The organism is Flavobacterium sp. TS_SC_5, from assembly GCF_056156265.1.
In genome coordinates this window covers 1,038,087-1,095,757 of the sequence record NZ_CM149588.1, presented here as the reverse complement: position 1 = coordinate 1,095,757, position 57,671 = coordinate 1,038,087, and the positions used below count along the sequence as shown (strand labels likewise).

The following is a 57,671-nucleotide window of genomic DNA, read 5'->3' as shown; positions in this document are numbered from 1 at the left end:
TCCAGCAATTCCTAAGTACATTTTAAAACTGGTCCGCTCCTCTATCGAAAAAAGATACGTGGATATTAAAACTATTGATGAAAAAAAGAACCGTTCGGCTTTCAGCCAAATTAAAGACGACAAATTTAAACCGCTCGGAATATTAAACCTGCCTTATGTTGAAGATGACGGCTATTATGAAAATGAACTCAAAAGTTTCTTGATTCGTCTTGGGCAAGTGTACACATTCATGCTTCTTATGGCTTTTGCCCTTGCCTACTTCCTGTCGTCCTACATTACTAAATCATTAAAAACCATTTCGGATAAGCTGAGTGAGACGAGTTTGAGCCAAAAAAACGAGAAAATTGTTTTAGAAGCCAATAGCAAGGAAATAAATCTTTTGATAAAAGCGTATAACGGAATGGTGGATGAACTCGAAAAAAGTGCCATTAAATTAGCGCAAAGCGAACGTGAAGAAGCTTGGCGCGAAATGGCGAAACAAGTGGCGCACGAAATCAAAAATCCGCTTACGCCAATGCGATTAACGGTGCAGAGTTTTCAGCGGAAATTTGACCCGACTGATCCCAATGTAAAGCAGAAAATGAACGATTACTCCGAAACCTTGATTCAACAAATTGATACGATGAGCGCGGTGGCTTCGGCTTTTTCAAATTTTGCGTCGATGCCGGCACAGCAAAATGAAACCTTGAATGTGGTGGCTGTTGTAGAGCTGGCCATGGATATATTTAACGAAGATTACATTGTTTTCCAAAGTGATTCTCCCGAAATTATTTCGAAAATTGACCGAACGCAACTCATTCGAATCATTACAAATTTAGCAAAGAATGCCATTCAGTCTATTCCAGAACAACAGGAAATTAAATCGGTGGTGGTACGTATCAAAAAAGAGGAAAACAATGTATTAATAACAGTTTCTGACAACGGAATAGGAATTCAGCCTAAAGATATTGACCGCATATTCGAACCAAAATTCACCACCAAAAGCAGTGGAATGGGTCTTGGTCTTGGAATTATAAAAAACATTATCGAAAATTATAAAGGAACGATTACCTTTGAATCTGAATTTGGAAAAGGAACTACTTTTATTGTTTCGCTTCCAATAATTAACACCTAAAATACAAACATGAACTACGAAAATCTTTTAATTACCACCGAAAATAATATTGCAACGATAACCATAAACCGTCCTACAAAACTAAATGCGTTGAATGTTGCTACCATTTCAGATTTGAATAAAGCATTCAAAACATTAGGGAAAAATGATGAAATTCGTGTTATTATTTTAACGGGAAGCGGGGGAAAAGCGTTTGTAGCCGGAGCTGACATCTCTGAATTTGCCAATTTCTCGATAGAAGAGGGAACGCAATTGGCAGCAGAAGGACAAGAAAAATTATTTGATTTCATAGAAAATTTAAAAACTCCGGTAATTGCAGCGGTCAATGGTTTTGCATTGGGCGGCGGATTAGAATTAGCGATGTCGTGTCATTTCAGAGTCGCTTCAGAAAATGCAAAAATGGGATTGCCAGAAGTTTCGCTGGGCGTAATTCCAGGTTACGGAGGAACACAACGTTTGCCACAACTGATTGGAAAAGGACGTGCGATGGAAATGATTATGACCGCAGGAATGGTAACGGCTCAAGACGCTTACAGAACTGGATTGGTAAATCACGTAGTACCAGAAGCAGAACTTTTAGATTATTGTGTGAGTGTTGCCAATAAAATAATCAAGAACTCTCCGTACGCTATTGGTAAAGCCATAAAAGCTGTCAATGCTAATTTCAAAGAAGGAAAAAATGGGTATGAAGCCGAAATAAAAGCCTTTGGAAAATGCTTTGGAACCGAAGATTTTAAAGAAGGAACAACAGCATTTTTAGATAAAAGAAAAGCAGTTTTTACGGGGAGATAAGAACAAAAGAGAACCACATTGGTTCTCTTTTTAATTTATAAGTCATTATCCTTTAAAATAATCTTTCTTCAAAAACGGATTGTTTGATTTACAACACTTAATTTTGCAGACCCGTTTCGGAATATAACACATCATCTAAAAATCAAAATATGTCCTTCCAACCTGTATTTGAACTTTTCTGGGAAAAGGTAAAAGAAAGTATCGAAAACCATACCTACGCTAAACTTACGCTTGCCAAAACCATTGGTGATACGGAACTGAAAAATATTTATGTGCGTCCCGTTTTAGTGGAAAATGACGTGTTTAGTCTTTCGGTTACGGCGCGCTACAAAACCGAAGAAGTAGAAAGTTTCCATACACTTGACGAAGCTTTTATTGTATTGGCTCCGTATATGAACAACCCCTTTTTGACCGCTTTGCTGTTCACAACGGAGAATGACATTACTTTTAAACTAAATAAAAAAAGAGTAGGAACTATTATTGAACAAGCGCCGACTTTTAAAAATGCTTCAGATGTGATTCTGGAAATGAAAGCGAAAGGGATTTCGATTTAAGATTTTTGATTAATCCCGATAGCTATCGGGACTGATTTTTGATTTAAAAAATCAGCAAACGAAAAAACATCTGAAATTTAAAATCGTTAATCCGCAATCAAAAATCCTATTTCTCCCCTTCCCATTCCGCATAAAACTGCGCCAGAAATCCTTCCATGTAACGGTGTCTTTCTTGTGCTATTTGTTTTCCGGTTTGGGTATTCATCTTATCTTTTAAGAGCAATAACTTTTCGTAAAAATGATTGAGCGTTGGAGAATCATTCTTCTTGTATTCTTCCTTTGTCATACTGGAATTTGGGGCGATATTAGGATTGTATAGCGCTCTATTTTTAAATCCGCCATAATTAAATGTTCTGGCGATTCCAATGGCGCCAATCGCGTCTAAACGATCCGCATCCTGAACCACATCTAATTCTATTGATGAGAATTTCTTTTCAAAATTACCGCCTTTGTACGAGATGTTATCAATGATATTGACCACATGAGCGATAATCTCCTCATCAACATTTTCTGATTCTAAAAATTCACGGGCGATTCTTGGTCCAACGGTTTCATCACCATCATGAAACTTACTGTCGGCAATATCATGAAGCAAAGCCCCAAGTTTGACAACAGTGGTATCACAAACTTCATTCTTTGAAATCAGTACGGAATTTTTAAAGACTCTTTCTATATGAAACCAGTCGTGTCCGCCTTCGGCATTATCTAACTTTTCTTTTACAAAAAGAATCGTTTTGTCTATTAAATCAGAGTTTATCATTGTTTATTATATTTTAAAAAAAATGTTGAATTTCAAAGTTTTCCAACTTCAAAATCCAACATTTCAATTCTTTATTTAGAACTCAAAAATCTATCGTACTAAAGCTGGCTCAACCCATTTGAAGATATGTGATTCTTGTGGAATGACTAATCTTTCCGATATTTTCGCCATTCTACCCGGTAATTTCATCAAATAATCACGTGCTTTTTCTGCTTCATCAGTCAAACCGGAAATTTTGTCAATTTCCCATTTTTCAATTAATTTTTGCATGATATCCACATAATCCGCTGCAGTGTAAACTCCAATTCGTTGTGCAGAATCAGAAAACTGTTCGAAAGCAGTGCTTATTTTTTCACCGGATTCTCTAAGGAAATGCGCAGGCATAACGATTTTTGCTTTCATCATGTATTGGAAAGCAAGCATCATTTCACTTGGATCAACTTGAAAAATACGGTTAACAAATTCGCTGTACGCATGATGATGACGCATCTCGTCACCAGCAATCATTTTGCACATTTTAGATAATTTGTTGTCACCATATTTTTTAGCCATTTGTGCCACTCTGTTGTGAGAAACATAGGTTGCTAATTCCTGAAAACTAGTGTATACAAAGTTTTTATATGGATCTCTTCCGGTTCCAATATCAAAACCGTCGTTGATCAGGTGTTGGGTTGTAATTTCTACTTCGCGCATGTTTACACGACCTGATAAATACAGATATTTATTCAGTAAATCGCCATGACGATTTTCCTCACCAGTCCATTGTCTGATCCATTTAGACCAACCATTACGCTCCACATTATCAATTCCTTCTACGTCCATTAACCAGGATTCGTAAGTTGGCAAGGCTTCCTCAGTAATGGTATCCCCTACTAAAGTTACCCAGAAATCGTATGGTAAATCTTTTGCAATTTCACGTAATTCTTTGACCTCATCAAAAAAGGTATCGCTTTGGGAATTAGGCAAAAAATCTGTTGGCTGCCATATTTTCTCCACTGGAATTAGATACTGATCGACAAAGCTGTCTACGTTTTTTTCCAAAAACTGCATTACTTCTAATCGAATGTTTTTTATTGACATTATATATAAATTAAATTTTTATTCCTTGAACTACTGCTGCTTCTGTTTTATTCATTAAATCAGCAAAATCATAATCCTTAACGGCTAAGGGTTCGTGCACTACAAAGGTAAGGCGATTTCCTAAACCTAAAGGGAAAAACCCGTATTTAACTATTTTCCAAGAGTTGTTTATACTTACCGGAACCACATATGCCGAAGGCGCATTCTTGCATAAAATTTTAAGTCCCGTTTGAGAAAATTCTTTTGGTTTTCCCGTCTTGCTTCGTGTTCCTTCTGGAAAAATAACCGCCGAGCGCTTGTGTTTCTCAATATATTCTCCTAAACCTTTGATGGCCGGAATGGCTTGTTTGGGATCCTTACGATCAATAAGAACAGAACCTCCATGACGTAAATTAAATGACACACTTGGAATACCGCCTCCTAATTCCTTCTTACTTACAAATTTACAATGAAAACGGCGGAAAAACCAAATCATTGCAATAATATCGTACATACTTTGATGATTTGACACAAAAATTAAAGGTACATTTTTAGGAATTATTCCTATGTTTTCAAATTTGTATGTTGTTCCCAAAAGATTCGTACATCTCAACAAGAAAAAATTCAAATAATCAACACTTACTTTATGAGCTTGATAACCAAAAACACGGAAACAAACCCACTGTATCGGGTGAAAAATAACCAAAGTAAGACCAAAAAACAAATAATAGATTACGGAAATGGGATACGAAATTAGTTTTTGCATGCTTTAAAAATTTGGCACAAAAGTAAGAAATATATTTTTAGCGGTATTTAAATCCGAAACTATATCCAGGATCAACGTTTAATCGTAACTTTGCAAGTCAAAATCTATGTTTTTTTTCTATTATAATGAACTTCACTTACCCAAAAAACGAAAAGCTAAAAAGTAAAATCACTATTGGATTATTGTTTACCGAAGGGAAATCAGTATCTAAATATCCGCTGCGATTGGTGTATAAAGCCGGTACTTTTGGGAATCCCGAAGTGTCGGGAGAAAAAATAAAAATGGGCGTTTCTGTTTCCAAAAAGAATTTCAAGAAAGCCGTAGATCGCAATTATTTCAAGCGTGTTTTACGCGAAACCTATCGCCTGAACAAACACCTATTGATTGACAATCTGGACCAACCGTATTCCTTTATGTTTTTTTACCAAAGTAAAGACCGATTGACGTACGAGGAAATTAACACAAAAACCATTCAATTGTTTGAGAAGTTTGTTGCTCAAAATATTAAAAAACCAGTATCAGAAAGCAAATCTATTTCTAAAATTTAACCATTTGACCGATTCTAAATTGAACAGAGTTATCTTTAGATTCCTTTGTACACAATTATTTGGTGATTTATTGTTATTTTAGTGGTCTCAAATTTAGTTATTTAATCGCATGAACTTCCTCAAAAAAAAATTCATAATTCCTGTTGTCACTTCGGCATTTCTGTTCATTGGAACCAGTTTCAAAGATGATTTTTTCGAAATCGCCAAGCAAATCGAGATATTCACTACCCTTTTCAAGGAATTGAACCGCAATTATGTTGATCAAACCAATCCTGGAGAACTAATGGACAAGGCCATTAAAGGAATGCTGGTCAATTTAGACCCCTACACTGTTTATTTCAACGAGCAGGATGTGGTCCGATTTAAGATAAACAACACTGGAGAATATACCGGAATAGGCGCTTTACTGACTCGAAAAGAAGACAAATTAATCGTCAAGGAACCTTATAAAGATTTCCCAGCCGACAAAGCAGGTTTAAAAGCCGGAGACGAAATTATTCAGGTGGGCGATGTACTTTTGTCTGATTTTAAAGACGAGGCTTCTCAGTTATTCAAAGGTACTAAAAATACGAAGATTGACGTCAAATACATCCGTCAGGGAAAAGTGAATACAACACAGATTATTCTGGACGAAGTCGAGATCAAATCGGTTCCCTTTTTCGCAAAAATTGACGACAAAACGGGTTATATTGTATTGTCGCATTTTAACAAAAAAGCATCCTTGGAAACTAAAGAAGCTTTGGAACAACTCAAAAAAGACGGTGCGGAACGCATTATATTGGATGTACGAGATAATCCGGGTGGGCTTTTGAATGAAGCCGTGAATATCTGTAATTTATTTGTTGCAAAAAATGAGATTATCGTTACTACAAAATCAAAAATAGAGAAACACAATACCACCTATCAAACAACCAAAGATCCTGTAGATACTGAAATTCTTTTGATTATCCTTGTTAACGGCAGAAGTGCTTCGGCATCTGAAATTGTGGCTGGCGCACTTCAGGATTTAGATCGCGCTGTGGTGGTAGGAAGCCGCAGTTTTGGAAAAGGATTGGTACAAAGACCGGTAGATTTAACGTACGGAACACAACTAAAAGTTACTATTTCTCGTTATTATACGCCATCCGGAAGATGTATTCAAGCTTTAGATTATTCTCGAAAAGACAAAAATGGAATGGCCATAAAAACGGAAGAAAAGAACTTCAACGCTTTTAAGACCCGAAAAGGCAGAATCGTTTATGACGGCGGAGGAATCCAGCCTGATGTAGAACTGGAAGAAACAAAATCAAGTCCAATAACGAGTGCTTTGCTTCGCAACGACGGGATATTCAGCTATGCCACGACGTATTATTACAAAAATCCGAATTTAGGAAATCAGATTCCTGTCATTTCGGATGCGGATTATTCCGATTTCAAACAGTTCTTGAAAATACAGAAATTCTCTTTTGATACAGAAACCGAATTGGCTTTGAAAAATACTTTGGCTGTAGCCAAAAAAGAAAAACTGGACGAATCTATTCTGGCTGAATACCAACAATTGCTGGCCGCACTTCAGAAAAGTGAAAATGCTTTATTGGATAAAAATCAGAAGGAAATCAAAAATCTAATGGTTGATGAAATCATTAAACGCTACCAATATCAGGAAGGATTGTATCACTATTACACCAAAAACAACTCTGAAATTAAGAGATCTGTAAGTATTTTAAACAACGCAGACTATAAAACAATTTTGAAAATGTAAATTAATTGCGTTGCATCTCAATATGTGGAATATCGTCTTCCAGATACATTTCACTCGTTTGCACGAAACCATGACTTTCATAGAATTTTTTCAAGTACAATTGGGCTCCAATAGTGATTTTGCTTTCGCCAAAATGATGCGCAATTCCTGCAATTGATTCCCGCATTAAGTCATGCCCCCATTTTCTGTCGCGGTACTTTGCATCAACCGTTACTCGTCCAATGGATGCATTATCAAAACTGATTCCCGGTTTGAATAGTCTGGAATGTGCGACAATTTTACCTTCAAATTCTCCAATAAGATGCAAAGCCACTTTGTCCTTTCCATCAAGATCGAGGTAAACACAGTTTTGTTCCACCACGAAAATCTCGCTTCTTAATCGCAGTAAATCGTATAATTCGTGAACAGAAAGTGCGTCAAACGCCTTTATTTTCCATTGTATTGCCATGCCTTTTGTATGTTTTTATAGAATGCAAATAAAAGAAATTTAAGATTACCTTTTTGCAACAACAACTGATTTCATGATAGCTTCCAGTTCATGCATCAAATCCCGTTTATCTTTTGAAGGCGCGTAACAAAACCCTTCTAATACCAAAACTCGGTTATAATCTTTATCAATGATAGCGTAATTGATAAAAGGTCCGGACATAAAATCATTGTTCAACTGCCAGGTTCCCTTAGTTTCAAAGGTTTCTTTCCCATCCAAATTAATCTTAAAAAGGTACGGTGCATACGCCTCTTCAGTAATCATATTCGTCTCCGGTTCCTTTCCGCTAATGTATAATTTCCCAATGGAATCGCGCATTTTGATGATACCGGAAATTAAATCAACCTCTTTTTTTATTGTGTTTAAGGGAACCTGATAAATTAAAAGGCTGGTATTTCCGCCAATGAGTTCCTTCTTTAGCCACATAAAATTGCTTTTTTGAAGCACATAAGCGTAACCGGACGGAATTTGTAATGAAACATGGAATTTATTTTCAATTACTTTAGGATCTATTAATGACTGCCTGTTTATTCTTTGACTTTCGGCTATTTCAGATTCTTTGATTATTTGAATCATTTGGGGAGCATTTTTTTCGATGCAATCGATAATATCTGTGGCTGTTTTGCCAGAAATATGAAATACATTCTGAGGAGATGCATATTGGTTTTTTCGGATTTCAAACTTGTTTTCTTCCGCTTTTTTGACCACAATAATCGCTCGGGTATCCGTCATAAATCCTTCTAAAAGCTTGACTGGATACTGATTAATATTGAATAAAGGTTCTTCTTGAGGTAAACCTATTACAGGTGATGCAAACTTGTTTCGGATGCTGTCGCCAATATCTCCGTTCCACAACTGATCATCAATAATTACCGAAATAGTGTTGATTTTACCGGTCGTTTTACGAGGCAGATGATCATTTTCTTTTTTACAGGAAAACAACAGCAGAGCAACGAAAAGAAATAAAAAATGGGCTTTATTCATTATAATTCTATTATAAAATAAAACCCAAATTTATAGAAGTTTCTTCTATTATCCGTTAATTTTTAACTTCATTCCGGGTTTAATATCTTCACTGCGAATACCATTCCATTTTTTCAAGTCGGAGATGGTTACACCTGGGTGTTTTTTGGCAATACTAAATAAAGAATCTCCTTTTTTAACGTAATAATCAGCGCTTAATTTTTTAGCTACTGAACTTGCATTTGATTTACTCTTGAAGGAATTAACAGTTGCTTTATCCGTGATAATCGCAATTTCATTTTTGGCAACAATTAATGTTTTTCCAATAGCAATAGTGTTGTCCGGCAGATTATTCCATTGTTTTAAATCAACTACGGAAGCCCCGAATTTACTGGCAATATTCCCTAAATTATCTCCTTTCAAAACTACATATTCAATATCTTTTCGTTCTGGATTTAAAGTCAGCTCTTTCTTAGAATCCAATCCAGTTTTGGCAATTTGTAATGACGTTCCATAGTGTACGGTATCAGTAGAAAGTCCATTCCATTCTTGAATTTCGGCAACCGTCACTTCGTATTTTTCAGCAATACTTCCCAAATTGTCTCCTTTTTGAACCATATAAAGTGTAGCGGAATCCGATGTTAATGGTGCTGAATTAGTATTTATTTTTTCTTCTTTACCGCTTTTTGATTCAGAAGCCAATAAAGACTTGTTTTTTGAGACTATGGCATCAACCTTCGGTTCTTCCTTGATTGATCGAGCAACACTCTGGCTTGTTATAATTTTCAGGCTTTTTCCGTACGCAAGTGTATTACTTTTGAGGTTATTCCATTTTTTTATTTCGGAAATAGAAACATCATATTTATTGGCTACAGCCGTAAGATTGTCTCCTCGTTTTACTTTATAATAGGACGCTTTAGGCTGTATCGTGCGCTGAATCGTATAACTGGAAGTATCCTTTTCTACTATTGCTTTTGTTACTTGAAAGGGTTTTTCGCGTTGGTCTAATTCATATTGTGTATACGCATAAATTTGATCCTCATTAGACGCAAAAACAGCAATTTTCTCTTGAGGTAATCTTAAATAATGATGTTGGTCGTGATAAAACGGAATCACATTCAGTTTGTACGATGGATTCAAAACTTGCAATTGAACTACGGGAACATCCAACAAATCAGATATTTGCTTGAAAGTCATTTGCTTCTTAATCATTATGGTGTCCGTGGCAAAATGTTTGATTGCTGCTCTATTAGGAACAATTCCGTGTTCTTTATGGTATTCATAAATGTACATCGTTGCGAGGAAAGCTGGAACATATCCTTGTGTTTCTTTGGGAAGATTTTTTCTGATGTTCCAATAATTTTGCTGACCGCCGGAACGTCTAATTGCTTTTGAAACATTTCCTGGACCTGAATTATAGGAAGCCAAAACCAAATCCCAGTCACCAAATATTCGATACATATTAGTCATGTATTGGGCTGCCGCTTCACTGGCTTTCAATGGATCGCTGCGTTCATCCACATAAGAATCAATCTTTAACCCATATTGTTTTCCCGTTTGATACATAAATTGCCATAATCCGGTTGCTCCCATTTTAGAAACTGCTCTAGGATTTAAAGCGGATTCCACAACGGCTAAATATTTTATTTCTAAAGGGACATTTTGTTTGGCTAAAGCCTCTTCAAACATGGGAAAATAATATTCTGAAACAGCCATCAATCTTTCAAAAGATTTTTTTCTATTCTTCAAAAATGACTTGATAATGTTTTCTAATCCTTGATTGTATTCAATATTGAAAGGCGATTTGGCATCCATTGCAGCCAATCTTTCCTTAAGAAGTTCCGTTGACAATTCGTACTCAATTTTCTCATCAATATTGACATTCTTAATATCATCTGAAAGAGAGTTGTATAAATCTAAATTGGTCAGTTCCTTCATCCACAAGCTATCTACGCAAGCGGCCAAATCGTCTTTTACGAAGGTTTTCTTGATGGAATCTAAGTAGGATAATTTTGTTTCGAATCTTGAAATCTCTTTATTTTCAAAACTTTCTTGAGAAAACAATTGCGACGATAATAGTAGCAAAAGTGATAATGTGGTATTTTTTATATTCATATTTTTACGATCAAAGACCTATATTACAAATGATTACAAAGCTTGTTTTCACAAACTTAATAGGTTTAAACTAAAAATTTCTTTAAATATTGTTAAAAATGCATTCTTTGATTCATTTGCGAATAATTTTCGTTGTTTTGAAAGGCAAAACCACTTTAAAAAATCAAATTCTGAAATTTCACAAAAAAACCTCAGCAATAAATACTATCGCTAAGGTTTTCTTTTTAATCCTGATTCCGTTTTTTTGATTTTTAATTAGTACCAATAAAACGGTTTATAATGATTTTCCAATACATGTATTAGTCTAAAATAGCTGCAATTCCTGGCAATACTTTTCCTTCCAGCATTTCCAGCATTGCTCCTCCACCTGTAGAAACGTAGCTTACTTTGTCTTCCAATCCAAATTGTTTTACTGCCGCCACTGAATCACCTCCACCTACAAGAGAGAATGCTCCATTTGCAGTAGATTCTGCGATAAAGTTACCCAAAGCAATAGTTCCGTTAGCGAAATTTTCCATTTCAAAAACTCCTAATGGTCCATTCCAAAGGATAGTTTTAGAATCCATAATTACTTTCTTGAAGTTTTCCAATGATTTTGGACCTGCATCCAAACCTTGCCAACCGTCAGGAATTTCTTTTACATCGATAATTTTTGTTTGGGCATCATTTGCGAAAGCGTTTGCCGCCACAACATCAACCGGAATATGAATTTGAACCCCTTTTTCTTTAGCCAAACGCAAAATTTCTAACGCTAGTTCTTGTTTGTCATCTTCGCAAATAGAATCGCCAATTTTACCGCCCAATGCTTTTACAAAAGTAAAAGTCATTCCGCCGCCAATAATCATGTGGTCAACTTTATCCAGAATATTCTCGATAACCGTGATTTTAGAAGATACTTTCGACCCTCCAAGAACTGCAGTTACTGGTTTTTCACTGTTTTTCAAAACTTTGTTCAAGCTTTCAATTTCTTTTGCCAATAGTAATCCAAAACATTTCTCTGTTGGGAAAAACTGTGCAATAATTGTAGTTGACGCATGCGCTCTGTGTGCAGTTCCAAAAGCGTCATTTACGTAAATATCACCAAGTGAGGCCAGTTCTTTTGCAAAAGCAACATCTCCAGATTCTTCTTCGCTATGAAAACGTAAATTTTCCAATAACAAAACTTGCCCAGCCTCCAATTTTTCAGCAGCTGCTTTAGCATCTGGACCAACGCAATCAGAAACAAATTGAACAGGTACACCAAGGACTTCTGAAGTTGTTTTCAATATGTGTTTCAAAGAATATTTTTCTTCCACACCTTTTGGTCTGCCTAAATGCGACATCAAAATCACACTTCCGCCTTGAGCAAGAATCGCGTCAATGGTAGGTTTTGCGGCTTCGATACGAGTTGCATCCGTTACATTGAAATTTTCGTCCAAAGGCACGTTAAAATCAACACGGATTATGGCTTTTTTATTTGCAAAATTGAAATCACTTATCGTTTTCATCAGTCTGTTTTTTAGTTTGTTTTTTTTGAAAGAGTAACAAATATAGAACTTTTAAATTATTAATAAATTAGGGAAAACCATATAAAATCAATTTTAAGCAACGAAATCGTTGTAAATTATAAAAAGCTACATTCGATTTTATAAATATCTTTAATGCACCCAGAGTGTCAAAAAACGCTTCAAAAACTCATTTAAAGGCTTTTTAAGGAATTTAAAATGCAAAACGAAGAGAATAAGTTGCTTTGTACTTCATGTCTTTCATGAGTTGCAAAGTATTCCATTATCTGTTCCCGCAGTCAATTATCATTATGACCTCTCGACTGTGCCCAAGGTCAAAAAAAAAATCATTACAAATTAATGGTATACGGTGTAAAACGGTTTTAAACAAAAAATCCGACACGCTGAAAAAACGTATCGGATATATTGTTTAAAAAAGAAGGTTCCTAGTCGTGAACCGGACTTTGGGTACAAGGACAGTTACTGATTCCCTGAAGAAAATCCAATCCTATCGTAACCACATGTGTTCCTGAATTGTAGGCCGAAAGCTCGTTAAGAGTCACCTGATACGAGTACCCAAAATAGAAATTAGACTTCTTAAAACCAACCATTGGGCCTACATTTAGTGGCTTTCCTATTTGATCATTCAAAAATCGATACGATATTCCACCCCAGTAGTAATCATCATAACGATTATATTTTCGGTACTTAATATTGAAATCGGTACTGGAACGTCTGTCACTTGCAAACAATTGATAGTAAACTGATGGTTCAATCTCTGCTCTATTATTACCGCTGTTTCTAAAAACATATCCGGAATACACCTGATAGTTTCTCAAGAGACTGGGTTCAATACCGCTAAAATTGTCAATGTCTTTATCTAAAATATTACTGGCATTGAAACTCACATAAAAACTTTTGTTTCTGTAGAGTAATCCAACATCAAAGTTATTATTCGAAATAAACCTGTTATTAGTAATTGCAGGATCAAAATCTATAGGATCGAGTGCATTTACATCAATCTTAAAATTATTGATATTGTATGAAATACCAAAAGATAAATATTGTTTAGAATAATAGTCCAGAATGATGTGATGGGCAAATGAAGCCTTGGCACCGGTTTGTCTGGTATTCCCATTTTTATCATTGTAGAGCGATATACCTACTCCAGATTGATCTGCAATCCTGAAATCTGCGTAGACAGACTGGTTGTTCGGAGCGTCTTTGATACCTACCCATTGGGTCAATCCGTTAGCTCTGATTCTAAGGTTATCTCCTATCCCGGCAAATGTGGGTGAAATAACAAAAGGATTGTCCGCTAAGTATTGTGTAAAAACGGGCAAATTTAGCTCTTGACTGTAGCTCGAAGCTACAGTCAAGAGAAAAAATGATACTATAATTTTTTTCATTTTAATAATTTTATTTGAGATAACACAAGCCCTTTCGTTTACCATTATCTGTATAATGTGAAATGTCCAACAAATTCACGTGCATCTTTCACGTCTCTGATTTTAATGACATACCAGTAATCCCCTGAAGGTAATTCAGTACCATTGTATTTACCGTCCCAAAATTGACCTTCTCTGTAAGAACCTAATTTTCTGCCGTATCTGTCAAATATATCGAATACTAAATCCTTATAGTTAATGGTATTGGTAGGTGCCCAAGTATCATTACTACCATCTCCGTTTGGTGTAAACACATTTGGTATTTTGATGTCAATAAACTCAAAATATCGGGTAGCGGTTGCCGTACATCCATTCGCATCAGTAACGGTAACGGTATAATCGCCAGAACTGTAGATAATAAAGTTACTTTGATTTCCTTGAGGCTCTCCGTTTAAGCTGTATTGGTAGTTACCAAAACCGCCCGTTACCGTAGTCACAATCTCATTCAATCCACCATCAGACAGTGCGATGGTAATCGGGTTTATTTGATCTACTTCAAAAATAACTTGTTTGATACATCCATTTGTATGTCTTACATCAACGGTATGTTCTCCTGCGCTCAAGTTATTGAATACATTACTTGTCTGGAACACTACTGAACCATCAAGTGAGTAATCTAAATCTGAAGGCGCATTTCCAGCAGCTACTGTAATGGTTACCGAATTAACTTGAGTGTTGTTTTCACAATCATAATTAACGTTAGCTTGAGGGTTTAATGTTACTGGTTCCCCTAGTAAAATAGAAATATCACTTTCACATCCATTAGCATCACGGATGTAAACAATTTGTTCGTTTCCTGATAAACCGCTGAAATCAAATTGTGTTTGTGTAAGCGTACCCGTTGTGTAGGTTCCGTTTATATCATTCAAGCTTACGCTGTATGGTGCCACTCCTCCAGTAATATTCAAGCTAAAAGCACCATCAGCATCACCTGCACACACTTCTGGAATTTCACTGTTAGGAACAACAGTAGCAAATACAGATCCTGGCTCTTCAATTTCTATACCTGTTACGTATTCAAAACATCCGTTTTCATCTTGAACAATATAATCATAAAAACCTGGTCTTAAGTTTTCAAAAACATTTGATTCAAAGAACTGATTCAAATCTGGTGAAATAGCATACTTGATGATTCCAGTACCTCCAGAAGCAGTAATTGTAATGGTACCATCTCCTTCACCGGCACAGGTAATTGGAGTTACTACATTAGATTGCGTTAGTGGTAACAACGGTTCGGTAATAGCTACAATACTAGAAATTACCGCAGCACAATCTTCACTTATTACACGCACTACATAATTTCCTGCAGGAATATTGGTGAAGTTACCCGGTGTAGTTTGTGTTACCGTAAATGTAACTGGATTACCCACACTGTCTAAAAGTGTATAATTATAGTTACCTAAACCTCCTAGTGCTACCGCGACAATCACTCCTGATGCATCACCAGTACAATTGATTGTTGCATTTTGAATATCAAGATCAAGGGTTAATGTAGGCACCTCATCAATTTTAACATCGTTTGAAATGAAGCTTGTACAACCGTTATTATCCCGAATGTAGTAGCTATATGTTCCTACTGGTACAGAGAAAGTAGCTGTGTTTCCTACCATTGGTATTGCTGTAGCAAAATTAGCAGTAGTACTGTAGTCGTAAGGAGCTGTTCCGCCAGCAGCAGTAAGTGTTATTGTGGCATCAATAGCACATGTTTTGGCTGTAGCCAATGTCAAGGCCGCCGTTACTCGTGTTGGTTCGTTAATTACGATAGCTGCTGAAGTCGTGCTGCAAGTCCAAGAATCAGATACGCGAACTTGGTACGTACCAGCACCTAAATTAGTAAACGTATTGGCAATTTGTGGACCATTAGTAGTTACCACACCGCTTGCATCTGTTCTAATCAAGGTGTATAAATAATCACCAGATCCACCTGTTGGCGCTGTTGTTACCGTGATGCTGGCGTTTGTATCGTTAATACAATCAATAAGTGTAGTACTTGGCACTGCTGTAAATGCAATTGGAATTGGATTGTTTAGCACTACAATTTCAGAATTTACACATCCTCTACTGTCTCTTACGTTAACCGTATAGTTCCCTGCAGTTAAATTAGTGAATTCTGTTTGAGCACCGTAAGCAATAATTTCAGCACCATTTAAAAGTAATTGATACTCGTAATCTCCTGGCCAACCACCGGTTGCTGCAACAGATATAGAACCATCATTATTCCCGGCTAAACACGTAATTTCAGTATGTGTTTCGGTAATATCAAGTGCTGCTGTTGGTGCTACAATAGTAAAGTTTGTCGTTACCGTACAAGATGGCGTATTGATTAAAGTAGCATTGATGCTATATGTTCCTGCTGCTAGGTTCGTAAGTGTAAAAGGTCCTGCAGTAGAAGAAGTACCACCTGGTAATGAATTACCCAATGCATCTTCAAGCGTATACGTAAAGGCGCCTGCGTCATTACCATTAACTGGAGTAGTCGTGATCAATCGATCTACCAGCGTTATAGTAGCAGTTCCATTGTTATCCGTCAAACACGTTACATCGGTTGTAGCATTTACCACTAATTCAAACGTATTTGGATTGTTTACAAAATGCACCATGCGTACTTCACAATCTGTGTCTAAGTTGCGTACGGTAATGTTGTAATCTCCTATTGGTAAATTGGTAAATATACCGTTTGTATTAGTTTGACTTGGATACAAGATTCCTAGTGTTCCAGTAAGTGGATCTCTATCTACTAATATAAATTCTAAATTAGAAGCAGTGCCACCCGTAGTAGCAACACTTACGGTAATATTCTCTAAATTAGTACATGTTATCGCTTGATCTACATTTACAGTCACTGTTTCTAGTTCAATGTAAGGATCAACAACAATAGGTGTGGCACTTGTTCCAAGACAACCGTTGCTGTCAAAAACGTTTACTAGATACGTACCACCCGCTACATCGCCTTCGGTGAAGGTGTTGCTAGGTCCAAATTGCACGCGTGTACCATTGCGTAAAAACTCGTAGTTCAAGTACGTTCCTGAACCTCCTGTTACTCCTGTTACCGTTATCATAGCAAGGTTGCCTATGTTACCCGACGTACAACCAAACTGCGCCACTGCTGGTGCTGGTACTACCATCGGATCTGGCTGAAGAACAACTATTGTAGCTGTGTCTTCACAACCTCTTCCTGATCTTACGGTTATGGTATATCCAGCAGTATCAGAAGCCTCTAATCCAGCAAATAATGGAGAGTCTTGAGCTGGTCGTGCAACCGCTACTCCACCTATAGTTGTTCCTGTTAAGGTATACGTGTATACCGGGTTATCATTTACGCCCGGCGCTGGAGTTGTTAAAGTTGCTCTAATCGTTCCATCACTATCGCCGTTACAGGTTACAGGAGTACTTGCCAAAGCAAAACCAGTAATTAAAGTAGCCGCTTGTAAGTTGACATCTACAAATACTTCACATAAAGTTACCGTGTCACGAACAGTAATCCTATGCGGACCTACTGCCAAATTAGGGAACGAAGGTACTAATGCAAAACCACCAATACCATCAATATTGTACAAAAAGTTTCCTGAACCTCCTGTAGCGCTTACAGCTATTTCTCCGTCATTACCTGCGCATGATACTGGAACGCTAACGACTGGTGTTAAAATTAAAGGATCTACTATAGTAACTACAGTTATTGCTGAAATACAACCGTTAGCATCGCGAACTGTAATATTGTAATTGCCTGGTGCGTTTACGGTAATTATATTTCCTGGTTGGTAGTTGCTACCATCCGCACTGTATTGAAGCGGTCCTGCACTAAAGCCCGAAGCCGTTACGTCTATCTCATACGTTCCTGTTGGACTCGGACACTGTGTTGCCACTGCAGTTGCAATAGTAGGATTCACATCTGTTTGAATCGTTACGGTTTCAAAATCAATACAACCGTTTGCATCCCTAACATATACATCCCATTGCATCGCAGTACCAGAACTGGTATCTACAGTCAATTGATTACTTAATCCATACGCTGTTATTGCTGGAGTACCTCCCACTGGAACCACTGCATATTGATAATCAAGAGTTCCACCAGTAGCCGATACCGTAATAGCAGCGGTATCTACATCACAATTGATGTTAGTTGCTACGTAAGTATAATCAAGAACTTGAGCAACATCAGCAATGACAAAGCTTACATCAACTATACATCCTGTAGTAGTGTCTACCACTTCTAGGGTGTAACTTCCTGGTGCCAATGCGGTAAGGTCTACCTCGTTGCCATTAATTACCGGAACGGCACTACTTGGCGTTAAGATTACGGTGTAACCCGCTGAATTACTGACCGTAATGGTTGCTGTACCATCATTAGCGTTAAAACAAGTTTCGTTTGTGATCGTTGCTACTGTTGCAGCAATGTTTACACGTGGTGCCACAGTGTACAATTCTTGGTACGTACAACCGTTAGCATCTGTTACTTGGAACAAATAATCTTCTGCATCTAAGCCCGTAAATATTCCAGAAGTTACTCCACTTGTATTTCCTATAGCACTAGCAGGAGAAAGTATTTCGTATGTAAACGTACCCACACCGTCTGTAACACTGTTTATGGTTACCGTACTTGTTTGATTTGCAACTGGTGCACAATAAATCAATGAACCAGAAATATCCATATTCGTTGGAGGATCTAAGGCATCCACAGTTGTACTTGCTGTAGCCGAAACGGTACATAAATTAGTATCTCTCACTAATACATTTACTGGTCCTGCGGTATTGGTTACATAAAAGTTATCTGGTGTCCAACCTTGGCCATTAAAGTTGTATTGGTATGAACCATTTCCGCCTGCGCCTTGTGCCGTTACCGTTGCTGCTTGAGTCACATTACCTGTACCACAACTTAATGGTGTGGTTACACTAATAGTAGCTGACACCACAATTGGTTCATCAATAACAATTGCCGCTGCTGCTGCTGATGGACATCCTTTAGCATCTGTAATCACAACCGTGTACGATCCTGCTGGCAATCCACTGTAGTTTCCAGTAGTAGCACCGCTAGTGTTAGCTCCTGTTCCGGTTAACACGAAAGTAAACGGTGCATCGCCTGCTGTTGGGGTTACCGTAATAGTACCGTTACTGTCTCCGTTACACGTAGCATCCGTTTCTACAGTTGTGAACATTGGCGTTACTGGTGTAGTTACTTCAACGCTATTAGTTGTAATAGAACAAATAGGAATAGCACTATCTGTAATTACAAATGAATAGAATCCTGCTGTTGGTGGGTTTGCAGTAAATGTTGTTCCAATAACTGGTGTAATTCCACCCACTGCCGTAACTCCATTAAACATTTGGTAGCTAAATGGTCCAACTCCTCCCGTGATTGTTACATTAATGGTAGCGGGTGTTGGAGTGGCACAGGTCAAATCTTTAATTAATACAGCTCCAACTATTAACTGGTTTACAACCGTATATGTTGTTGTAACCTCGCAACCATTATCATCTCTAATGCCTAAAATATACGTTCCCGGTCCATTAAAGGTAGCTGTAGAAGTTGCTAAAACCGATCCGTCAAGGGTGTATGTTTTATTAATACCATTGTAGGTAGTTGTTATTGTATTTGGACTCAAATCAACTGTTAATGGCGTACCTGTGTAACACTGTGCTGCTGGCGCTACAATAGTTGGAGCGGCATCACTTACAATTGTAACTGTTTCTATACTTACACATCCATTTGCATCACGTACATATACATCCCAATTTAATACCGTTCCGTTTGTGGTATCAACAGTAAGCACTGGGATATTGTTGTACGCTGTTGGCGCAGCGCTACTTGATGGTACCGCCGCATACTCGTACACGCCTGTGCCACCGGTAACTGGTCCTACTGTAATTTGCGAATTGTATTGTGTACAGAACACTTTGCTAGCGGTTGGTGCGAAAGAAATTGGATCCGGCAACGTTATAGTAATATCATCAAAAGCCTCACACAAAGTAGTATTGTCTCTTACCGTAACTGTATACGTTGCTGCGCCAAGACCTGTTAAGGTTATAACATCACCCATATTTGTAATCTGAGCTGCTGGAACACCTGGCGAAGTAGTTACAGTATATCCTAATGAAGTACTAAATCCGGTTACAGTAAAACTAGCCGAACCATTATTAGTCCCTGCATTTGCTGGATTACACGTAATATCGTTTACCAACGCACCCACAATAGCAATTGGAGTTACTGGAACTACGGTGAACAATTCTTGATACGCACAACCATTGTCGTCAGTCACTCGGAAAATGTAATCTCCAGGTGCTAAAAGTGTAAATTCACCAGAAGTTGCTCCAGAAGTATTTACTGTTGCAGTAGCTGGAGAAATTATTTCAAAAGCCGGTGTGCCTAAACCGCCTGTAGCCGTTACTTGTACCGTTGACTCAGTATTTGGGCAAGTTGGTGCAGTAGTTACAGCAAAAGTTAAATCTGTAGGCGGTGTAAATGCTGGGCTAACCACATTTGCTAAAGTAAAAGTACAATTGTTAGCGTCACGCACAACGATTGTTGTGGTGGCAGCTAGTGGACCATTATTTACCGTGAAGGTATTGGCACTCGTGAAAGATAAACCATTAAAACTATACGTATAACCGGTTCCTACTGCTGATGGAGTTCCTCCTGTTGGAGTATCTACAGTAATTACAGTAGTCGTGCTACACGTGGTGTTTGCTGCTGCAGTAGCAGTAGCGTTAAGAGGATCCGGCTCTGTAATTGTTATAGGAGACGTAGCTTGTAAACAATCTCTATCATTACGCACAGTGACCACATAATTGGTTCCTGCCACTAAACCTGTAAAAGTATTATTGGTTGTAAAAGCAGATGTAGTTACTCCGTCAGACAAACTGTATTCATAAGGACCTACGCCCGAAGTTACATCAATAGTAATTGTTCCGTCATTGCCTGCATTACAACTTACGTTTGTCACGATAGGTGTAGCAATAACAGTAGCTGGAATTGGGTCAATTCTAAATGTTGTGGTAGCAGTACATGCGCCATCATTTACTTCGAAGGTATAATTTCCAGCATCTAAACCTGTAAAAATACCACTAGTTGCTCCTGTAATATTTACAACTGGACCAGAAATAATAGTATAGGCATACGTAGCTGTTCCGCCAGTTGCTGTTACGGTTACTGTTGCATTTGGTGTAGGTATGTTACAATCTAAATCTTTAGTCAACTCAGGTGCTAACTGAAGTTGTGGCAATACAACATAATCTACAAAATCCACGCAACCATTGCCGTCTCTAATGTACAATCTATAAGTTCCAGCAGCATTGAACGTAAAAGCAGAACCGTTTTGGTACGCAGCTGTACCTAAACTAGCAATTGGTTCTACTTTATAAGTTGCTGGTAAAATAGTAGCCGAAGCCGAAGCATCTGCAACTAAATCTATTGTAAATGGAGTTCCATCATAACAAATTGGCGCAGGAACTGCAATTGTAGGTGGTGCATCTTGGAATAAATCAACATCATCTACTTGAATACAACCATACGCATCTTTAGCATACACATAATACGTGATTCCTGTTAATGAACCAGGTCTAGTAAACGTATTTCCAGAAACCCAACCTGCATCTGTAATTGATGGCGGTATAATAGAAGTCGTTACTTGATAGCTGTAACCTGCTGTTCCTCCTTGAGCTTGTGCAGTGATGATACCATCATCTGTACAATTGCTATTTTTAATGATGGTACCTAAAACAGTTAAATCAACAGCAGATTCTGAAATTGTGAATGTTGCAGAAGCATTTGTACAACCATTATTAGCTCCAGAGCTTACTTCTCTAAATAAAATATAATATGTGCCAGTACCTAATAAACCAAGGCCATTAACTGGGGTGGTTACCGTCCCAACTAATCCATTTACAGTACCTATCGCAATTGATGTTACCGGCAGATTCGTCTGTGAGTTAAAAACCTGATAAGTTACATCAGTAGCTACAGGATAAGTATTAGTAAATGTAAAATCTACCGTGCCATCTGCAGCACCTCTACAAGTTATATTGTTTGGTGAAACAGTACTTGTTAAAGTAGATGCCGTTAAAGTTGCTGACTCAGCTTGCTTAAAATAGTAACAATTGGTGGCAGTATCATAAACAATAAATGAATAAACAACACCTGGATTTAAACCTGGAAATGTTGATTGCAAAGGAAATCCTGCATCTGCACTTTGATATGAACCCATATTTGATAGATAATCATATGGTGGTGTTGAACCTGATATAATAGGGAACTGTGCAAAATAATAAGGACCACCTGCTATAAGAGGATTAACACTTACCACAATAGTTGAACTGGTACAAGAAGCTGGACTAGTATTAACATCAATTACTAAATCAGTTGGAGGTGAGGCCATTGAAATAGTTTGAGTTGTACTACAACCATTTGCATCTACAAAACTTAATTGATAGATACCAAAGTTAACAATGTCAAAAGTATAAACACCTCCCACAATTGTAGGCGGGTTAACTGTTGCGCCAACATTATTAGTTATTACGTAATTGTAAGGAGAAGGTCCTGCAATTGGAGTACCGCCAGTAGGAGTAGCAATTATTGAACCTAGCGTTGTACCAGCTCCACTACAAATAATCTCATTTTTCGTAAAAGTATACGCTAGAATAACTGGCTCCATAATAGTATATGATTCAGTATCCGTACAGCCTTTCGCGTCTCTAATTGTAATAGTATAAGGTCCTGCCGAAAGTCCTGTAAACGTATTTGAACTTTGGAAATTAGTGCCATCAATACTAAACTCAAATGGTCCTAAACCAAGTGAAGAGTTAAAATCAGCTCTTATTGCACCTGTATCATCACCATTACAATTGATAAATGCGGTTTGTGTGATACTTGTAATATCAGGTAAAATTGCTGTTGTTACAGGAATAGCCGCTGTAGTTGTATATGTACAACCTGTAGTAGTATCAGTAACTGTAAAAGTATAATTACTAGGTGTGTTTGTTGTAAACACATTGCCCGCGAATGATCCTGTAGCAGGACTTGCAGTATAAGTAAACGGACCTACTCCACCTGTTGGTGTCACAGTGATTCTTGCAGGCTCGTCACCTACAACACAAGTAATGTCTTTGTTTAAAACAGCATTTAGTGTTAATTGTGGAGCCACTGTAATAATTGGTGCGGTTGCAATACAACCGTTTCCGTCAATCATGGTAACGGTATAAGTACCTGCTGTAGTTACAATAAAATCAGTAGTTGTTTGGTAAGAAGCACCATTGTTAATACTGTAACGTATTGGGCTAACAATTCCTGCTAGTGGCATAGTAGTATTAGCTGCTGTAATAGTATATCCTCCCGGAGTTCCTAAACATCCTGAACCTGCAGCCGTAACAGTTGGTATTGGATCTGAAGTTACAGAAACTTGTATCATATCAGGACATCCATTTGCATCGAGTACGTATACATCCCAAAGTGGCGTTGCTGGATTTAAGTTTCTAACAGCACTTGAGGTATAATCTGTTGCAGCAGGTGCGTTACCCGCTGGCACAAATGCATACGAATAAGGTGTTGTTCCTCCTGCAGCGGTAACTGTTACTCTTGATGTAGGTATATCACAATTTGCATTTATGCTTGAAACAAGCGAGATATCTAATGCTGCTGGTTGCGAAATTGTAACAGAAGTACTTGAAGTACTTGAAGTACAACCAGTAACTTCATCTGTGAAAACTACAGCATAGGTTCCTGCGGCTCTGTTGGTCAAATCGAAAGTGCTTAAAGTTTGTCCGGTCGCTGTGGCAAAACCATTTATAGTGTAGCTGTACGTTCCTGTTCCAAAACCACTTACGCTATAACGAATAGAACCTGTTGTGTTTCCGTTACAATCAACATCAGTTAATTTAGTAGCCGTAGCTACTATTGGCGTTACTGGAGCTACAAAATGAGACTCGGTATCGTAACATCCGTTGGCATCCGTTACTCTAAACACATAATTTCCAGAAGTTAAGCCTGTAAATATTCCGGTGTTAGCTCCTGTTGTGTTTATAACTGGACCAGACACAATCGTGTAGCTTAAAGTACCTACTCCAGTACCCGCATTTATAGGAACAGTTACTGTACTTGTGGTTGATGTTACTGGCTCACAAAGAATTCGTGTACTCGTGATGGTTCCTATCACCGGATTGTTTAAACGTAATAGAGTTCCACCACCATTAACGGTACATCCTCTTGCGTCACGTACTTCATATGTGTAAGGTACATCTGCCGTAGTGTTGTTTATGGTTAAAACGTTAGTATTTGTAAAAGCACCACCGTTAAAGCTGTAGGTATATGGAGCAGTTCCAGTTCCTGAAGTTACATTTATAATTACCGTTCCTGCTACTGGAGCATTAGAAGGGCTACACTCAAATTGTACTACATCAGCTGTTGCTGCCAAAGCATTTGCTGGTTCTGTGATAGTAACGTTTATAAAGATATCACATTGTTTAGAATCACGTACATAAAAAGGATAGGTTCCCGCCGCTAGGTTTGAAAAAGTAGGATTTGATGTAAATCCTGTAGTAGCGTTGTTACTGTAAAGATATCCTCCTGAACCTCCCGAACCAATTAAAGTAACTGATCCGTCTGATCCACCATTACAACTTACATTAACTTGAGTAGCTATCCCTAAACTTGGATCTGAAATCACATCAACTGTTGCGGTTGCAGTAGTTGTACAACCATTAGCAGCAGTAATTACAATTGTATAAGTACCTGCTACTGTTGGACTGTATGTAAATGTTGGTCCTGTAATTCCACTGTCCGAAGCAACTGTATTACCACTACTATCTGTAATCACATAACTATAATTGGCTTGTCCTCCATTTATAGTTGTAGTAATGATAGCATCTGGATTAGTTGGGTCACAATCTAATGGTTTAGTAACTGCTGCATTAGCTGTTAATTGCTGTGCCACTGTTACTGCTGTCCCTGTTGAAAAACAACCGTTTCTATCTCTAACAAACACGGTATATGATCCTGGTACTACATTAAAGGTAGTAGCTGTTTGAAAAGCTCCTGTAATTCCAGAAATTCCATACGTATAAGGTCCTAAAGGTCCCGTTACTGGGTTTACTGTAATTGTAAATCCGCTTCCTGTTGCTAAACATTGATTTGGTACGGTTACTACTGGAGGTGCTGGTGCAGGATCTGCTGCTATGGTTACTGATGTGCTGGTTGTACATCCATTAGCATCACGCACGTAGACATCCCATGTTAAAACGGTTCCATTATTCGTATCTACTGTTACCACATTGCTGCTAGCATAAGGAGATGTTGGCACTGTAGAAAGACTTGGAGCAAAAGCATAACTATAACCCGTTGTTCCTCCTGATGCCGATACCGTTATTTGAGCATTATCGTTGTTGCAATTAAAGTTGGTTTGACTCGTAATAGACATTATAAGTGGATCAGTAGGCTGGTTGATGGTGATGGTTCCATCAGCCTCACAACCCGTTGCGTTATCTCTCACTTGTACGATATACGTACCCGCTGCTGCATTGCTTAGCGTTAGTACATTTCCTGATTGTGTTAAGGTTGCTGTACTAAACGATGTTGGTGTATATGTAAAAGCACCTACTGTAGCATTTCCAGAAACGGTAAACGTTCCTGAACCTGTAGCGCCGCCTCGGCACAATACATCGCTGGTTTTATTAGGCGCAACGGCTACAGGCGTAACTGCGGCAATATTGTGTGATTCGGTGTAGTAACAACCATTGGCATCAGTTACTCTAAAGGTGTAATTTCCTGCTAATAAATTAGGGAAAGTAGCCGTTGCTCCCGATGTTGTGGCTGGTGTAAAAAACGTTGAATTAGTTCCTGAATTTGTTCCTGTAATCAAGAACGTTAAGGCTCCTACTCCATTAGTAGCTTGAACAGTAACCGTTGTAGTCGTATTATCACAAGTAATAGCAGCATTACCAAAAGTTAAATCGGTTGGTGAATTTAATTGCTGTAACGGGATCGTTTGAAGTGGTGACAAACAACCGTTTGAGTCTCTAACTTGATAATCTACAGCTGTTGTTCCGTTATTTACCGTTAGTTCATTATTACTAGTAAAACTTCCACCGTTAAAACTGTATAAATATGTTCCTGTACCGCCAGTAGGTGGTTCAATAGTAACAATTGCCGATTGAGGTTCGTTTGCATTATTACAAGTAAAAGATGTTGCAGTAGCTGTCACTACAATAGGATCTGGATTGATAATCGTTACTTGCGTTACAACTGATGGACAGCCTTTACTGTCAATGACATTCACGTTGTAAAGACCTGCCGGTAAATTTGTAAATTGATTTGTTGGTTGTGTTCTGGTAGGTATAGGTCCACTCAATACATACGTATAGGTAGTAGTAAATCCTCCTGAAGGGGTTACGGTAATGGTACCATTATTCAAACCATTACAACTAATATCTGTTTTTGCAGTAATTTGTGATGGTGTAGTTCTAGGCGTTACTATAATAGGGTTACTGCTAGCGGTACAGCCACGGCTGTCTGTCACTGTGAATACATAACTACCCGCTTGCGTAGTAGTAAATGGGAATGAAGTCACTGCAGTAGGAGTTTCTGAATTGTAAGAAACACTATATGTATATGGCGCGCCGTATCCGTTTGTAATAACTGGATTACCAATAGAGGCAACAACCAAACACGTTAAATCATTGATCAAAGAAACATTGAAACCTAATTGTGGGGCAATAACAATATTAGAAATAGTCGATGTACAATTGTTGCTATCCCTTACTACAATAGTGTGCGTTCCTGGCGTAACATTAGCAAAAGAAAAAGTGGTAGCTGCTGAACTTTCACTTGTATTTGTGTCTAATTGATAGGTAAATGGCCCTGTTCCTCCTGCTATATTGACTACTAGAGTCGCTGGATTAGCAGTAGTATAGCAATAATCTGTTGTAGTATCTAAAACTGCAGTTAAAGCTGGAGGTGCTATTACGGATATTGCGGTTCCAGTAGGATTAGAACAATTATTTGCATCTCTTACAAATACCGTGTAATTTCCTGCTGGTACATTGGTAAAATCTCGATTATTATTAAAAGCAGTTATTGGAGTAGTCCCGTTCGCCGCACGCAATTCATATTGATAGGCTGGAGTTCCTCCTCCGCCGGTTGCACGTATGGTAGCGCCTGTTGTACAAGTTGCCGGAGTAAGTAGTACTGCTGCTGCTGTTACCGGTGTAGGCGCAGTAATGTTTACTGTAAAAGGTTTAGCACAAGCTACTACTGTAGATCCTACTGGACGAACCACAACACTATAAGTTGTATTACCTGCTAAACTGTTTACAAATACTGGAGAAGTAAATTGGGCTGTACTCCATGTACCACCGTTATTTAATGAATATTCAAAACCTGTTGTTGCATTAAAATTTTGTGCTGCAATAGTTATTTGACCATCCGTAAGTCCTGCACAAGATACATTGCGTTGCCCTGTAATTTGAGACGCAAATGCTTGTCCTGTTGGCACTTCAATATTTATGGTTCTTGAGGTAAGGCAGGCAACTGGCAATTGGTATACTCTAACATCATCTATCGCTACATCATTTCCACTAGTAGCTCTTTTATTCGAACGGATTATAAATCGTAAGCTGGTATTAGGACCTGGATTTAAAGTTACCGCTGTTTTTGGATAAACCTCCCAAATTTGGGTTTTAGGTATATCACCAGTAGCAAAAAATGAGATTTCAGTTCCGCTTGCATCAACCAAAGCTACTCTTAAATCAGCATTTACTTGTGTATTTCCTGTTCGAAGTAAATTCATCGCATACAACTCAAAATTGATAGGCTGGTTAGGGATAATATCATTGATAACTTGTTGGTATAAAATGTCACTTGTAGCTATTTGATCCCCAATGTTTACCACTAAGCTTCTTCCTCTTGGTGTAGGTGGTGTCGTAGGAGGTGTGTGATCACCCGGTTGAACCCATGCTCCGTAAGGTGATACAATACTAGCTGTAACGGAATAATCACCATCCTGAATTTGAATGTTTCCTTTGCATTGCGTAGCAGCTACTTGTCTTTCAAAACAATAAAATGCAGTATTAATTCCTGGCGATGTGGTATCCTGTCCATATCCAAAATTTTCTAACAATAAATTACTAAACGTAGTTACAGAGTTTAATCTATATTCTACCCTTATGCTATGTGGTCCCGGAGTAACGTTTAAGAACACATTACTTGGAGTATTGGTGTTCCTTACATTATCAATAAAATAATCATAAGTATAATTGATATTGCCCGGATTATTTACCGTTACCGTACTAGTAGCGGTTCCGTCACAATTAAAATCAACAGGTGTTGCAATATTAAAATTTGGCGATGCTGGAGCGGGATCTACTGTTACTGGAGCCTGAAAAATACAATTGTTGCGGTCTCTTACATACAATATATAACTACCTGGTAATTTTAAAGCATTATTTACAGTAGTCCAAGTAGCTTGGTTGTCAAAACTAAATTCATAAGGAGCTACACCACCTTGCGGGTTAGTGATACGTACTCTACCTTCGCCTGCTGGTCCGCAACCTGCTAACTCAGATACTCCCGCAGATGCGGTTACGGCTGCTGCCGGTTGGGTAATGGTAATAGGTCTCATGGGTTCCAGACACTCTACCCCATCTAGCGTATATTTTAAAATAGTATTATAGGTACCAGCAGCTAGATTTGACATTACCCCCGACGTTCCATAAGTCAATCCATTATCAATACTGTAGGTTACGGTATATCCATTGGCATTGGTCATATTAAAATTAATAACGCCTGTGCTCACATTGTAGCAATTTACATTGGTACCAACCGTGTTGTATACCGGTCTAGGAACGCTTGCTACATTTATAGAGGTTGTAGCTCTACAGCCATTAAAATCAATAACTAATATTTCATATAATCCTGCTGTAGGTGTGTTTATAATATTTGAAAACTGAGGTGATGTCGCCCCGTTTACATAATAAGCATAAGGAGAAGTTCCACCTACTGGCGTAACGGTTATCTCACCGGTTTCACAAGTAAGTGCTTTGGTAGGATTAACTGTTGCTGTTAATATAGCAGGCTCTCTTATATCTATAGAACCTGTTCCCAAACAACCATCATCTGTTCTAACTTCATAAGTATAAGTACCTGCTGTTAAATTAGGGAAATCAAAATCACTTGGTGCTATAGGACCTACTGAATTAATTACAGTTCCATTTCTTCTTAACGTATAAAAATATTGTGCGCGTACGTCATTTGCAGCTAACCGAATGGTTCCACGATCTCCATTACACAACGGTTGCGTCACAAACTCACTTACTGTAAAATTACGTCTTATGATATCTATTCCAGGTACCGAAAACAAACATGGATTAGAAACCACTCCTTGTTGCCTGATATAAACCGTATAAGTTCCTGGAGTAGAAATTGGAAATACATTACTGGTTTGAAATGGACCTGCTGCATTTAAACTAAATTCATAGCCAGTTGCAGGAACACCACCCACCGTAATTTGTCCTGTTGTAGTACAATAGATATCTCTTGAAACTGCCGTTGGATCTAATAAGTTTTTAAAAACATTAAAATAGAAAATATTGAAACAACCTCCAGCATAATTAAAAACAACCCTAAATTGTCCAGAGGTATCAGCTGTATAGTTTGGCCCTGTACCTACCGTTGTCCAAGAACAACTTACATTTTCATTGGCACAATCATCTGTACCAATGGCAGGACAAGTGGCTTCATTCAAACGTTGCCACACAATTGATATAGCATCAGTAACTCCTGTAGTGATTAAACGACTGGCATTGGCCCCGCACAAAAATATTTTAGGTAGAAGTCTACCGTTATTAGGGCAGGTTACTGTTTGTGTAGCAAAAGGAATCACAGGATTAGTAACTGCTGAACCTGCAGGAGAAACCGTAACCACTTGACGTATGGTTCTACACGGAGCAGTAGCAAAATTAGTTACATAATACGTTCCAGTTTGTGTTACCGTGATGGATTGCGTAGTTCCTATTACTGGAGTTCCAGTTGGGCTGGTTGACCACGAATAAGCGTTGTATCCATTGGCCGCAGTCAGCACTACACTGGCCCCACAAAGTTGATAATCTCTAGTGTAGATACAATTTTCAGTTCCAACTAAAAAGTTGGTAGGCGCTGGAGTTCCTAAAAAACAAGCTCCAAAATTAGCCAAACTCTCTTGCTCATTTACCGCTATATTACTGATATCTCCAACATAACTTGCAAAAGCTTGATTTTGAATAGCATTTGAACACGCATCACTTAAGTCGTTACATTCCGGTACAACTTTAACTTTGAAACGAATTACATATCTAGGGTCATTTTGCTCTACTAATCTATTAGGTACAGTAAATACAATAGTTCTTGTAGCTGCATTGTACAAATAAGTAATACCTGATCCATTAGGCACTACTATATCATTAGGATCAAAATTGATGTTGATAGGTAGGATATCCGTTATGGTAAAATTTTCCGCATTGTCGTTCCCAATATTTTGAAAACCGATAGCATAAAACAAATCCTGCCCTAAAGTAACATTACCATTTCCAATATTGTTAGTTAAAGTTGCGTCACCAAAAACTTGCTTGGTCAAAACAATGTTTGGCGCAATAATATCTAAAGCAATGGCATTAAAGTAATAAAAGTACACATCTTGATTACTCCTGAGCCCAATGGTTGCACTAGTATCATTATTATTGATTACTGCGTTTCCATTATTATTCACTTGTAAAATACCCGCATCATACCCGAGTGTATTGGAACTGTTGGGGGTTCTATTAAGATAATTTTCAGTGGTCCCTGTTACAGGGTCAATAAAAGTCACCGAACTGTTAAAAAAATTGTTATTAGCACGAATAGTAGTACCTGCATTATTCACAGCAGTTAAAACAGATCCGTTTATGGATAAATTATCGCCATTTATACTTCTGTCTCCTTCCAAAGCAGAAAAAGCAAATTTAACACGTACAGGTCCCGTTGGGATCGTTCTAAAACCAGTAACTGGAATGTCTAAGTTTACAGTAGAACTTATGGCACTAAAACCATCATAGGAAGTGATGGATTTTGCAGGCAATTTGGGATCTTCGTATACAATATAAAGCGACCATCCGGCAGATAGTCCCGTACCACCATTTGAACCTATCGCAGAAGAAACGTTTGCCAGTGTATAAGTTCCTTCTGGATTTGGATTTCCAGCACCAGTAACTAAACTCGTTACATCAGCCACACAGGCATAAGGCAAACTGCTTCCTATAGCTGTAGTTGAATTATGAATGACGGTTCCTACCACATCATTGTAGCCCCCAGATGGCATTCTAAATCTCACATTAGTCACCGGAGTTGTACCTCTTGTTACGGCACCCCAATACAAAGCAGCATAAACAATTCTATAACATGGAGCCGAAGTTGCAACCGGATTAGGAACAACCAAATTAGCACTACTAGAATTAAAAATACCTGGAGTAGCACCGTTATCAATATTGATGTACTCCATACTAAATGATGAATTTAAACCACCATCATTATAAGCATTATTAGGTCTTCTATTATTTCCATCATTTCGATTTAAAATACTATTCCCTATCAGTAACATATCTCCCTTTATGTCTTGATCAAAACGACGTGTAAAGGGCACAACGTTTTGCGCAACTGACCAAAAACTTTGAATGAGCATAAAAGTAAGTAGGATTACTTTTAAAAAAGTAGTTTTTTTCATGGTAAGAATTTATTTGGGTATCTGCCTGACTTCATTCCAAAAACGGAAATTTCTTCGGAGCAAATTATATGATATTTAAAAAATTTATATTGCTATTTAATTAAACGTAACACTCCTTCATTCCCTTTCTAATTAGAAATTGCGGAATCATCTTCAACGGAAAATACTATCCTAAAACAAGTTTAGAATAGTACCAGACCCAATTCATAATTTATGGCAACCCATTGTATGATATTGCTTTTATTACTATATGCTGTACTAAAGGCCTAAACGTCCTATTTTGTTGTTAATTCTCTACGCGCACCAGAACCATTTTTCCGTTATAAGGCTTACTGCCGCGGGTCTCCAGAGTTCTTGTTGCTTCTTGTAAGTTGTCAAATTTATCCGAATAGATGAAATAATTCGTTGATTTAACATCATAGAAAAAATTAATTTTTGGCTCTCCCGAAGCTACTGTTTTGGTAACAAAAGAATCTCTTTTGACAACATCAGCATGAACTGCAAGCACTAAATAATATCCAGTTTCTACGTTTTTAATGTTCTTAATAATTTGCATATTCATTTGCTCATTACCATAATCAAAATCTTCCGGTTTAAGTTTTGTTGTGCTAACTTTTGTTGTTTCTTTTATACGTTTCAACGTCTCTTGATCTTTCTGATATCTGCTGTCCTCATTTTCAAAGTTGGCACGTTTTATTCTACGTTTCTTCTCTATTTCCGTTTCAATTTTAATTTTCTCTAATGACGTAATTAAATTAGTATTGGATTGTTCCGCTTTTAGTTGTTCCGCTTTCAACATGTCTATCGTTTTCAAATAGCTTTGTGTGAGTGCATCCTCTTTGTTTGGTACTTTTTTAATGCGCTCTTCGTATAAGTTTTTAAACGTCCCTAGCAATTGATTTTGGCTTTTATTAACCTGATCAATTTCTGATTTTAAAGATTCCAATGCGCTATTTTCAGCGGAAACACTCTTAAATTCTTTTGGAGCACTTGCAATTCCTTTATCACTTAAATCATTTTCCGTTTTTAAGTCTTTCAGTTCTTTTTCTTTTTGATTCACTTTTTCATTCAACTGATTTAATAATTGTAGCTGTGTCTTTCTGGCATTATCTAATGTTTCAGCTACATTATCCATCGTTTTTGCATTCTCATCCTTCGGTTTTGCTTTGGCTTTTGCATCGGCAGCTAATTTCGCATCGGCGTCAGCTTTGGCTTTAGCATCGGGGTCAGCTTTGGCTTTAGCATCAGCGGCCAATTTAGCAGTTTCTGCATCTAATTTCGCTTTGGCATCAGCAGCCAATTTCGCATCAGCGTCAGCTTTGGCTTTGGCATCAGCGGTCAATTTAGCAGTTTCTGCATCTAATTTCGCTTTAGCATCGGAAGCTAATTTTGCTTTGGCATCGGCTTCAGCTTTAGCTTTAGCATCAGCGGCCAATTTAGCAGTTTCTGCATCTAATTTCGCTTTGGCATCAGCAGCTAATTTCGCATCGGCGTCAGCTTTGGCTTTGGCATCGGCGTCAGCTTTGGCTTTAGCATCAGCGGCAAGTTTAGCAGTTTCTGCATCTTGTTTTGCTTTAGCATCAGAAGTTAATTTCGCATCGGCGTCGGCTTTGGCTTTGGCATCGGCAGCTAATTTTGCTTTGGCATCGGCGTCAGCTTTGGCTTTAGCATCAGTGGCAAGTTTGGCAGTTTCTGCATCTTGTTTCGCCTTAGCATCAGCAGCTAATTTTACTTTGGCATCGGCTTCAGCTTTAGCTTTGGCATCAGTAGCAAGTTTAGCAGTTTCTGCATCTTGTTTTGCTTTGGCATCAGCGGCTAATTTTGCTTTGGCATCGGCTTCAGCTTTCGCTTTAGCATCAGCGGCAAGTTTAGCAGTTTCTGCATCTTGTTTTGCTTTAGCATCAGAAGTTAATTTCGCATCGGCGTCGGCTTTGGCTTTGGCATCGGCAGCTAATTTTGCTTTGGCTTTAGCATCAGTGGCAAGTTTGGCAGTTTCTGCATCTTGTTTCGCCTTAGCATCAGCAGCTAATTTTACTTTGGCATCGGCTTCAGCTTTAGCTTTGGCATCAGTAGCAAGTTTAGCAGTTTCTGCATCTTGTTTTGCTTTGGCATCAGCAGCTAATTTTGCTTTGGCATCGGCGTCAGCTTTGGCTTTAGTATCACTGGCAAGTTTGGCAGTTTCTGCATCTAGTTTTGCTTTGGCATCAGCGGCTAATTTTGCTTTGGCATCGGCTTCAGCTTTCGCTTTAGCATCAGCGGCAAGTTTAGCAGTTTCTGCATCTAGTTTTGCTTTAGCATCGGTAGCTAATTTTGCATCGGCGTCAGCTTTAGCTTTAGTATCAGCGGCCAGTTTAGCAGTTTGTGCATCTAGTTTTGCTTTAGCATCGGCAGCTAACTTTGCTTTGGCATCGGCGTCAGCTTTCGCTTTAGTATCACTGGCAAGTTTGGCAGTTTCTGCATCTAGTTTTGCTTTAGCATCAGCAGCTAATTTTACTTTGGCATCGGCTTGAGCTTTAGCTTTAGCATCAGTAGCAAGTTTGGCTTTTGCACCAGCCGCCAATTTTGCCATTTCTACATCTTCTTTCGCTTTAGCGTCAGCAGCTAATTTTGTTTTGGCATCTGTTACGGTTATTGGTTGTGTTTTTGGCACCACTGGTTTAGGAGCAGTAGTTATTTTGGCATCAGCTATAGCTTTTGCTTTGGCAGCAGCATCTGCAGCAATTTTCTCTCTTTTTAATCGATTGGCTTCCAATAGTGCTTTTGACTTAGCCGCACTCTCTAATCTGGTTTGTGCAATGGCATCGGAAGTAGCCTTTGCATCGGCAAGTACTTTTTCTTTCGCTGCTTTCATTTCATTTTCTTTTTGAATCTCAGCTGTCGATTTAGGTTTGGCTTGAACAACTGCTTTTGGGGGAGCGACTTTTCGAGTTTCTATTGCAGGTATGATAGCTCCTTCTTCTTCATCATCATCATTATAATCTCCCTTAAATTTATAAGCCAAGACTATTTCATGGGATGGTCCAAACTGTGTAAAACTCCCTACTGTTTTTTCGTAATTATATTCTAACGCTATTCGAGAAGTTAGGTTGAGTCCTAAACCTGCTGAAACACCATGAAAACTGTTATAACCGGCTTGTACCCAAATTCCCTTAGGAATACTGAACATCATAAGTCCAGAAACAATTGTTTGATCTTTTTTACTTTCAGCTCTTACTAGTCCAGAAAACTTACTTTTATCAAAAAAACCATAGCTGTCTACAAAACCTGTATACATTATATGTGCTTGAATGCTCCGTTCCGGGTCATCTTGGACCATTTGGGAAGTTTGAAGATTATATAATACGGCATTATTGATGGCTAAACCAAAATCAAAAAAAGCGGTCCCATAATTTATACCAGGACTTAAGGTAATTAAAGAGTTTGAAGGTATTGTTTCCAGCGAAGGATCAGGATAATTTGTCACTACTTTTCCAGTGTTGATACCACTTTTATAAAAACCTAAATTAACCCCAAAAGTCAAGTTACTGTCTTGGTCTAAATATACATTTTGGGCAAAATTTGCAATTCCTCCAAAAGTAGTCAACACTCCATAATTTTGTTGAAAAAGTCCTAATGAAATCCCCTGATTTTCCCTAAATCGACCGGAATAACTAATTAAATACGTTTGTGGGGCATCTTCAAATTGTACCCATTCTCTTTTGTTGAAAATACTGATATACGAATTTTGTTCTCTGGCAAAACTAAAAGTTGGATTTAAAAGGAACTTGTTGAATTTGAGGGAATTCCTAACTGGAATGTTAAACGAAGTTACTCCACCTTCTTGAGAATGGAGTACTTGAAGCAAACAGAAAAAAAACACAACGCTTAAAAAGATATTTTTCATGTTACTTGACTACCGTTATAGAACCTTTTTTTACTTTATTGTCTTGCGTAGTAATTATGTAATAATAAATTGGATTAACTGATTTAAAATCTAGCGCATTTTCCGGCGAATTATTTTGATAATTATTTGTTTGTAAAGCTATTTCCCCTCTTGAATTTAACAATAGTATTTCGGTATTTGTCCCACTTACATACTCTTGTGGCAAGATCCAAGTGTCATTGATTCCGTCATTATTGGGACTGATTAGATTTGGAATCTTAGTAACGTTTGAATCAAAAAAAGGAAAGTCTATAACAAAAGGTAAATCTTTTTTGGATATACATCCGGTAGTTTGTGTAATAGTAAGAGAATAAGATCCTTGCTCAGTAACATCTAAGGTATTTGAAACTGCTCCTGTAATTAAGGTGTTGTTAAAAAACCATTCAAATTTAGGATTACCAGCATCTGTGGTGGCAATGATGGTTTTAGTATCTCCTTGATTTATTATTGTTGTATTCGATACATTCAAAGAACCAGTAAAGAGTACATCCTGTAAGCTTATGGAAGCAGTTGAGGAACAGCCTCCAAAATCAACTTTTACCGAATATCTTCCTGCTGTGCTAGTTTGGTATTGTTGCCCTGTTGCCCCTGAAATTGCAACATCATTATTAAACCACTGATAGGAGTTTCCCGCTTGTGTGCTAAGTGTTGTTGGACCATCCGAAGGACAAAAAGGATTACCTTTACTAGAAGTGATTGTTGCAGATACACCTACTGCTTCTCCTACAGTTACTCTGTTTGAATAAGAATCTGATGTACAACTACCATAATTAGTCTCCACATAATAGCGTCCTGGCTGGTTCACCGTTAAACTTGCGGTGGTAGCTATAGGCACTAAGCTAGGCTCTTTAAACCATTTATAGGTAAGTGAAGGATATTTTAAGGGAGAGTCATTGGTTCCTGTTCCAGGATTATCTATCGTTAATAAATACGAGCCACCGGTACAGTAAGTTGCCGTTGAATTGAAATTATTAATAGAAAATTGTGAGTCTTGAATTTTATAATACGCTGCAAAAGCGTTTGATACCGGGCTAATTGAAGCTGGTAAAGTACTCCTAACTCTTATTCTATAATTTTCTCCTCCAATATTGGTAGGAGCTGAAAAAATAAATGTCCTTGAAGTAGGAGTCGCCGTTAATGGTTTTTCGGTGGCACTGAGAGTGAATGGTACAGCAAAATTACCTGCAGCATCTGAAAGTTCTAAAATAAACTGATTGGCGGGATCTAAAGAACCTGAAGGGCTAAAAGAAAAACTAACTTCGAATTTATTAAAATCAGAATTCGCACATACTTGAGTAAAACCAATAGTTGGTTTATTAATAGTTACTTGTGCATATAAACAAAAAATTGCCGGTAAGAACAGTAATAAAAAAACAATAATATATTTATTTAAAATGGTAGTAAAGCTACATTTCATAATTAATTTTTTGTCTGTTTTGGTCTTAAAATCACACGATATACACCGGTAGTTTTTATTTAGATGCAGTAATTTTGGATAATTGCAAACGGTAATCCGGTTTTTTATCGTTTGAAAAATCGATGAATGTCTCTGAGTTATTTCCTTTAGAATACACATTAAAAAAAACACTTTGACCATACCAATTTTCTAGGTCTTCGTTATTGGTATTGTATTCAGTGAATATATTCCCATTACAATTATTGAAATACATAGCTTCGAATTGCAATTTCTTCAAATTCTTATCATTAATTTCGATTTTATTATCCAATAAAACTGCAGGATTAAACCCCGATATCACGCTTTTCTTAAATATAAGGGATGCATTTTCTCCAACGTAGACTGCTGACTTTATTAATCCGGCTTGAATATCTGCTTTCAAATTTTCACTATCATTCACCATCGTTAGGTTTGTGGCCGTGACAACAGTCAATTTTTTTGAAAAATCTGTTTCTTCTTTTCTTTCATAACCCAAAACCTCTACACATCTAGAGTCAGAATCACTAGAAACATAAGAAGATCTAATTGCTAATGAATTATCAATTCTACATTGTGCACCTTGAGTGAACTTAAAGTCATCTTTTTTGGATCTAAGAGAAACCATTTTACTCAAGTTAAGTTCTCCGCCAAAAATATCAAAAGAATTCCCTCCGCAATAACTGACCATTACGTTTTCGACAATCGTCTTAGAGCCTAATCCGGCTAATAATAATCCACTAAAATTATTACCCCCTTTGATTCTTTTTCCGGCAAATTCTATTCGAACATATCTTATAATACCAGAAGAACTAATAGAATTAGTTCCACCATAGTTATTGAAGTTAGGGTCAAGTTCCAAGTTTAATGAAGAGTAGTTTCCAAATTTATTAACGGGAGCATCACCTAATACAATAATCCCTCCCCAATCTCCTGCTTTTTTAGAACTAACATTTGAAGTAAATATGATTGGATCTGTCTCTAAACCATCAGCGATTAGTGTGGCTCCTTTTGTAATAATTAAAGCGCCTTTTGATTCAAAGTCACCTATTATTTTGGTTCCGGGTTCAATTGTTAAAACTGCATTATTAGTAACATAAACATCTCCTTGTAGAACATAAATATTTCTTTTCAATAACTTTGTATTGACTGAGATGCTTCCGGCTAATATTTGATTTGCATCGCCATAATCAATAGTCTGAGGCTTGAATTCTGTCCAGTTATTTAGCCAGTTACTTGAACCAAATATGCCTTTTTCTTGTTGTGCATTAACATCACAAACTACTAAAAGAAGAATCCATATAATTATGGTTATGTTTTTCATTGAAATAAGTTATAAATAATTCGTAACATATCACTATGTAACTAAATTAGGATTAAAAAAAACCAATTATCCTTTAACTTCAAAATCACGTAGATTAAAATCTACGTGATTTTGAAATGTGCTGCCTTAAAACAATACATCGAACAAACAAAAATTTCTCTAATAAGGATATTAAAGCTCATTAAACACATGAAGTTCTTTCAATGTATTTTGATAAAATAAAATTGATGCTATTAAGTTACTTTTATCCGAATAAGGCATCATTTTTCTTTGAAAATCTACTGTCGTTGCAAGAAAATTTGAAGTACTTTCAGACTGTAAATCTAAGGACTTTCTATGTTCTGAATTGTCCGGAATTCCTAAATCTGCCATAGTTATTCCTGGTTTTGTAGCAAGTGCAACATAGGGTAAAATTTTAACTAAAACCTTGATACGCTCTATATATAATTCAAGTAGCTCTCCTTTTTGCATCCCATTCAGTTCCTTTTGATCATAATATTGTCTTATAGATGCAGTAGTACTGATGATGCTTTTTGGTAAATTTTTGTTTTGAGCTGATACACTTCCCGCTACTAACAAAAAAAACAGACTAAAGAAAATAATTTTTCCTTTCATAGCTTTATTATAAAATTATTAATAAAACTCAAAATTATACAAATATTTTGAATTCACAACTTTTAGATACAATTTTAAGCTAAAAAATAGTCTAATAAAAACATAAATAATTATTAAAAAACAACATTTATCATTAAATATGTTTAAAATATTCATTCAAGACACCTAATTTTAATGTAAAAGAGAATTATTTTAATAAGACAAATACGATTTTAAAACTCTTGTTACGCAATATGAGCTGAAACAAAATATAGTGAACTAAAACGACAATTACATTTCTTTACAAACTGTTGAACATAAACTTTGCCTGCTAAAATTTTAGACTAAACCATTTTCTGCTATCTTTGCTTCATGCAATTTTCAGAAATTTTAGGACAAGAACACATCAAAAGTCATTTGACAAAAAGTGCTGATTTGGGTAGAATTCCCCATGCACAACTGTTTGTTGGTCCCGAAGGCAGTGGTACCTTACCTATGGCGATTGCTTATGCACAATACATTATTTGCAGCAATCAAAATGCCGAAAACACTGGTTCAAATGAAGCGTGCAATATCAAATTCCAGAAAACTTCGCATCCGGATTTGCATTTTATTTATCCAACGGTAAGTACCGAAGAAGTAAAAGCAAAACCAAAAAGTATTGATTTCATCACGGAATGGAGACAGTTTTTAGAACACAATCCGTACGGAAGTTTGTTTAATTGGTACCAAATGCTGGGCGTAAAAAACAAGCAGGGAGAAATCAGGGTCGATGATGCTCAGGAAATTTTGAAATCGCTGTCTTTGAAATCTTATGAAGGCGGGTACAAAATAATGATTATTTGGATGGCCGATAAATTGAACATCGCCGCATCTAATAAACTGCTCAAATTATTGGAAGAACCTACAGACAGAACGGTTTTTATCCTGATTTCAGAAAACGAAGAAGATATTATTCAAACGATTCGTTCCCGATGCCAAGTACTGCATTTTAATGGATTAAGCGAAAAAGTCATCGCAGAAGCTTTGGTTTCAAAAGAAAATATAGAATCTAAAACAGCCGTAAAAATAGCGCATCAAGCGCAAGGAAATTTCAATAAAGCATTACAATTACTTCAACCGGATAGCGAATCCGTTTTTTTTGAAAAATGGTTTGTCGATTGGGTTCGGGCTGCTTTTAGAGCGAAAGGAAACGCCGCCGCCATTCAGGATTTGATTCAATGGAGTGAGCAAATTGCCGGTTTAGGAAGAGAAACCCAGAAGAAATTTTTACACTTTTGTATCGATATGTTCCGTCAGGCATTATTGCTGAATTACCAAACTCCAAGTTTAGTTTACATGGAACCGCAAGTTGAAAAGTTCAAACTGGAGAATTTTGCGCCTTTTGTAAATGGAAACAACATTAATGATATTTTCAAAGAACTTTCTAATGCCATGTATCATATCGAACGCAACGGAAACGCTAAAATTATCCTCACCGATTTATCCATAAAACTAACCCGATTAATCCACAAAAAATAAAAACATGAACAACATTACTTCTATTTTAATTTTAATTTTCCTAGCCATCACTTTTCTGCAGTCCGGATATGACAAACTGTTTTATTGGAAAGATAATGTGGAATGGCTAAAAGGTCATTTCGCAAAAACGCCACTAAAAAACCAAGTGCCATTGGCGTTGCTAAACATTCTTATTTTGGAATTAATCTCCGGTATTTTATGTGTGGTAGGTTGCATCGAATTATTTGTAAACAACGGAAGAATATTTGGTTTCTATGGAGCCGTTTTCTCTTGTATCACTTTACTGATGTTGCTTTTCGGACAAAGATTAGCCAAAGATTATGATGGCGCCAGAACAATTGTCATCTATTTTATCCCTGCAATTTTGGCCGTTTATTGGTTAAATTAAAATTACAAATTACTATTTTGAACAACAACAATTTCCTTTTTATATAAAAAAATGACACCAAAACATCCTTCAGAATCCCTGACTATATTAACAGATTTGGTTTTACCAAGTGAGACCAATCCTTTGAACAATCTTTTTGGTGGTGAATTATTAGCCCGTATGGATCGCGCAGCAAGTATTGCAGCACGCAGACATTCCAGAAGAATTGTGGTGACAGCATCCGTAAATCACGTTGCGTTCAACAGAGCCATTCCGCTGGGAAGTGTCGTTACTGTGGAAGCAAAAGTTTCCCGAGCTTTCAAAAGTTCAATGGAAATATACATTGACATTTGGGTTGAAGACCGAGAATCCGGTAATAAAACAAAAGCCAATGAAGCTATTTATACTTTTGTAGCTGTGGATGATACCGGAAGACCGGTTGAAGTTCCCCAAATTGTTCCGGAAACAGAATTGGAAAAACAACGTTTTGAAGCCGCATTGCGACGCAAACAGCTGAGTTTAGTTTTGGCGGGTAAAATGAACCCACACGATGCTACCGAATTAAAAGCATTGTTCACTTAATACGCATAATTGACTTGTAATTTTTAATATAGATTTAAAATATTCTTGAAAGAGAAATTTTTAATTAAAAAAAGAAGTATTTTTACAAAACAAATGTTTAGTTTACAAATGAAATTACAGGATAATTAGTCATCCTGTCAGTTTCTTACCGTTATAAAACAATACAAATAGATGAAAGAAAAGGTAAAAGAGAAGATGAGTACAGAAAAAGAATCTAAATTAAAAGCGCTACAACTTACGCTTGACAAACTAGACAAAACTTACGGAAAAGGAACAGTAATGAAAATGGGCGACAAAGCCATTGTGGAAGTAGAAACTATTTCTTCAGGGTCTTTAGGAATCGATTTAGCATTAGGAGTTGGCGGTTATCCAAGAGGAAGAATTATTGAAATATACGGTCCGGAATCATCTGGAAAAACCACATTGACACTTCACGCTATTGCTGAAGCTCAAAAAGCAGGTGGAATTGCCGCTTTTATTGATGCAGAACATGCTTTCGACAGAAATTATGCAGAGAAATTAGGCGTAGATATCGAAAACTTAATCATATCACAACCAGACAACGGAGAACAAGCTTTAGAAATTGCAGAGAACTTAATTCGTTCCGGCGCAATTGATATTGTTGTAATTGACTCGGTTGCTGCATTGACTCCTAAAAGTGAAATTGAAGGTGAAATGGGAGATTCTAAAATGGGATTACACGCCCGTTTGATGTCTCAAGCACTGCGTAAATTGACAGGAACCATCAGTAAAACAAATTGTACTGTTTTCTTTATTAACCAATTAAGAGAGAAAATTGGAGTAATGTTTGGAAATCCAGAAACTACAACCGGTGGAAATGCATTGAAATTTTACGCATCGGTACGTTTAGATATCCGTCGTTCTACACAAATTAAAGATGGTGATAACGTCCTTGGAAACAGAACCAAAGTAAAAGTGGTGAAAAACAAAGTGGCTCCACCATTTAAAATCGCTGAATTTGATATCATGTATGGTGAAGGAATTTCAAAAACAGGAGAGATTTTAGATCTTGCCGTTGAATTTGAAATTATCAAGAAAGCAGGATCTTGGTTTAGTTATGGTGAAACCAAATTGGGACAGGGTCGTGATGCTGTTAAGTCTTTGATCAAAGACAATCCGGAATTAGCGGATGAATTAGAAGAAAAAATTAAAGCTAGAATAAAAGAACTAGCAGAAGCATAAATACTAAAACCCGTCTCGTACCTAAAAAGTCAGACGGGTTTTTTCATTTTTACACGCAACCTTTTGTTGAAATTTTTATCTTTTAGAAAACAGCTTAGAATTCAATTAAGAAGCTGCTGAATTGTTTAAATTTAAAAAATTAAGAAATGAAAAAAATTGTGCTTTTTATTCTGCTCATTACAACATTGACCGGATGTTCAATTGATAATGATAATCAAGATTCTTATAGCTTTGAAGTGCTGCCTGTAGATAGCTATACATTACCCGAAAAATTCATATTGGGAAACACCTACGAGATAAAATTAAAGTACACAAGACCTTCCGAATGCCATTTTTTCCAAGGGATATACTATGATAAAAATTTAAATATAAGAACCATAGGAATTCAAACGGCAGTGAATACTAATCAAGTGTGTACACAACAAATTCCAGCACCATCCGAGGTTTCTTTTAACTTTTATGTAACCAATACCGGTTCCTATATTTTTAAATTTTACAAAGGAAAAGATACTGATGGAAAAAACCTTTTTGAGGAAGTGGAAGTTCCTGTAGTCAACTAACGAATAGTATAAATTCTGTGGGATTAGACCAGATAATTGCGGACTGTAAAAGAAATTACCCTAAAGCTCAGGAACAATTGTACCAGTTGTTTTCTAAAAAGTTTTTTGGGGTATGTTTAAAGTATTCCAGTAGTTATGCGGATGCCCAAGACAACTTACAGGATGGATTTTTAATCATCTTCAAAAAAATCGAACAGTTTAGCGGCAAAGGGTCTTTTGAAGGCTGGCGAAAAGAATAATGATCAACAATGCGCTTCAGAAGTACAAAGGAATTCGGTTCATGGAGATTATAAATGACAATATTCCTGAGGAAGAAGTCGAAATTGAAGACGAGAATATTTCTATTGACTATTTGATGCAAATTATTCAAGAATTACCCAATCAATACCGATTGGTTTTTAATCTCTATGTTCTTGATGATTATTCCCATAAAGAAATAGCAGAAATGCTTACCATTACTACAGGAACAACAAAATCAAATCTTGCCAGAGCTCGGATGATATTAAAAGAGAAAATAGAAGCATATACAAGAATCGAAATAAAGTCATTGGCAAAATGAACGATAAAAAAAATATAGACCGGTTTTTTCAAGAACGATTCAAAGATTTTGAAATGTCTCCCAATGAACAAGTTTGGGAAAATATCCAAACTGAATTAAAAAAAGAGGAGAAAGAGCGAAAAGTAATTCCGTTTTGGATAAAATTCCCGGGGATTGCAGCCGCTTTCTTATTGGGTTTATTTGCTTTGAACAGTCTTTTGAATAACAAGCCAGATAGTCAAAACGGTATTGTTGTATCGCCAGAAATTTTAAAAAGTTCTTCGGAAAGTAGGGATTCTATTATTGAAAAGAAAAGTAACCCATTAGAAATTAAAAATGCTAGTTCAGTTGTTATAAACAATACTAAAACGGAACAAAAAGATGGAAAAGAATCTACATCCAAAAATCAACCTGAGATCCATTCGAAAAAGAAGAAAACTCAAGCTAATGCTGTTGTTTATTTACAAAAAAATCATCCTTCGGTAAAACAAGAAACAACAAACAGCACGGAACTTTCGACTAAAGTGATTATCGCTGAAACGAATAATGCATCAGATCAAACCTTGGAAAAAAAACGTTTAAACGAGACTGAAAACACTAAAATTGCTGCGACAGATGCTAAAGAACAGTCATTAAATACAGTTGAATCGCCAAACGAATTAGAAGAAATCCTTAAAAAGAAAAAAGAAGGAAAAGAAGAAGTTGTTGTTCTTAGTTCAAAAAACAAGTGGCAAATTACTCCAAATGTTGCTGATGTATATTTGAATTCGAATTCAGGAGGTTCCGCTATTGACCCAAATTTTTCAGAAAATCAAAAAACGACCGATAACAGCTTAAGTTTTGGTGTTGGGGTAAATTATGCTGTTTCTAAAAAAGTGACCTTACGAAGCGGAATTAACAAGCTCTCGCTGGGATATAATACGAATAACGTAATGTACTCGACAGGACTGGCAAATAATAACCTGGCGAATATTAAATATACGTCAACTTCGTTAATAGAGATTAAAAACGAATCGAATTTGAATATGTTGTCCCTATTTGAAATCAACTTACAAAAAACAACTACAGGAACTATCAATCAAAAAATGGGGTACTATGAAGTTCCACTAGAGGTTTCCTACGCTATTTTGGATAAAAAATTTGGAATTAACCTTATTGGCGGTGTAAGTACATTATTTCTTAACCAGAATAAAATTTCGCTAGTTTCCTCTGAAACTAAAATTACATTAGGAGAGGCACGTAATTTGAATCAAATTAATTTCAGCACTAATGTTGGCGTTGGTTTTCAATACCAAATCATGAAATCATTTAAAATAAATTTTGAACCCATGCTGAAATACCAGATGAACACGTTTTCAAGCAATTCAGGTAACTTCAAACCCATCTTCGTTGGGTTATATTCTGGAATCAGTTACAGTTTTTAATGACATCAGCATCAAAAGCTATAAGTTGATTGTATATTATTTCACGAACTTCCTCGCGAACTTCCTTGCGATCAACACCTTTTTTTCCTGAAGTCTCTATGTGAGAATGCATTTTGACACGCATAATTCCCGGGCTTCCGCTAAAAAAAGTATAGGAGAATCTTTTTTTATTATCGGCAAAAGTAATAGGGACAATAGGAATTTCATGTTCTATTGCCAAACGAAAAGCACCATCTTTAAAAGTATCCAAAACTACGGATTCATCATCCGGAACACCGCCTTCGGGGAAAATACAAATGCTTAATCCTTGATTGATTCTTTTTTGAGCGCGGTTAAAGACTTCCAGTCTGCTTTTTGAAGAATTTCTATCAACCAAAATGCAGGTTCTTTTATAGAAAAATCCAAACAAAGGAATTTTTGATAATTCTTGTTTTCCTACAAAAACAAACGGATTTCTAGTCAAGGCGAGCATCAGCATAATATCGACCATAGAAGTATGATTGGCAACAATCATGTAACTTTTTTGGAATTCCATATCTTGTATTTTATCAATTTTGTAATAAAATCCCATTCCAAAAAGAATGAATTTTGCCCAGATGCGCGCCATTTTAAAAAAATAAGGATAGCCGCTTTCCGTCAAAATAGACAATACCAGAAAAGGAAACATTACCACTATGGGAATAGTCATCAAAATGTAAAACCAGATGCGCCACAAAACCCAAAAAACAATTTTTATTCCTCTCATAGGTTCAAAAGTAAGAAATCAGATGTTATGATGCTCAAAAAATATTATTACTCTTTTAACACATGAGTCATCTTAGTTTATAATTTACTGGTCAATTATAAATTGCTCTTTTAACCATCAACACAATAAAGATTTAAACGACTTATTTGGTGAAAATAAATTAGATATATGATTTAGAGAAGTTCATTTTTATAATTTGCAAATTTGCGATAAAAAATAAAAAACTTTGCGAACTTTGCGGTCAAGAAAAAATAAATAATGGCAAAAATACTTACAGGCGTTCAAAGTACTGGAACACCGCATTTAGGAAACTTACTTGGCGCAATCATTCCCGCAATAGCATTATCAAATAAACCTGAAAACGAATCGTTTCTTTTCATTGCCGATTTGCATTCGATAACGCAAATAAAAAATGGTGAAACCTTACGAACCAATACCTACAGTACCGCTGCAGCTTGGCTAGCCTGTGGTTTGAATGTGGATAAAGTAGTTTTCTACAGACAGTCAGATGTGCCGCAAACAGCGGAATTATCTTGGTATTTGAGTTGTTTTTTTCCTTTTCAACGCTTGACATTAGCGCATTCTTTCAAAGACAAAGCCGATAGACTGGAAGATGTAAACGCTGGTTTGTTTTCGTATCCAATGCTGATGGCTGCCGATATCTTATTATACGACGCAGAATTAGTACCTGTAGGGAAAGACCAATTGCAACACGTTGAAATCACTCGTGATGTAGCCTCGCGTTTTAACCACCAAATGGGAGAAACGTTTGTACTTCCCGAAGCCAAAATTCAGGAAGACAGCATGTTGATTCCAGGAACTAATGGCGGAAAAATGAGCAAATCAGCGAATAATATTATCAATATTTTTCTAGATGACAAAGCGTTACGCAAACAAGTGATGAGTATTGAAACCGACAGCACGCCGCTGGAAGACCCTAAAAATCCTGAAACTTGTAATGCATTTGCTATTTATTCTTTATTAGCAAATGAAGAACAAATTGCGGCAATGAAAACCAATTACCTTGGTGGAAATTATGGTTATGGTCATGCGAAGCAAGCATTGTTTGAGTTAATTTGCGAAACTTTCAAAACCGAAAGAGAAAAATACAAGTATTACATGAACAACCTTCCTGAAGTTGATGCTTTACTCAAGAAAGGTGCCGAAAAAGCTACTGCTGTTGCTAATGGAGTTCTAGCAAAAGTGCGCGAAAAACTAGGATTCGAAATATAATTACATTTCTAAGATAACCTCAGATTCGCAGATTAAAAATTACCCTAATCCTCGAATCTGAGGTTATTTTTGTTTTACTTCGTCTCAAACAATTTCCCTGGTAATGGCTTTTTACCTAATAGCGCACGTAAAAGAGTGCTCAATGACATTACGTTAAAAAAAGATGAACTCGATTTTGTAATTCCGACGAAGGAGGAATCTCATTAGTTGCTCACTTTATGTGATTTATACAGTTGAAAGAAATGACAATAAAATCTTTCAACTTAACCACATTGAACGAGCGCTAGTGGGTGTTTTCACAATACTCCTACTTTAGAAAGCCGCATTGTAAACGCTATGTTTTTGTATAAGGTAAGTAGCCACTCGTTGAAAACGAGCGCCACTGGAGTGGAAGTTATTTTCCTAATTCTACAAAATGTTCAGTTATTCCAGAAGCAGTTTTACTTTTAGCTGTAATTCCTAGTTTTCCTTTACCATTAAAGTTAGAATTAAATTTTACTGTTACAATTGATTTCGCTATTGAACCATCGATTGAATTTTCTACTTTTAAAATTTCCATATTACCAGATTCTACAGTCCAAAAAAATTGAGCGTCAGATGGTTTATCATTTTTGGAATAAAATGATGATGCAAATTTTATGATTTCATTTGGTAAGGCATCATCAGTTCCATCTACACATATAAAAACTGAATTATCGGTTCCAATGGTAAATCCGCAATCAGTAACACTTTTTGGATTTTCTAGTATAGTTTCTGATTCATCATTATTAGAACATGATGTAACTATTGTAATAAATAAAAATAAGGAGAGAAAATTAAAATGCTTTTTCATAAGTATTTCCTTTATAATGTTAAAGAACCAAAATGTTTCAGGACTACTTTTTAAACCGAAAAAAATCATCAATATATCTAAAGAAGATATTTTTTACACCGTTCAAATATAAAATAAAATTTTATAAATTTCATTTCGATAAGAAAAAATGATTTTCAATTTGATAATTTCATCTTCCTAAAGTGAGTGTTTTTTCATTATTCCTTTTTTACAAAAAGTTTAATAGGCTTAATAATGTATATTTTCATTTAGGCGGTTTCAAAGAGCCTTCTTTAGATTAACTAGGTGTCAATGTCTATGGTAGTTCATTGTGTTTGAAATGGATTTAATGTGGTTTTTGATAGTAGACACATAGCCTCATCGCTCGGATATGTCTCTATTTAAGGTAGCGCGGAATTGCGTTTCGTACCCATAAAGTTGAGCAAGCAAGACAAGTCAAAGAGCTATATTCTTTAAGAAGTTATAGCTTTTCTTGAAAGAAAGAAGATTTATTTTTTGAAACTTTCAAGTTGTTTTAAATGAATTATTGCAGATTTATTTGAGTTGCCTATTAGTGTGGGCACGGTTTGCAAAATCTTATGTTGTATATGGCTTAGGCCTACCTGTTTTTAAAAACCTGTTAGGTCTAGACAAACCGTAGCGCTTGCAAAGCGGATTTGTTAGTTCACCTCTGTTTTCCTTTGAATAAATTTAGTGTTTTTTATCTAATACAAAGTAAAGGCGGATTTTCAATCCGTGCATACATAGTAAATAGACAACATGAGAAAAAAAGAATGAGACTGACAATTGGATTGGGCACGGATTGCAAAACCACGCTATCGGGGTTTTAGGAAGAGTGGAAGAGAAACTGGGATTTGAAGTTCTTTAATTATTAATAAAAATAGAAAATCTCTTTAATAAAAGTTGCTTTTATTAAAGAGATTTTATTAAAAAGTATGTTAATGAGATTATTATTAAAATATTGGACTCATATTTCAACTAAGGAACTATTGGTTTGTTTTTTAACGCCTAAAATCCAAATTTCTTGTTTATATTTTCCGTTCACCTTACTAGCATATAAATTTAAGGCTGATTTATAGGTTTTATTTTTGCTAACATAAACATATCTAAGGTTATTCTTTGGATTAACAAAGTAATAAGCTTGAACACCTTTTCTTTTTAATTTTTTCATAAATTTAGTAGCATTAGAAGGCCTTTGAAATACACCCGCTACTAAATAATAATCTTTTTTGAATGAGGCTCTTTTTAAATTATTTCTATGTTTTATTGATTTTTTACTGTAAACAACAGTTTTTTTACTTAAACTGTTGTTTATAGTTTTTGATGAAATTTTAACTTCCGCACTATTTTCACTTTTGACAAAATCATTTTTTGGAGCTACATTAACTGTTTCAACACCTTTTGCTTGTTGAACAACTGCAATTTCTTTTTCGCTTAAATTCAATTCTACATTATGCACTTTTTGATTCGCTTCAACATAAAATTCTTTTTCTTGGTTTAACTCTTCAGGAGAAATTACTTGAATAGGAGGGGTAACTTCAACAATAAAAGCGTTAAAGAAAACAAAATAACGGTCTCCGAATGTTTTAAAGTTAAGAGTAGCTCCATTTACATTATTCTCAATAACAGAATTATTTGGATTTTGAATGGACATAATAAATGAATCATAGCCCAATGTATTCTTACTATTAGGAACCCTATCAGAAAAATTATTATCATCTAATGTAATTGAACTATTGAAGATATTCACTTTATCTCTATTTGTATCCGATAATTTAGTAAAGTCTAATGCATTGTCAGATTTAAAGGAAAGCTGATCGCCTCCAAGGTTAAAATCCCCCTCTAAGGCAGCACATGCTACTTTAGCGTTTATCTTACCAACAGGTAAGGTTTGAAATCCTGAAAAATTAATATCAACTGGCGTCTTTGTAACTCCTGAAAACCCGTCATAAGTGGTAATAAATTTACCAGACATGCTTGTATCTTCGTAGATAAAAAATATTGACCACCCTGCAGAATACCGCCACTTAGCACACCAACCGTTGATTTAATATTTGCAACGGTGTACATTCCTAGTGGTGAACTTGATTTTTTTACTAATTCTGTAATATCAGCGTACATCGCATAAGGTGCACTTTCACTAAAATTAGAATCCTTCACTCCATCAAAAATTAAATTTCCATGAACTTCATTATATTGATTTTCATTAGGTAACTTAATCTTGATTTTATCAAAAGATTCTCTTGTGGTATCGCTTGCTGTAAAAATATTAATTCCAGTTCTTTTAGAACTCTTGGTTGTATAAGTTGCTGACCAGTATAATCCAGCATAAAGTATTTTTTTTTGCTCTGGTTTATCTAAAATTAATTTTGCACTACTAGATGAAAATGTTGTTTTATCAGTATCAATGTCAATATACTGCATATCAAACTCATCATTTAATTTTGTTTTTGAATCTATTTTATTGTAGGGAGTATTTGGGCTGTTCAAAAATTCTTGTCTATTAACAATGTTATTGGCAATCATTGTCATATCACCTTTGACATACATTTGACGACGCACCGAAAAAGGCACAGCTACTTGGCTAAATATTTCAGTAGAAATAAAAAAAAATAGTAGAAGGGGAATAAATTTTTTATTCATTTGAAACAAATTTAATTTTGTATTACCAATCAAAAATTATTGAAATATATTAATAATTTTACAATAGTAATAATTATTTCTTAATAAACACTGGATTTTTGTTAATAAGTTTATTTAAAATGTTTAGTGATTTTGATTTTTTGGTTGTTATCAACATTTTTAAGTTAGTACTGTTGATAACATTGCGATCAAATCGCCTCAAACAATTTTCCCGGTAAAGGCCGAATCACGCCTTTCAACTCCATATTCAACAACATTCCTGAGATTTTATAAATAGGAAAGTCACAGCGCAAAGCTATAATATCCATAAGTTCTTTCCCGGTTTTCAGGAGGTAATCGTATACTTTTTGCTCGTCATCATCCAAAGAAACAAAGAGTTGTTTCTGTACGGGTTTGGATTCTTTTTGAATATCCCAATTCAAAATATAAATCAAATCAGCAGCACTGGTCAAGACATTTGCTTTTTGAGTTTTTATTAGATTGTTGCAACCCTGACTGTACTTATCCGTAACACGCCCCGGAACGGCAAAAACATCACGGTTGTAATCATTGGCCATATTTGCCGTGATTAATGAGCCTCCTCTATCTGCTGATTCAATAACGATGGTCGCTTCGGACATTCCCGCAACGATTCTGTTTCTTTTAACGAAATTTTCTTTATCAGGATTGGAAGAACTCCAAAACTCGGTCATAAAACCTCCATTCTGCTCCACTTTCGAAACATATTTTTTATGGGTTTTTGGGTAAATTTGGTTCAAACCATGCGCCACCACGCCTATCGTCTGTAAATTATGTTCCATCGCCAGTTGGTGCGCAACAATATCAACGCCGTAAGCAAAACCACTCACGATTATAGGATCAAGAGGAGCCAAATCTTCAATCAGTTTTCGGCAAAATTCAATTCCATAGGAGGTAATTTGGCGCGTTCCTACAATACTGATTATTTTTCTGTTTTTTAAATTAATGTTTCCCGATGTGAATAATAAAAGTGGTCCGTCAATACAATGTTTCAAACGTTCGGGATAGTCTTCTTCTTGGAAATAAACCGCATTGATTTCATTTGTTTTTATAAACTCCAGTTCTTGATTTGCTTTTTCGAAAACGGATTTGTCTTTTAAATTTTTCAACAAAACAGACCCTACTCCATCAATAGCAGTAAGTTGCGATGCTTTTGTATTAAAAACGGCTTCTGCAGTTCCAAAATGAGTCAGCAGTTTTTTAGCCATTATGTCGCCCACACCTTCTATTCTTTGCAATGCCAATAAATAAAATAAATCCTGCTCTTTCATATGTAGATAATGCTTGTTTTTTATTGGAATATGGAATACGCCAGTTTAAAAAAATCTTTATTTGTATTTGTATTACGATTAAACATGGCTATTTCATGCTAATTATTTGAGAGTGAAATGTATAAATTTTTATGCGGATTGTTAATAAAAATTGTGAATAAAATTTTGATAACTATTTTGGTTGTATAACTTTGTAAGTATGAAAATCGAACAATACATCGCGCAGCTTTTATACCGTTATCAATGTGTTACCGTTCCTGGATTTGGAGCATTTTTGACTGAAATCCAATCGGCAAAACTAAACGAAAGTACAAATTCATTTTCTCCACCCAAAAAAATGATTGCTTTCAATGCAAATCTGAAAAACAATGATGGTTTATTAGCCAATCATATCGCTTTAGCAGAAAAAACTTCTTATGAATATGCCGTAAGTAAAATTCAATACGAGGTATTTAATTGGAAAAAAGCATTTGAAGAAAACGAACTTATATCAATAAAAAATGTAGGTGATCTTCGTTTGAACTCAGATAAAAACATTGTTTTCACGCCTTACGATCAAACGAATTATTTAACCAGTTCTTTTGGTTTGACTCCTTTTGTTTCACCACTCGTTAAAAGAGCAATCTTCGAAAAAGAAGTGGAAGCAATTGAAGAAAAAGCAACCATCACAATGGTTCCTGAACAAACCAGAACAGTAAATCCATATTTAAAATACGCCGCTATTTTTGTGTTAGGATTAGGACTTGCAGGAAGTGTTGGTTATCCCATGTATCAAAACCAAATCGCCTCAGAAACAATACTTGTTGAAACTGCTGTTCAAAAACAAGTTCAAAGTAAAATTCAGGAAGCTACTTTCTTCATCGAAAGTCCAGTTCCTGCCGTGACACTTTCTTTAAAGTCCGACAAGGAAATGAAAATGCCGTATCACATTATGGCTGGAGTGTACCGAGAAGAGAAAAATGCAAACAAAACGTTGCGAATTTTAAATCGCCTAGGATATGATGCCAAACGGATCGCTCCCAATAAAAACGGTTTTTTTCCAGTTTTGTATGGAAGTTACGCCACATTTGCTGAAGCAGAAAAAGCTAAAAAAGAAATCAATGAAAAGCACAATCCAGAGGCTTGGATATTGATTCAATCACTATAAAAACAGAAACCCTATTCTCACCGAATAGGGTTTTTTAGTTTTAACACTTTCCAGTTTTTAATTCAAACTTGCTTTATACATTCTTGCCTCTTCCCAAGAAAATTTCTGTCCATGTTTATCCATCAATGTATTCAGTGATTCTTCTTTATATCCAGCAAAAGCGGTTGCTAAATCCTGCATTTTATCCTCCGGTAAAACTTCCGAAATTGATACCGCTTTGGTTTGTATCAACTTCACAAAATGCGAGTAAATCGTTTGTTTCGTCAGCACTCTGATGGTCGCAATATCCGTGATTGATTTCTTTTCTACCCACAATTCATAGGTTTCCTGAATCGTTGATTTTTTAGGCACTGCTGTTTTGGATTTCTTCGCACTGTAACGTTCCACGTCCCGATCGTCTTCAATCAGTGTAATGTTTAATTCCTTGAACTGATTTTGTATGGCTTCCGTTTTACGGCTGATGTAATTTTTAATGTCTGAAGATGTCAATTTCTCTTTAGAAATAGTTTCGCCCGCAACAACGGTTTCAATCAATAATTTGGCCTTCATTAAGCGCAGAACGGCTTTGGTTTGCAACTCTTCCAGCACGATTAATTCATCGTAAAACGCTTTTACTTTTTTGATGCGTTTTACTTCTTCAATTTTCCAAAGGATTTCAAAAACCAAATCGTCCATTGGTTTATAAAAATAACTGAGAGCGGCTTGAATACGCTCCGAAATATGATTCAAATCAACAGTTTCCTGGCCAAAAAGTTTATTCAATTGAGATATGAATTTTTTGGATGGATCCAAAAGCTGTTCGATGACTTCCGTTTGCTTTTTGGCCCAAACGGCATGTTTGGATTTCTCCGATATTTCTGATTTTTCATTGTAACTGAATTTATGATTGCGCCATTCCTGAGCCAAATCACTCCAATCAAATGTGTTTATCAGATAGTTATGGATAAAATTTTTAGTTTCAAAATGCAACGCATTCTCTAAAAACGAATCCGAAGCTTTGTTCAAGGAATAATTCATCACATCCTGATCGTTTGAAATGCCGTTCATGCGCAGTGGAGAAAGTAAAATAAGCCCTTCTAGCGAACGTAAACGCGATAATGCAACATATGCCTGTCCTGGAAGGAAAACTTGCGAAACATCGAGCGCCGCTTTATCAAATGTCAATCCCTGACTTTTGTGAACTGTAATTGCCCACGCCAATTTGATGGGATAGTGCACAAAAGTTCCCAAAACTTCTTCTTCAATTTCTTTAGTGGTTTGATCTACTTTATAGCGGATGTTTTGCCATTCGTATTTTTCGACTTCTATGGTTTTGTTTTCTTCTGGAAAGTGAATCAGAATTTCCTTACCTGCAAGGGATTTTATAACACCCATCTTTCCGTTGAAATAATGCTTATCAAATGATAAATCGTTTTTTACAAACATGATTTGAGCACCCACTTTCAACTGCAGTTGTTGTTCCACGGGAAAAATCTTATCTGGAAAATCTCCTGTTATTTCAGGATTATAAACCACTAACTTCCCTTCTAAGTCTTCCAAAGCCTGCGCATTCATAGAATCGGCTTTGTTATTGTGCGTCGTTAATGTGATGTACCCTTTATTTGCCTTTAAATCAAAATCGGGTTTTACGTATTGGTTTAAGGTTTGAATGTCCTGCTGGGAAATTTGGTTGTTGCGCAGATTATTCAAAACTGAAATAAATGTATCATCTGTCTGGCGAAAAATCTTAGATAATTCAATGTATAGCGGTGGATTTTGCTGCACGACGTGCGAGTGGAAAAAGAACTTTCCTTTGTAATACGTTTTCAGCGTACGCCATTCTTCATCCCGAATTACCGGTGGCAACTGCAACAAATCTCCAATGTACAAAACTTGAACACCACCAAAAGCAGTACTTTTCTTGCGTACCGTTTGCATCATATAATCCATAGCATCAAGTAAATCAGCCCGAAGCATACTCACTTCATCTATAATCAACAATTCCATATTGCGAATCACAGATTTCTTTAAACCGCTCATTTTGAAATGTCTGCGTAAGGTTGCTTTTGTTTCAAATTTAGTACTTTCGGAAAATTGAGGTGATGAATTATCCGGAATAAATCCGCCAAACGGCAGCTGGAACATAGAATGAATCGTTACACCACCGGCATTTAGCGCGGCAATTCCCGTTGGTGCCACAACCACTGTGTTCTTATGCGTGGTTTGTATAATCTCCCGTAAAAGGGTGGTTTTTCCCGTTCCTGCTTTCCCAGTCAGAAAAACGGATCGTTGAGTTTGGTTAATGAATCTTAAGGTGTAAGCGGCGGCTTCTGAAATCGTTTGCATGAGGCGTGTATATATTAAGCTAAAGTATTTAAAATTAATAATACTATTTTAATATTTGAAAACATTTTATGTTAGTAATTCCAATCTTTTTAGCCCCGATAGTAGCGGAAATCCTCGAACTTTAGAAAGTGATTTTTTTCTGACCGGAAAAGAGCTACCAACGGAAGCTCCTTTTATGGGTAAGAAAAAACACTTGCTAAACGAGAGATTACTTCACTATACTTTTATTTTAATTGGAGTTCAGTGAACTTCGTTTACAGCGGCTAGCGCGAAATAGCTTCAAAAAAAATGCCTCCAATCTAATTATAGACGAAGGCAATTTTTTGAATTAATAGTAAAAAAATTATTTTTTAGCTTCTGCTTTTTCTTCCGTTTTAGCAGGTGCTTTGTATTTGTCGTTCAAACCTTTGATGATTTCTTTTGTGATATCAAATTTGTCCTCAGCGTAAAGAATTGAAGCTGCATCCCCTGTACCGTAGATGTATGCATATCCTTTTTCCTTACCGTAGGCTTTGATAAATTTTTTCACGCCGCTTACTAAAGAATCCATTTCTTTTCCGCTTTCTTGCTGCAATTCTTGAGACAACGCTTGTTGCGCATAACCTAATTGCTGCTCTTTCTTTTGCAATTCAGCACCTTTTTGTTGTGCCCATGCTTGGCCATTTGCTTGTGCTTGAGCTTGAAAACTAGCAGCTTCTTGTTTGAAACGATTAATTTCAGCTTCTAGTTGTCTTCCTTTTTCCTCTGCTTTTGTTTTATATTTCGCTTCAAGGTCTTTCGCCTCTGTGTATTGTTTCATTAATTCCGAGGTGTCAACATAAGCTGTTTTTACTTCCTTAACTGCTTCCGCTGGTTTGTTACAAGCAACAATTGAAATTGATAATGCGATAATTACTAATGCTTTTTTCATTTTGATGAATTTCTAGTTTTGAGTATTGGTGACAAAAATATAAAAAAATAGGTAGTATTGACATAAAGTTTACAAAATGCTACTTTTTTATGATATAAGATTTTATTATTGTGATTAATGAATGTATAATTTATGACTATTAAAAATGGACTTCATATCTATTAATTAAAAGAAATACTTTTAAAATTCAATAATAACATTCGATTTAGCCAAAAAATGCGCTTAAATACGCTTAAAATGATTTTTACTTGTTTTTTAAGATGTAAATATGTGAAGAATACTCGAAATTCTTCTTCGCTTTCCAATTCGACTGTAAACCGATGAAAAAGGCTTTTGCATAATTCATTTTACCTGTTTTGTATTTTTCTGAAAGTAAGCTGACGTAAAAAGAATCGAATTTCATAGGAAGCACTTTTTCCAATTTCATTCCTTCTTTTTCGAAAAGGATTTTTATTGCCGTTTTAGAGAAATGCCAAAAATGAATTGGCACATCATAAGCAGCCCAAAACTTACCGTAATGTTTTGCATCGAAAGATTTGAAATTTGGAACAGCAATTATTAAAGTTCCATCTGGTTTTAATAAGCGTTTCAGTTCTTTGATTTGGTTTTCCAAATTAGGAACGTGTTCCAAAACATGCCACATCGAAATCACATCAAAAGAATGATTGTCTAATTCGCTGGTTTGTCCAACAAAAGAAACTCCTTTCTTTTTTGCAATTGCTTTTGCTTTTTCACTTGGCTCCACTCCTATCGTATGCCAACCGTTTTCTTTGCCTACAGATAAAAAATCACCAGTTCCGGCACCAATGTCTAGAATGCTTCCTTTATTCGGTTGTAATGAATTAATTAAATTCAATTTGTTTTTTAGCGCGATAGTTTTTACAAAATGATATGCTTTTTCAAATAAAGACCGTTTACTATCCGTGTGCGAAATATAATCAACGCTTTCGTAATATTTTCCCAACTTTTCTAAACTGGGTTGCGGAGACGTAATCAGCATGTCTAATTTTGCGTCATGGTATAAGTCGAAAATTTCCTGAGAAACAGAATAATCTTTAACGGTTAAAAAAGGCTGTTGGTTTGAAATGTCCATTAATTAATAGTGCTTATATATTTAAACTAAATTCTGAAAACACCAACGGATACTTTCAGGGCTGAATTATTTATTTTTGTGATTGTTCAATTATAGCAAGGATTCACAGCGTAGTTTCACGTGGAACAAATTGATTTAAGAATAAAGATTAACGATTTCTGATTCCAGATTTAAATCAAAAATCGTTAATCCAATATCTGCAATCTTAAATCTTATCGTCCCATATAAATCAACAATACAGAAACATCACTTGGTGAAACACCACTGATTCTTGATGCTTGAGAAATGGTCACTGGACGGATCTTACTTAATTTTTGTTTTGCTTCAATCGACATTGATTTAATTTTCTCATAGTCAAAATTCTCAGGAATTTTCACATCTTCCAATCGAAGTAGTTTATCTGCGTTATTTCTTTCTTTCTCAATATAACCAGAATACTTCACTT

The 57,671-nt window shown here is 36.3% G+C and carries 35 protein-coding genes and 1 pseudogene (2 of these 36 cut by a window edge); 14 read left to right on the top strand and 22 right to left on the bottom strand.

Annotation, left to right across the window (positions count from 1 at the left end; genetic code table 11):
- The 3 genes from AC0J6S_RS04875 to AC0J6S_RS04865 all read left to right on the top strand — a co-directional run.
- Positions 1-1,114 carry the 3' portion of an ATP-binding protein gene (locus AC0J6S_RS04875; RefSeq protein WP_474955692.1) on the top strand. It extends 359 nt beyond the left edge of the window, so the window shows 1,114 of its 1,473 coding nt (coding positions 360-1,473); its start codon lies off the left edge, out of view; its stop codon occupies positions 1,112-1,114.
- A gap of 9 nt (positions 1,115-1,123) precedes the next feature.
- Positions 1,124-1,906, top strand: coding sequence for an enoyl-CoA hydratase/isomerase family protein (locus AC0J6S_RS04870; protein WP_474955691.1), 783 nt, complete (start codon positions 1,124-1,126; stop codon positions 1,904-1,906).
- A 149-nt stretch (positions 1,907-2,055) separates the two neighbouring features.
- On the top strand, positions 2,056-2,460 hold the full coding sequence (locus AC0J6S_RS04865) for a hypothetical protein (protein WP_474955690.1): 405 nt from the start codon (positions 2,056-2,058) through the stop codon (positions 2,458-2,460).
- A 106-nt stretch (positions 2,461-2,566) separates the two neighbouring features.
- Here the strand turns inward: AC0J6S_RS04865 and AC0J6S_RS04860 are convergent, their stop codons facing one another.
- The 3 genes from AC0J6S_RS04860 to AC0J6S_RS04850 all read right to left on the bottom strand — a co-directional run bounded on the left by AC0J6S_RS04860 (position 2,567) and on the right by AC0J6S_RS04850 (position 5,045).
- Positions 2,567-3,220, bottom strand: coding sequence for an HD domain-containing protein (locus AC0J6S_RS04860; RefSeq protein ID WP_474955689.1), 654 nt, complete (start codon positions 3,218-3,220; stop codon positions 2,567-2,569).
- A gap of 90 nt (positions 3,221-3,310) precedes the next feature.
- On the bottom strand, positions 3,311-4,300 hold the full coding sequence (locus tag AC0J6S_RS04855; RefSeq protein WP_474955688.1) for an acyl-ACP desaturase: 990 nt from the start codon (positions 4,298-4,300) through the stop codon (positions 3,311-3,313).
- A gap of 10 nt (positions 4,301-4,310) precedes the next feature.
- Positions 4,311-5,045, bottom strand: coding sequence for a lysophospholipid acyltransferase family protein (locus AC0J6S_RS04850; RefSeq protein WP_474955687.1), 735 nt, complete (start codon positions 5,043-5,045; stop codon positions 4,311-4,313).
- Between the two features lie 125 nt (positions 5,046-5,170).
- Between AC0J6S_RS04850 and rnpA the strand changes: the two genes are divergently transcribed.
- Both rnpA and AC0J6S_RS04840 read left to right on the top strand, forming a co-directional pair.
- The gene (gene rnpA, locus AC0J6S_RS04845; RefSeq protein ID WP_474955686.1) at positions 5,171-5,593 is read left to right on the top strand and encodes a ribonuclease P protein component; all 423 of its coding nucleotides are present in this window, start codon (positions 5,171-5,173) and stop codon (positions 5,591-5,593) included.
- A gap of 109 nt (positions 5,594-5,702) precedes the next feature.
- Complete coding sequence (locus AC0J6S_RS04840; protein WP_474955685.1) at positions 5,703-7,334, top strand: S41 family peptidase; 1,632 nt, start codon at positions 5,703-5,705, stop codon at positions 7,332-7,334.
- 1 nt (position 7,335) lies between these two features.
- Here the strand turns inward: AC0J6S_RS04840 and AC0J6S_RS04835 are convergent, their stop codons facing one another.
- The 10 genes from AC0J6S_RS04835 to AC0J6S_RS04790 all read right to left on the bottom strand — a co-directional run bounded on the left by AC0J6S_RS04835 (position 7,336) and on the right by AC0J6S_RS04790 (position 38,835).
- On the bottom strand, positions 7,336-7,782 hold the full coding sequence (locus AC0J6S_RS04835) for a GNAT family N-acetyltransferase (RefSeq protein ID WP_474955684.1): 447 nt from the start codon (positions 7,780-7,782) through the stop codon (positions 7,336-7,338).
- A 45-nt stretch (positions 7,783-7,827) separates the two neighbouring features.
- The gene (locus tag AC0J6S_RS04830; RefSeq protein ID WP_474955683.1) at positions 7,828-8,805 is read right to left on the bottom strand and encodes a DUF4837 family protein; all 978 of its coding nucleotides are present in this window, start codon (positions 8,803-8,805) and stop codon (positions 7,828-7,830) included.
- A gap of 48 nt (positions 8,806-8,853) precedes the next feature.
- Positions 8,854-10,899 carry a LysM peptidoglycan-binding domain-containing protein gene (locus AC0J6S_RS04825; protein ID WP_474955682.1) on the bottom strand — a complete coding sequence of 682 codons (2,046 nt, stop codon included), beginning with the start codon at positions 10,897-10,899 and terminating at the stop codon, positions 8,854-8,856.
- Between the two features lie 299 nt (positions 10,900-11,198).
- Complete coding sequence (locus tag AC0J6S_RS04820) at positions 11,199-12,386, bottom strand: phosphoglycerate kinase (protein WP_474955681.1); 1,188 nt, start codon at positions 12,384-12,386, stop codon at positions 11,199-11,201.
- 443 nt (positions 12,387-12,829) lie between these two features.
- Positions 12,830-13,792: a PorP/SprF family type IX secretion system membrane protein gene (locus tag AC0J6S_RS04815; RefSeq protein WP_474955680.1), complete on the bottom strand. Its 963-nt coding sequence runs from the start codon at positions 13,790-13,792 to the stop codon at positions 12,830-12,832.
- A gap of 44 nt (positions 13,793-13,836) precedes the next feature.
- On the bottom strand, positions 13,837-31,542 hold the full coding sequence (locus AC0J6S_RS04810) for a T9SS type B sorting domain-containing protein (RefSeq protein ID WP_474955679.1): 17,706 nt from the start codon (positions 31,540-31,542) through the stop codon (positions 13,837-13,839).
- A 286-nt stretch (positions 31,543-31,828) separates the two neighbouring features.
- Positions 31,829-35,425, bottom strand: coding sequence for a PorP/SprF family type IX secretion system membrane protein (locus AC0J6S_RS04805; protein ID WP_474955678.1), 3,597 nt, complete (start codon positions 35,423-35,425; stop codon positions 31,829-31,831).
- 1 nt (position 35,426) lies between these two features.
- Positions 35,427-36,881: a T9SS type B sorting domain-containing protein gene (locus AC0J6S_RS04800; RefSeq protein WP_474955677.1), complete on the bottom strand. Its 1,455-nt coding sequence runs from the start codon at positions 36,879-36,881 to the stop codon at positions 35,427-35,429.
- 55 nt (positions 36,882-36,936) lie between these two features.
- Positions 36,937-38,220, bottom strand: a complete 1,284-nt coding sequence (locus AC0J6S_RS04795) for a hypothetical protein (protein ID WP_474955676.1) — start codon at positions 38,218-38,220, stop codon at positions 36,937-36,939.
- A gap of 171 nt (positions 38,221-38,391) precedes the next feature.
- A complete protein-coding gene (locus AC0J6S_RS04790; protein ID WP_474955675.1) occupies positions 38,392-38,835 on the bottom strand; it encodes a hypothetical protein in 444 nt (147 codons plus the stop codon).
- Positions 38,836-39,186: 351 nt separating this feature from the next.
- Between AC0J6S_RS04790 and AC0J6S_RS04785 the strand changes: the two genes are divergently transcribed.
- From AC0J6S_RS04785 to AC0J6S_RS04755, 7 genes and pseudogenes are all read left to right on the top strand, one after another.
- Complete coding sequence (locus AC0J6S_RS04785) at positions 39,187-40,335, top strand: DNA polymerase III subunit (protein ID WP_474955674.1); 1,149 nt, start codon at positions 39,187-39,189, stop codon at positions 40,333-40,335.
- Positions 40,336-40,339: 4 nt separating this feature from the next.
- Positions 40,340-40,723, top strand: coding sequence for a DoxX family membrane protein (locus AC0J6S_RS04780; protein ID WP_474955673.1), 384 nt, complete (start codon positions 40,340-40,342; stop codon positions 40,721-40,723).
- Between the two features lie 51 nt (positions 40,724-40,774).
- Positions 40,775-41,284 carry an acyl-CoA thioesterase gene (locus tag AC0J6S_RS04775; RefSeq protein WP_474955672.1) on the top strand — a complete coding sequence of 170 codons (510 nt, stop codon included), beginning with the start codon at positions 40,775-40,777 and terminating at the stop codon, positions 41,282-41,284.
- A gap of 195 nt (positions 41,285-41,479) precedes the next feature.
- Positions 41,480-42,487: a recombinase RecA gene (gene recA, locus AC0J6S_RS04770; protein ID WP_474956324.1), complete on the top strand. Its 1,008-nt coding sequence runs from the start codon at positions 41,480-41,482 to the stop codon at positions 42,485-42,487.
- A gap of 146 nt (positions 42,488-42,633) precedes the next feature.
- A complete protein-coding gene (locus AC0J6S_RS04765; RefSeq protein WP_474955671.1) occupies positions 42,634-43,047 on the top strand; it encodes a membrane lipoprotein lipid attachment site-containing protein in 414 nt (137 codons plus the stop codon).
- A 17-nt stretch (positions 43,048-43,064) separates the two neighbouring features.
- Positions 43,065-43,606, top strand: a pseudogene (locus AC0J6S_RS04760) (RNA polymerase sigma factor).
- Positions 43,603-45,009 (top strand): hypothetical protein, encoded by a 1,407-nt coding sequence (locus tag AC0J6S_RS04755; RefSeq protein ID WP_474955670.1) that lies wholly within the window; start codon positions 43,603-43,605, stop codon positions 45,007-45,009. Before AC0J6S_RS04760 ends, AC0J6S_RS04755 begins: the two are co-directional and overlap by 4 nt.
- Here AC0J6S_RS04755 and AC0J6S_RS04750 read toward each other — a convergent pair.
- A complete protein-coding gene (locus tag AC0J6S_RS04750; protein WP_474955669.1) occupies positions 44,993-45,754 on the bottom strand; it encodes a lysophospholipid acyltransferase family protein in 762 nt (253 codons plus the stop codon). The genes AC0J6S_RS04755 and AC0J6S_RS04750 overlap by 17 nt on opposite strands.
- A 258-nt stretch (positions 45,755-46,012) precedes the next feature.
- Here AC0J6S_RS04750 and trpS point away from each other — a divergent pair, with 258 nt between their 5' ends.
- Positions 46,013-46,987, top strand: a complete 975-nt coding sequence (trpS, locus tag AC0J6S_RS04745) for a tryptophan--tRNA ligase (RefSeq protein WP_474955668.1) — start codon at positions 46,013-46,015, stop codon at positions 46,985-46,987.
- A gap of 394 nt (positions 46,988-47,381) precedes the next feature.
- Here trpS and AC0J6S_RS04740 read toward each other — a convergent pair whose 3' ends face one another.
- From AC0J6S_RS04740 to dprA, 4 genes are all read right to left on the bottom strand, one after another.
- Complete coding sequence (locus AC0J6S_RS04740; RefSeq protein WP_474955667.1) at positions 47,382-47,819, bottom strand: hypothetical protein; 438 nt, start codon at positions 47,817-47,819, stop codon at positions 47,382-47,384.
- 967 nt (positions 47,820-48,786) lie between these two features.
- Positions 48,787-49,794, bottom strand: a complete 1,008-nt coding sequence (locus AC0J6S_RS04735) for an SPOR domain-containing protein (RefSeq protein ID WP_474955666.1) — start codon at positions 49,792-49,794, stop codon at positions 48,787-48,789.
- The gene (locus tag AC0J6S_RS04730; RefSeq protein WP_474955665.1) at positions 49,689-50,462 is read right to left on the bottom strand and encodes a hypothetical protein; all 774 of its coding nucleotides are present in this window, start codon (positions 50,460-50,462) and stop codon (positions 49,689-49,691) included. The genes AC0J6S_RS04735 and AC0J6S_RS04730 overlap by 106 nt, the downstream gene beginning before the upstream one ends.
- Before the next feature lie 188 nt (positions 50,463-50,650).
- On the bottom strand, positions 50,651-51,751 hold the full coding sequence (dprA, locus tag AC0J6S_RS04725) for a DNA-processing protein DprA (protein WP_474955664.1): 1,101 nt from the start codon (positions 51,749-51,751) through the stop codon (positions 50,651-50,653).
- Between the two features lie 199 nt (positions 51,752-51,950).
- Between dprA and AC0J6S_RS04720 the strand changes: the two genes are divergently transcribed.
- A complete protein-coding gene (locus tag AC0J6S_RS04720; RefSeq protein ID WP_474955663.1) occupies positions 51,951-52,898 on the top strand; it encodes an HU domain-containing protein in 948 nt (315 codons plus the stop codon).
- A 57-nt stretch (positions 52,899-52,955) separates the two neighbouring features.
- Here AC0J6S_RS04720 and AC0J6S_RS04715 read toward each other — a convergent pair whose 3' ends face one another.
- The 4 genes from AC0J6S_RS04715 to mnmG all read right to left on the bottom strand — a co-directional run.
- Positions 52,956-55,223 carry a helix-turn-helix domain-containing protein gene (locus AC0J6S_RS04715; protein WP_474955662.1) on the bottom strand — a complete coding sequence of 756 codons (2,268 nt, stop codon included), beginning with the start codon at positions 55,221-55,223 and terminating at the stop codon, positions 52,956-52,958.
- 343 nt (positions 55,224-55,566) lie between these two features.
- Positions 55,567-56,133 carry an OmpH/Skp family outer membrane protein gene (locus AC0J6S_RS04710; protein ID WP_474955661.1) on the bottom strand — a complete coding sequence of 189 codons (567 nt, stop codon included), beginning with the start codon at positions 56,131-56,133 and terminating at the stop codon, positions 55,567-55,569.
- A 244-nt stretch (positions 56,134-56,377) separates the two neighbouring features.
- Positions 56,378-57,226 carry a class I SAM-dependent methyltransferase gene (locus AC0J6S_RS04705; RefSeq protein WP_474955660.1) on the bottom strand — a complete coding sequence of 283 codons (849 nt, stop codon included), beginning with the start codon at positions 57,224-57,226 and terminating at the stop codon, positions 56,378-56,380.
- A 212-nt stretch (positions 57,227-57,438) separates the two neighbouring features.
- Positions 57,439-57,671, bottom strand: partial view of a tRNA uridine-5-carboxymethylaminomethyl(34) synthesis enzyme MnmG gene (mnmG, locus tag AC0J6S_RS04700; RefSeq protein WP_474955659.1) — the final stretch only. It continues 1,639 nt past the right edge of the window; 233 of the gene's 1,872 nt are visible here — the last part of the coding sequence; its start codon lies beyond the right edge, outside the window; its stop codon occupies positions 57,439-57,441.

Coding starts and splice junctions, on each gene's coding strand:
- AC0J6S_RS04870 (WP_474955691.1), top strand. CDS start 1,124: ATGAACTACGAAAATCTTTTAATTACCACCGAAAATAATATTGCAACG.
- AC0J6S_RS04865 (WP_474955690.1), top strand. CDS start 2,056: ATGTCCTTCCAACCTGTATTTGAACTTTTCTGGGAAAAGGTAAAAGAA.
- AC0J6S_RS04860 (WP_474955689.1), bottom strand. CDS start 3,220: ATGATAAACTCTGATTTAATAGACAAAACGATTCTTTTTGTAAAAGAA.
- AC0J6S_RS04855 (WP_474955688.1), bottom strand. CDS start 4,300: ATGTCAATAAAAAACATTCGATTAGAAGTAATGCAGTTTTTGGAAAAA.
- AC0J6S_RS04850 (WP_474955687.1), bottom strand. CDS start 5,045: ATGCAAAAACTAATTTCGTATCCCATTTCCGTAATCTATTATTTGTTT.
- rnpA (WP_474955686.1), top strand. CDS start 5,171: ATGAACTTCACTTACCCAAAAAACGAAAAGCTAAAAAGTAAAATCACT.
- AC0J6S_RS04840 (WP_474955685.1), top strand. CDS start 5,703: ATGAACTTCCTCAAAAAAAAATTCATAATTCCTGTTGTCACTTCGGCA.
- AC0J6S_RS04835 (WP_474955684.1), bottom strand. CDS start 7,782: ATGGCAATACAATGGAAAATAAAGGCGTTTGACGCACTTTCTGTTCAC.
- AC0J6S_RS04830 (WP_474955683.1), bottom strand. CDS start 8,805: ATGAATAAAGCCCATTTTTTATTTCTTTTCGTTGCTCTGCTGTTGTTT.
- AC0J6S_RS04825 (WP_474955682.1), bottom strand. CDS start 10,899: ATGAATATAAAAAATACCACATTATCACTTTTGCTACTATTATCGTCG.
- AC0J6S_RS04820 (WP_474955681.1), bottom strand. CDS start 12,386: ATGAAAACGATAAGTGATTTCAATTTTGCAAATAAAAAAGCCATAATC.
- AC0J6S_RS04815 (WP_474955680.1), bottom strand. CDS start 13,792: ATGAAAAAAATTATAGTATCATTTTTTCTCTTGACTGTAGCTTCGAGC.
- AC0J6S_RS04810 (WP_474955679.1), bottom strand. CDS start 31,542: ATGAAAAAAACTACTTTTTTAAAAGTAATCCTACTTACTTTTATGCTC.
- AC0J6S_RS04805 (WP_474955678.1), bottom strand. CDS start 35,425: ATGAAAAATATCTTTTTAAGCGTTGTGTTTTTTTTCTGTTTGCTTCAA.
- AC0J6S_RS04800 (WP_474955677.1), bottom strand. CDS start 36,881: ATGAAATGTAGCTTTACTACCATTTTAAATAAATATATTATTGTTTTT.
- AC0J6S_RS04795 (WP_474955676.1), bottom strand. CDS start 38,220: ATGAAAAACATAACCATAATTATATGGATTCTTCTTTTAGTAGTTTGT.
- AC0J6S_RS04790 (WP_474955675.1), bottom strand. CDS start 38,835: ATGAAAGGAAAAATTATTTTCTTTAGTCTGTTTTTTTTGTTAGTAGCG.
- AC0J6S_RS04785 (WP_474955674.1), top strand. CDS start 39,187: ATGCAATTTTCAGAAATTTTAGGACAAGAACACATCAAAAGTCATTTG.
- AC0J6S_RS04780 (WP_474955673.1), top strand. CDS start 40,340: ATGAACAACATTACTTCTATTTTAATTTTAATTTTCCTAGCCATCACT.
- AC0J6S_RS04775 (WP_474955672.1), top strand. CDS start 40,775: ATGACACCAAAACATCCTTCAGAATCCCTGACTATATTAACAGATTTG.
- recA (WP_474956324.1), top strand. CDS start 41,480: ATGAGTACAGAAAAAGAATCTAAATTAAAAGCGCTACAACTTACGCTT.
- AC0J6S_RS04765 (WP_474955671.1), top strand. CDS start 42,634: ATGAAAAAAATTGTGCTTTTTATTCTGCTCATTACAACATTGACCGGA.
- AC0J6S_RS04755 (WP_474955670.1), top strand. CDS start 43,603: ATGAACGATAAAAAAAATATAGACCGGTTTTTTCAAGAACGATTCAAA.
- AC0J6S_RS04750 (WP_474955669.1), bottom strand. CDS start 45,754: ATGAGAGGAATAAAAATTGTTTTTTGGGTTTTGTGGCGCATCTGGTTT.
- trpS (WP_474955668.1), top strand. CDS start 46,013: ATGGCAAAAATACTTACAGGCGTTCAAAGTACTGGAACACCGCATTTA.
- AC0J6S_RS04740 (WP_474955667.1), bottom strand. CDS start 47,819: ATGAAAAAGCATTTTAATTTTCTCTCCTTATTTTTATTTATTACAATA.
- AC0J6S_RS04735 (WP_474955666.1), bottom strand. CDS start 49,794: ATGTCTGGTAAATTTATTACCACTTATGACGGGTTTTCAGGAGTTACA.
- AC0J6S_RS04730 (WP_474955665.1), bottom strand. CDS start 50,462: ATGAATAAAAAATTTATTCCCCTTCTACTATTTTTTTTTATTTCTACT.
- dprA (WP_474955664.1), bottom strand. CDS start 51,751: ATGAAAGAGCAGGATTTATTTTATTTATTGGCATTGCAAAGAATAGAA.
- AC0J6S_RS04720 (WP_474955663.1), top strand. CDS start 51,951: ATGAAAATCGAACAATACATCGCGCAGCTTTTATACCGTTATCAATGT.
- AC0J6S_RS04715 (WP_474955662.1), bottom strand. CDS start 55,223: ATGCAAACGATTTCAGAAGCCGCCGCTTACACCTTAAGATTCATTAAC.
- AC0J6S_RS04710 (WP_474955661.1), bottom strand. CDS start 56,133: ATGAAAAAAGCATTAGTAATTATCGCATTATCAATTTCAATTGTTGCT.
- AC0J6S_RS04705 (WP_474955660.1), bottom strand. CDS start 57,226: ATGGACATTTCAAACCAACAGCCTTTTTTAACCGTTAAAGATTATTCT.